The organism is Nocardia sp. NPDC050408 (assembly GCF_044458905.1).
Taxonomy (GTDB): Bacteria; Actinomycetota; Actinomycetes; order Mycobacteriales; family Mycobacteriaceae; genus Nocardia.
The window spans coordinates 230687-288092 of sequence record NZ_JBITIL010000006.1; the positions used below are offsets into that span (position 1 = coordinate 230687).

49 protein-coding genes and 2 pseudogenes (2 of these 51 cut by a window edge) are annotated in these 57406 nt (G+C 65.4%); 26 read left to right on the forward strand and 25 right to left on the reverse strand.

Annotation, left to right across the window (positions count from 1 at the left end; all coding sequences use genetic code 11):
• A protein-coding gene (locus ACIBJI_RS20410) for an MMPL family transporter (protein ID WP_397085238.1) crosses the window boundary here: on the forward strand, positions 1 to 1710 show its 3' portion. Its footprint begins 510 nt before the window's first position; only the last 1710 of its 2220 coding nucleotides appear in the window; its start codon lies beyond the left edge, outside the window; it ends in the stop codon at positions 1708 to 1710.
• Between the two features lie 6 nt (positions 1711 to 1716).
• Here ACIBJI_RS20410 and ACIBJI_RS20415 read toward each other — a convergent pair whose 3' ends face one another.
• Positions 1717 to 2196 carry a hypothetical protein gene (locus ACIBJI_RS20415; protein WP_396956645.1) on the reverse strand — a complete coding sequence of 160 codons (480 nt, stop codon included), beginning with the start codon at positions 2194 to 2196 and terminating at the stop codon, positions 1717 to 1719.
• Positions 2197 to 2582: 386 nt separating this feature from the next.
• Positions 2583 to 3032, reverse strand: coding sequence for a MarR family winged helix-turn-helix transcriptional regulator (locus tag ACIBJI_RS20420; protein WP_396956648.1), 450 nt, complete (start codon positions 3030 to 3032; stop codon positions 2583 to 2585).
• Between the two features lie 91 nt (positions 3033 to 3123).
• Between ACIBJI_RS20420 and ACIBJI_RS20425 the strand changes: the two genes are divergently transcribed.
• The gene (locus tag ACIBJI_RS20425; RefSeq protein ID WP_397085240.1) at positions 3124 to 3888 is read left to right on the forward strand and encodes a dioxygenase; all 765 of its coding nucleotides are present in this window, start codon (positions 3124 to 3126) and stop codon (positions 3886 to 3888) included.
• 25 nt (positions 3889 to 3913) lie between these two features.
• A complete protein-coding gene (locus ACIBJI_RS20430) occupies positions 3914 to 4450 on the forward strand; it encodes a DoxX family protein (RefSeq protein ID WP_397085242.1) in 537 nt (178 codons plus the stop codon).
• 102 nt (positions 4451 to 4552) lie between these two features.
• On the opposite strand, the gene ACIBJI_RS20435 is transcribed toward ACIBJI_RS20430, so the two are convergent.
• Both ACIBJI_RS20435 and ACIBJI_RS20440 read right to left on the reverse strand, forming a co-directional pair.
• Positions 4553 to 5494 carry an acyl-ACP desaturase gene (locus ACIBJI_RS20435; protein WP_364345981.1) on the reverse strand — a complete coding sequence of 314 codons (942 nt, stop codon included), beginning with the start codon at positions 5492 to 5494 and terminating at the stop codon, positions 4553 to 4555.
• Positions 5495 to 5802: 308 nt separating this feature from the next.
• Entirely contained in the window at positions 5803 to 7413 is a 1611-nt protein-coding gene (locus ACIBJI_RS20440; RefSeq protein WP_397085244.1) for a hypothetical protein, read from the reverse strand.
• 189 nt (positions 7414 to 7602) lie between these two features.
• Between ACIBJI_RS20440 and ACIBJI_RS20445 the strand changes: the two genes are divergently transcribed.
• A complete protein-coding gene (locus ACIBJI_RS20445) occupies positions 7603 to 12306 on the forward strand; it encodes an FHA domain-containing protein (RefSeq protein ID WP_397085246.1) in 4704 nt (1567 codons plus the stop codon).
• Positions 12287 to 12565: a hypothetical protein gene (locus tag ACIBJI_RS20450; RefSeq protein WP_397085248.1), complete on the forward strand. Its 279-nt coding sequence runs from the start codon at positions 12287 to 12289 to the stop codon at positions 12563 to 12565. The genes ACIBJI_RS20445 and ACIBJI_RS20450 overlap by 20 nt, the downstream gene beginning before the upstream one ends.
• Before the next feature lie 51 nt (positions 12566 to 12616).
• Here the strand turns inward: ACIBJI_RS20450 and ACIBJI_RS20455 are convergent, their stop codons facing one another.
• Positions 12617 to 14341, reverse strand: coding sequence for a GMC oxidoreductase (locus ACIBJI_RS20455; protein ID WP_397085250.1), 1725 nt, complete (start codon positions 14339 to 14341; stop codon positions 12617 to 12619).
• Between the two features lie 62 nt (positions 14342 to 14403).
• Positions 14404 to 15333, reverse strand: coding sequence for an NAD-dependent epimerase/dehydratase family protein (locus ACIBJI_RS20460; RefSeq protein ID WP_364345985.1), 930 nt, complete (start codon positions 15331 to 15333; stop codon positions 14404 to 14406).
• A 130-nt stretch (positions 15334 to 15463) separates the two neighbouring features.
• Between ACIBJI_RS20460 and ACIBJI_RS20465 the strand changes: the two genes are divergently transcribed.
• The gene (locus ACIBJI_RS20465) at positions 15464 to 16162 is read left to right on the forward strand and encodes a TetR/AcrR family transcriptional regulator (protein ID WP_397085252.1); all 699 of its coding nucleotides are present in this window, start codon (positions 15464 to 15466) and stop codon (positions 16160 to 16162) included.
• On the opposite strand, the gene ACIBJI_RS20470 is transcribed toward ACIBJI_RS20465, so the two are convergent.
• Both ACIBJI_RS20470 and ACIBJI_RS20475 read right to left on the reverse strand, forming a co-directional pair.
• Entirely contained in the window at positions 16159 to 16497 is a 339-nt protein-coding gene (locus ACIBJI_RS20470) for a ferredoxin family protein (RefSeq protein WP_364345989.1), read from the reverse strand. The genes ACIBJI_RS20465 and ACIBJI_RS20470 overlap by 4 nt on opposite strands.
• Positions 16494 to 18068, reverse strand: a complete 1575-nt coding sequence (locus ACIBJI_RS20475) for an FAD-binding protein (RefSeq protein WP_397085254.1) — start codon at positions 18066 to 18068, stop codon at positions 16494 to 16496. Before ACIBJI_RS20475 ends, ACIBJI_RS20470 begins: the two co-directional genes overlap by 4 nt.
• Before the next feature lie 245 nt (positions 18069 to 18313).
• Between ACIBJI_RS20475 and ACIBJI_RS20480 the strand changes: the two genes are divergently transcribed.
• From ACIBJI_RS20480 to ACIBJI_RS20505, 6 genes are all read left to right on the forward strand, one after another.
• Positions 18314 to 19084, forward strand: a complete 771-nt coding sequence (locus ACIBJI_RS20480) for an IclR family transcriptional regulator (protein WP_396956657.1) — start codon at positions 18314 to 18316, stop codon at positions 19082 to 19084.
• A gap of 305 nt (positions 19085 to 19389) precedes the next feature.
• The gene (locus ACIBJI_RS20485; protein WP_364345995.1) at positions 19390 to 20475 is read left to right on the forward strand and encodes an ABC transporter substrate-binding protein; all 1086 of its coding nucleotides are present in this window, start codon (positions 19390 to 19392) and stop codon (positions 20473 to 20475) included.
• Positions 20472 to 21311, forward strand: coding sequence for an ABC transporter ATP-binding protein (locus ACIBJI_RS20490; protein WP_364345997.1), 840 nt, complete (start codon positions 20472 to 20474; stop codon positions 21309 to 21311). The genes ACIBJI_RS20485 and ACIBJI_RS20490 overlap by 4 nt, the downstream gene beginning before the upstream one ends.
• Positions 21304 to 22179: an ABC transporter permease gene (locus tag ACIBJI_RS20495; RefSeq protein ID WP_397085257.1), complete on the forward strand. Its 876-nt coding sequence runs from the start codon at positions 21304 to 21306 to the stop codon at positions 22177 to 22179. Before ACIBJI_RS20490 ends, ACIBJI_RS20495 begins: the two co-directional genes overlap by 8 nt.
• An 8-nt stretch (positions 22180 to 22187) precedes the next feature.
• The gene (locus tag ACIBJI_RS20500) at positions 22188 to 23534 is read left to right on the forward strand and encodes an LLM class flavin-dependent oxidoreductase (protein WP_397085259.1); all 1347 of its coding nucleotides are present in this window, start codon (positions 22188 to 22190) and stop codon (positions 23532 to 23534) included.
• Between the two features lie 109 nt (positions 23535 to 23643).
• Positions 23644 to 24576, forward strand: a complete 933-nt coding sequence (locus ACIBJI_RS20505) for a TauD/TfdA dioxygenase family protein (RefSeq protein ID WP_397085261.1) — start codon at positions 23644 to 23646, stop codon at positions 24574 to 24576.
• A gap of 46 nt (positions 24577 to 24622) precedes the next feature.
• On the opposite strand, the gene ACIBJI_RS20510 is transcribed toward ACIBJI_RS20505, so the two are convergent.
• On the reverse strand, positions 24623 to 24799 hold the full coding sequence (locus tag ACIBJI_RS20510; protein WP_397085263.1) for a zinc-binding dehydrogenase: 177 nt from the start codon (positions 24797 to 24799) through the stop codon (positions 24623 to 24625).
• 49 nt (positions 24800 to 24848) lie between these two features.
• On the opposite strand from ACIBJI_RS20510, the gene ACIBJI_RS20515 reads away from it, so the two are divergent.
• Entirely contained in the window at positions 24849 to 25175 is a 327-nt protein-coding gene (locus ACIBJI_RS20515; protein ID WP_396956664.1) for a hypothetical protein, read from the forward strand.
• On the opposite strand, the gene ACIBJI_RS20520 is transcribed toward ACIBJI_RS20515, so the two are convergent.
• A complete protein-coding gene (locus ACIBJI_RS20520; protein ID WP_397085265.1) occupies positions 25159 to 26478 on the reverse strand; it encodes a family 1 glycosylhydrolase in 1320 nt (439 codons plus the stop codon). The genes ACIBJI_RS20515 and ACIBJI_RS20520 overlap by 17 nt on opposite strands.
• 562 nt (positions 26479 to 27040) lie before the next feature.
• Here ACIBJI_RS20520 and ACIBJI_RS20525 point away from each other — a divergent pair.
• Positions 27041 to 27751 carry an SDR family NAD(P)-dependent oxidoreductase gene (locus ACIBJI_RS20525; protein WP_397085267.1) on the forward strand — a complete coding sequence of 237 codons (711 nt, stop codon included), beginning with the start codon at positions 27041 to 27043 and terminating at the stop codon, positions 27749 to 27751.
• On the opposite strand, the gene ACIBJI_RS20530 is transcribed toward ACIBJI_RS20525, so the two are convergent.
• The 3 genes from ACIBJI_RS20530 to ACIBJI_RS20540 all read right to left on the reverse strand — a co-directional run bounded on the left by ACIBJI_RS20530 (position 27718) and on the right by ACIBJI_RS20540 (position 31640).
• A complete protein-coding gene (locus ACIBJI_RS20530; RefSeq protein ID WP_364346021.1) occupies positions 27718 to 28542 on the reverse strand; it encodes a class I SAM-dependent methyltransferase in 825 nt (274 codons plus the stop codon). The two genes, ACIBJI_RS20525 and ACIBJI_RS20530, sit on opposite strands and share 34 nt — an antisense overlap.
• 129 nt (positions 28543 to 28671) lie before the next feature.
• Positions 28672 to 30927 carry an MMPL family transporter gene (locus tag ACIBJI_RS20535; protein ID WP_397085269.1) on the reverse strand — a complete coding sequence of 752 codons (2256 nt, stop codon included), beginning with the start codon at positions 30925 to 30927 and terminating at the stop codon, positions 28672 to 28674.
• Positions 30928 to 31166: 239 nt separating this feature from the next.
• The gene (locus ACIBJI_RS20540) at positions 31167 to 31640 is read right to left on the reverse strand and encodes a MarR family winged helix-turn-helix transcriptional regulator (protein WP_397085271.1); all 474 of its coding nucleotides are present in this window, start codon (positions 31638 to 31640) and stop codon (positions 31167 to 31169) included.
• Between the two features lie 88 nt (positions 31641 to 31728).
• Here ACIBJI_RS20540 and ACIBJI_RS20545 point away from each other — a divergent pair, with 88 nt between their 5' ends.
• From ACIBJI_RS20545 to ACIBJI_RS20555, 3 genes are all read left to right on the forward strand, one after another.
• On the forward strand, positions 31729 to 32058 hold the full coding sequence (locus ACIBJI_RS20545) for a rhodanese-like domain-containing protein (protein ID WP_364346027.1): 330 nt from the start codon (positions 31729 to 31731) through the stop codon (positions 32056 to 32058).
• A 447-nt stretch (positions 32059 to 32505) separates the two neighbouring features.
• Positions 32506 to 34788 carry a molybdopterin guanine dinucleotide-containing S/N-oxide reductase gene (locus ACIBJI_RS20550; RefSeq protein ID WP_396956672.1) on the forward strand — a complete coding sequence of 761 codons (2283 nt, stop codon included), beginning with the start codon at positions 32506 to 32508 and terminating at the stop codon, positions 34786 to 34788.
• 76 nt (positions 34789 to 34864) lie between these two features.
• On the forward strand, positions 34865 to 35341 hold the full coding sequence (locus ACIBJI_RS20555; RefSeq protein WP_396956673.1) for a nitroreductase family deazaflavin-dependent oxidoreductase: 477 nt from the start codon (positions 34865 to 34867) through the stop codon (positions 35339 to 35341).
• A 2-nt stretch (positions 35342 to 35343) separates the two neighbouring features.
• Here ACIBJI_RS20555 and ACIBJI_RS20560 read toward each other — a convergent pair whose 3' ends face one another.
• Positions 35344 to 35652, reverse strand: a complete 309-nt coding sequence (locus ACIBJI_RS20560; RefSeq protein WP_364346033.1) for a hypothetical protein — start codon at positions 35650 to 35652, stop codon at positions 35344 to 35346.
• Between the two features lie 5 nt (positions 35653 to 35657).
• The gene (locus ACIBJI_RS20565) at positions 35658 to 36296 is read right to left on the reverse strand and encodes an MspA family porin (RefSeq protein ID WP_364346035.1); all 639 of its coding nucleotides are present in this window, start codon (positions 36294 to 36296) and stop codon (positions 35658 to 35660) included.
• A gap of 121 nt (positions 36297 to 36417) precedes the next feature.
• On the opposite strand from ACIBJI_RS20565, the gene ACIBJI_RS20570 reads away from it, so the two are divergent.
• Complete coding sequence (locus ACIBJI_RS20570) at positions 36418 to 37809, forward strand: amidase (protein ID WP_397085273.1); 1392 nt, start codon at positions 36418 to 36420, stop codon at positions 37807 to 37809.
• 1 nt (position 37810) lies between these two features.
• On the opposite strand, the gene ACIBJI_RS20575 is transcribed toward ACIBJI_RS20570, so the two are convergent.
• The 6 genes and pseudogenes from ACIBJI_RS20575 to ACIBJI_RS20600 all read right to left on the reverse strand — a co-directional run bounded on the left by ACIBJI_RS20575 (position 37811) and on the right by ACIBJI_RS20600 (position 41711).
• Positions 37811 to 38362: a DUF402 domain-containing protein gene (locus ACIBJI_RS20575; RefSeq protein ID WP_397085275.1), complete on the reverse strand. Its 552-nt coding sequence runs from the start codon at positions 38360 to 38362 to the stop codon at positions 37811 to 37813.
• A 71-nt stretch (positions 38363 to 38433) separates the two neighbouring features.
• The gene (locus ACIBJI_RS20580) at positions 38434 to 38541 is read right to left on the reverse strand and encodes a DUF6183 family protein (RefSeq protein ID WP_397085480.1); all 108 of its coding nucleotides are present in this window, start codon (positions 38539 to 38541) and stop codon (positions 38434 to 38436) included.
• 37 nt (positions 38542 to 38578) lie between these two features.
• A pseudogene (locus ACIBJI_RS20585) lies at positions 38579 to 38626 on the reverse strand (hypothetical protein); the annotation flags it as partial.
• Positions 38627 to 38997: 371 nt separating this feature from the next.
• Positions 38998 to 40206, reverse strand: coding sequence for a site-specific integrase (locus ACIBJI_RS20590; RefSeq protein ID WP_397085277.1), 1209 nt, complete (start codon positions 40204 to 40206; stop codon positions 38998 to 39000).
• A gap of 84 nt (positions 40207 to 40290) precedes the next feature.
• Positions 40291 to 41067: an ABC transporter permease gene (locus tag ACIBJI_RS20595; protein WP_396956679.1), complete on the reverse strand. Its 777-nt coding sequence runs from the start codon at positions 41065 to 41067 to the stop codon at positions 40291 to 40293.
• A complete protein-coding gene (locus ACIBJI_RS20600; RefSeq protein WP_397085279.1) occupies positions 41064 to 41711 on the reverse strand; it encodes an ATP-binding cassette domain-containing protein in 648 nt (215 codons plus the stop codon). The genes ACIBJI_RS20595 and ACIBJI_RS20600 overlap by 4 nt, the downstream gene beginning before the upstream one ends.
• Positions 41712 to 41812: 101 nt before the next feature.
• Here ACIBJI_RS20600 and sigJ point away from each other — a divergent pair, with 101 nt between their 5' ends.
• Positions 41813 to 42757 carry an RNA polymerase sigma factor SigJ gene (gene sigJ, locus ACIBJI_RS20605; protein WP_396956681.1) on the forward strand — a complete coding sequence of 315 codons (945 nt, stop codon included), beginning with the start codon at positions 41813 to 41815 and terminating at the stop codon, positions 42755 to 42757.
• Positions 42758 to 42838: 81 nt separating this feature from the next.
• The gene (locus tag ACIBJI_RS20610; protein WP_397085281.1) at positions 42839 to 44017 is read left to right on the forward strand and encodes an NAD(P)/FAD-dependent oxidoreductase; all 1179 of its coding nucleotides are present in this window, start codon (positions 42839 to 42841) and stop codon (positions 44015 to 44017) included.
• Positions 44018 to 44211: 194 nt separating this feature from the next.
• On the opposite strand, the gene rox is transcribed toward ACIBJI_RS20610, so the two are convergent.
• The 3 genes from rox to ACIBJI_RS20625 form a co-directional block, all read right to left on the reverse strand.
• Entirely contained in the window at positions 44212 to 45639 is a 1428-nt protein-coding gene (rox, locus tag ACIBJI_RS20615; protein WP_397085283.1) for a rifampin monooxygenase, read from the reverse strand.
• A 562-nt stretch (positions 45640 to 46201) separates the two neighbouring features.
• Positions 46202 to 47710 (reverse strand): carboxylesterase/lipase family protein, encoded by a 1509-nt coding sequence (locus tag ACIBJI_RS20620; RefSeq protein WP_397085285.1) that lies wholly within the window; start codon positions 47708 to 47710, stop codon positions 46202 to 46204.
• Positions 47711 to 48123: 413 nt separating this feature from the next.
• Complete coding sequence (locus ACIBJI_RS20625) at positions 48124 to 49104, reverse strand: aldo/keto reductase (protein ID WP_396956685.1); 981 nt, start codon at positions 49102 to 49104, stop codon at positions 48124 to 48126.
• Between the two features lie 269 nt (positions 49105 to 49373).
• Here ACIBJI_RS20625 and ACIBJI_RS20630 point away from each other — a divergent pair, with 269 nt between their 5' ends.
• Positions 49374 to 50315: a helix-turn-helix transcriptional regulator gene (locus ACIBJI_RS20630; protein WP_364346063.1), complete on the forward strand. Its 942-nt coding sequence runs from the start codon at positions 49374 to 49376 to the stop codon at positions 50313 to 50315.
• Between the two features lie 326 nt (positions 50316 to 50641).
• On the opposite strand, the gene ACIBJI_RS20635 is transcribed toward ACIBJI_RS20630, so the two are convergent.
• Complete coding sequence (locus ACIBJI_RS20635) at positions 50642 to 51229, reverse strand: CGNR zinc finger domain-containing protein (RefSeq protein ID WP_364346069.1); 588 nt, start codon at positions 51227 to 51229, stop codon at positions 50642 to 50644.
• 102 nt (positions 51230 to 51331) lie between these two features.
• On the opposite strand from ACIBJI_RS20635, the gene ACIBJI_RS20640 reads away from it, so the two are divergent.
• From ACIBJI_RS20640 to ACIBJI_RS20660, 5 genes and pseudogenes are all read left to right on the forward strand, one after another.
• Complete coding sequence (locus tag ACIBJI_RS20640) at positions 51332 to 52510, forward strand: epoxide hydrolase family protein (protein ID WP_364346071.1); 1179 nt, start codon at positions 51332 to 51334, stop codon at positions 52508 to 52510.
• A gap of 913 nt (positions 52511 to 53423) precedes the next feature.
• Positions 53424 to 54356, forward strand: a complete 933-nt coding sequence (locus tag ACIBJI_RS20645) for a hypothetical protein (protein WP_364346073.1) — start codon at positions 53424 to 53426, stop codon at positions 54354 to 54356.
• Between the two features lie 117 nt (positions 54357 to 54473).
• A pseudogene (locus tag ACIBJI_RS20650) lies at positions 54474 to 55904 on the forward strand (MFS transporter); the annotation flags it as partial.
• Complete coding sequence (locus ACIBJI_RS20655; protein ID WP_364346107.1) at positions 55887 to 56795, forward strand: carboxypeptidase-like regulatory domain-containing protein; 909 nt, start codon at positions 55887 to 55889, stop codon at positions 56793 to 56795. The pseudogene ACIBJI_RS20650 and the gene ACIBJI_RS20655, both read left to right, overlap by 18 nt.
• Positions 56792 to 57406, forward strand: partial view of a YceI family protein gene (locus tag ACIBJI_RS20660; protein ID WP_364346075.1) — the 5' portion only. It continues 207 nt past the right edge of the window; the window shows 615 of its 822 coding nt (coding positions 1–615); the start codon lies at positions 56792 to 56794; its stop codon lies beyond the right edge, outside the window. The genes ACIBJI_RS20655 and ACIBJI_RS20660 overlap by 4 nt, the downstream gene beginning before the upstream one ends.

Genomic DNA, 57406 nt, shown 5'->3' on the forward strand with positions numbered 1-57406 from the left:
GCGGGTGGGCAGCCGGTCGCCGGTGCGCTGAACGACACGATGGTCCACGATCAGACGCGGATGGAACTGTTCGCCATACCCGCGGTCACGGTATTGCTGTTCTTCCTCTTCGGCGGGGTCGTCGCCGCCGCGCTTCCGCTGATCGTCGGCGGACTCACCGTGCTTGCGGCCTGGGGGGTCATTCGCGCCATTACCACCGTCACCGAGGTGAACTCCTTTGTTTCCCCAGTGGTTTCGATGATCGGCTTGGGCCTGGCCATCGACTACGGACTGTTCATCGTGAGCCGATTCCGTGACGAACTCGCCGACGGCCACGAGGTACCGACGGCGGTCCGTCGGTCGATATCGACCGCAGGTCGCACAGTGGTGTTCTCCGCGACCATCGTGGTCGTGGCGGCGGGCGGCATTCTGCTGTTCCCGCACGGGTTTCTGAGGTCGTTCGCCTACGGTGCGATCGTCACCATCGCACTGGCAGCGCTGACAGCGGTCACATTATTGCCCGCGCTGCTCGCCGTGCTCGGCCGCCGCGTGGACCTGCTCGGATTCGACTGGTTCCGCAAGACCGGATCCGCCGACGACGTACCGGACAACTTCTGGGGCCGCGTTGCCGCAGTTGTGATGAAAAGACCACTGGTCGTTGCGATCCCGGTGTGTGCCGGACTCCTGCTGCTCATCGCGCCGGTGCAGCATCTGGCGTTCGGTGGCATCACCGAGCGTTTTCTACCACCCGATCACCCGACTCGATTGGCGCAGCAGCATTTCGACGAGACCTTCCCGCTGCGCCGGATCGATCCGATCTACCTGGTCATGACCACCTACCACAGCCCGGATATCGAGACGGTGGTAAAGCGCGCCGAGCAGGCCCCCGGCTTGGCCGCACCGTTCCCGAAACCCACACAGCGCCCGGCGCAACCGTTCGTCTACACCACCGAGACCGTGCTCGCCAGCTCCGCGGATGCCGACGCGACCATCGACTATCTGCGGTCGATGGATCTGCCCAATGGAACAACGATGATGGTCGGCGGCGAACCGGCAGCGCAACGCGACAGTATCGACGCGCTGCTCGACCGGCTACCGCTGATGCTCGCGGTCGTCTTCATCGCCACCTCCGCACTGCTGTTGCTGACCTTCGGCTCAATCGTGTTGCCGCTCGAGGCAGCTGTGCTGAATCTGCTCGGCCTCGGGGCCACCATCGGCGTGCTGACCTGGATCTTCGTCGAGGGGCACGGGGCCGGGCTGCTGGGGTTCACGCCGCAGCCGATCATGCCGCTGGTGCTGATGCTGATCGTGTCGGTGATCTACGGCCTGTCGACCGATTATGAGGTCTTTCTACTCGCTCGCATCGTCGAGGCGCGCAAGGCGGGCGCGTCCACGACGGAGGCGGTCCGCACCGGTGTCGCGCGTACTGGGCGGATCATCTCCGCCGCCGCGCTGATCTTGATAGTGGTGACGGGTGTGTTCGCGTTGTCGGATCTGGTGATGATGCAGTACATCGCTCTCGGCATGGTCACCGCGCTGTTCATCGATGCCACCGTGCTGCGCATGCTGCTTGTCCCCGCGACCATGAAGCTGCTCGGTGACGCTTGCTGGTGGGCACCCGCCTGGCCGCGGCGCATTCAGCGGAATGCGGTCGTCCGCGAACCGGTTACCGACAGCGCAGCCGCGATACCGACGGCGAGTCGATCGGAATCGGATCCGACGTCGGTCTGACGCATGTCAGCTCGCCAGATCGGCGACATGCCGCTTGCGGCCGGCTTCGGCGGCCCGCACCGCGGCGGCGATCGCGACCACCGGCGGAACCCAGCGGGCCTCACGCGGGGAAATCCCCCAGCAGGCCGAACCGGCCGACAGACGAGTCGGCGGGAGCGGGATGCTCGCACCGTCGGTGTGCACGATCGCGCCGAGGCCGCGCAGTTCGCCGATCGCCATGGCCGCCTTGGCCGCACCGACCACCAGATGAATCTCGCGGCGCTGCGGACCCGGGATTTCGATCACCGGACCGGACAGGTTATTGGCCCGAAGGTACCGGCGCACGGTGGCGGCCCGTGCACCGGTGAGTTCGATGGCCGAGATCTGCTCGTCGGTGATCAGGCAGACACCATTGGTCGTTTCCGCGACCGTCCAACCACGTCGGCGGCAGTCCTGCACCGTATCCGATGTGGCCTCGGTGACGGAACTCGGAAACGTCGTCGGCACTATCTTCTCCGTTCTCGGCTCAAATCTGCGACCATCAGCGTCACATCCGTACCTGGGCATCAAATCTGTCCGGGCTTAGAGTTTCCCAACAGATTTCTTACGGCCCTGATTCTGCGGCGTTCCCAATGCCGGTGACATCACCTCGAGGTCGCGTAGGCTGTCCTCCTTTGGTCGGACCCGCACACCGAGTCAGTGGTGCGGGGGATCAGCTCTCGGCTGCGTGGGCGAACAGTCGTCGCTCGACCGTTGCGCGCCTTGTCGGTTCGCGCCGGTGCGGGACTGGACGCGGCGGGGGAGGCGGTCACCGCAACGGCGGCGGTGCGCGGTCCAACGGTCGGCGTCGTCTCGGTGTGCTGCACCGTGTTCGTGTCCCGGCGAGCTCAGAACTAGCCGAGTCGTCGTGCGACCTCGCCGAGCCCGGTGGCGATGGCATCTTGTTGTTCGGGGGTCAGCGCATCGATGAGGACGCGTCGGACCGTTTCGACATGGCCCGGGGCGATCTGTTCGAGGCGATCGCGTCCGGCCGCGGTGAGGTTGGCGATGACGCCGCGGACATCGGTGGGGCAGGCTTCGCGGCGTACCAGACCTGCCTTCTCCATTTGGGTGACCTGGTAGTTCAGACCGCTTTTCGAGGTATACAGGGCATCGGCCAGTTCGGTCATGCGCAGTTGACCCTCTGGTGCCGCGGCGAGGCGGACCAAAACCTCGTACTGGGTGTGCGAGAGTCCCTCCTGTTTGAGGTGCTGTTCGACCTGACGGCCGACGAGCGCACCCGCCGCCAGGAAACCCTGCCAAGTGCGCATTTCCCGCTCGTTCAGCCATTTCGCGTCAGCCACGGCAGCCATCCTACCGATGTTGTTCAAATTTGAACAACACGCTATAGTTTCCATCGGGTTCAAATTTGAACTAGTTGGATGGAGGGCAGCGATGGCCGGACCGATGCCGGTGCTCTACCTCTCACACGGCGCACCGCCGCTGGCCGATCACCCGCGGTGGCCCGGTGAGCTGGCCGCGTGGTCGCGCGAATTGCCGCGTCCCACCGCGATTTTGATGGTTTCCGCGCATTGGGAGGCCGCGCCGATCGCACTCGGCGCCACCACGACGGTGCCACTGGTCTATGACTTCGGCGGTTTCCCGCAGCGCTACTACCACGTGCAATATGCCGCACCGGGCGCGCCGGAACTGGCGGACAAGGTGCGCAAATTGCTCGGCGGCGGTGTCGTCGATGTGCCGGATCGCGGGCTGGACCACGGGGCCTATGTGCCGCTGAAGGAGATGTATCCCGACGCCGAAGTCCCGGTATTGCAGCTGTCGATGCCGACGCTGGACCCGCAGCGGCTGATGGAAGTGGGCCGTCGGCTCGCGCCGCTGCGCGCCGAGGGCGTGCTGATCGTCGGCAGCGGCTTCTTCACCCACAACCTGCGTGCCATCACCGCCGATGACGAGCACGTCTACAACTTCACCGCCGAATTCGACGACTGGGGCCGCGAAACCCTCGCCGCGCACGATCTCGACGCCCTGCTCGACTTCGAAAACAAGGCCCCCGCCGCACATCTCGCGCATCCGCGCACCGACCATTTCGCACCGCTGTTCGTCGCCCTCGGTGCGGGCGCGGACGATTTCACCAACCAACGCACCGTCATCGACGGCTTCTGGCTGGGCATGGCCCGGCGCTCCATCCAGCTCGGCTGATCCACCTCACTACGAAAGGCATCCGATGACCGCGACTATCACCGCCCCCGCCGCGCACACCGAAACCGCAACGCCCACACACACTTACGACTTCGGTCTACTTGTCCTGCGACTGGCCGTCGGACTCACCATGGCCGCACACGGCGCGCAGAAACTGTTCGGCTGGTTCAATGGCGGCGGCCTCGACGGCACCGGCGCATTCTTCACGATGAGCGGCTACCCATCAGGCAAGGCGATGGCCGTGGTCGCGGGCCTCAGCGAAACCCTCGGCGGACTCGCCCTCGCCATCGGCCTGCTCACCCCGCTCGCGGCGGCGGCACTGGTGGGAACCCTGCTCAATGCGATCGCCGTCAAATGGGGTGGTGGCTTCTTCGCCCCGAAGGGCATCGAATACGAACTGGCCCTCACCCTCGCCGCCGCATCGCTCGCCCTCACCGGTCCGGGCCGATACGCCGTCGACCGCGTGATCCCGGCGCTGCGCAACCACCGCCTCGTCTTCGGCATCGCCGCGATCGTGTTGGCCCTGGTCGTCGCGGGCGCGGTCCTGATCGTCCGCAACTGACACGATCAATCGGGTAGACCCGCCAGGCAGGCGTCACCTGATCGGCGTCGGGCCTGATGTCACAGTCGTGTGAATGCTCGTGCGCGACTGTGACATCCAGCGCTACCCGACGCGCGCCGCCTCGCGGGCGAGGATGCGGGCGCGTTGTTCTTCGAACTTGATGACATCGCGCGTGAGTTTCTCGAGGTACTCGCCGAGTTCTTCGCGGCTGCGTTCGCCGCGTGCGGTGAAGTCCGTGCGGTTGAAGACTTTCCAGATTCGCAGGACCGGCAATACGACCTCGTCGAGGTGCTGACGCAGGTCGTAGATCCCGTGCTTGACCATCAACACGCCATTGCGACGCCAGTTCGGCATTCCGGTACCGGGCATGGAGAACGTTTTTACGATCTTGGTCACCGACTCGATCGTCTGGTCTGGTGCGATGTCGAACGCGGCGTCGGTGACGTTGCGATAGAACATCATGTGCAGATTCTCGTCGGCTGCGATGCGTTGCAGCATCCGATCGGCGATCGGGTCGGCGCAGACGCGTGCGGTGGTGCGGTGGCTGATCCGGGTAGCCAACTCCTGGAATGTCACGTACGCGACCTGATCGAGCACACCGGCGAAGTGCTCCGGCGCGTGTACACCGCGCGTCAAATGCACCATCCGGTCGTTCTCCAGGGCGACGGGATCGATAGCGCGGGTGCATACCAGGTAGTCGCGCATGGCGATCGCGTGGCGGTTTTCCTCGGCGGTCCAGCGGCCGATCCAGGTGCCCCACGCACCGCCGTTGGTGAAATTATCGGAGATCACGCGGTGGTAGGAAGGCAAGTTGTCTTCGGTGAGCAGATTGGTGATCATCGCGACTTTGGCGACTTCCGAGAGCCGTGACTGGTCGGGATCCCAATCCTGCCCACCCATTGCTGCGAAGTTGCGGCCCTCGTCCCAGGGCACATAATCGTGTGGATACCAATCCTTGACCGTGGCCAAATGCCGGTCGATGTTGGCGCCGACAACCGGCTCCAGCTCCGTCAGTAGTTCGAGTTGCGTCAAGTCCTTTGCCATGCAGCGCCTTTCGATTCGGTGGAACCATCCACGGAACGCAGAGCTGTTCACGCATAACTGACTACGCGGCCAAGCCGCCCTCACACCCTAAACGAGCGCCCTCGATCCAGCGCGCACCAGACCCACTTCTCTACATAGCGTGACCGACCATAACGAGAAGTGCCACTGCCCAGTCGAACGGCCGATTGCCCCGAAATAGCCACCTTGGCGTCCAGTTCGACGAGCGCTGCGCCCGTCTTGTCCCGTAGCGCTCGAAATCGGAGGCTGAATCGTACGCCCAATGCATGGATCGTCTGTCCGATGTCTACTCAGCTGGTGCTGGCCTGATCCGATCCGGCCGTGCGAACCAAGAGCCTGTGCAGTACCTGTGCGGGCGGGGTCGCTTGCTCCGCGTTGAGCACCACATCGGTGAATGCCTCGGTCAGGGCCGTCGCTGGGTCGAGTTGTCCGCTGCGGAAGCTTCGGGCACTCAACTGCGCGCGCCATGTTCGGAAGCCGGATACTGTGCGATTCAACGAACCTCGGTCCTCGCGAGCCTGCGGTAGGTACGCCTTCAGCAGTGCACGTTGCGCGGCGGTTCGTGCGCGGAAGCCACCGGCCGCGTCGAGCGCCGCGCCGAGCTCACGCACAACGGAGGCATACACCGGGCGGTGCACATATCCCGGGGACGCGTTCTCGGCTGCGGTGCCGCCGGTTTGCATAGGGTCGGTCGCCGCGCGCGCCGCGAGCACGATGCGTGAGGTGTGCAGTGCCGAATCCCATTCCAGGCGTGTCGGTTCGCTGTCGGGCATCTCGTCGATGCCGATGGCTTGCAGGTTGACTTCCGGGTACTGCGGCAGCACAGCGTCGACCGCGGCGACGATCTCGGTCAGCACCACCTCGGGTACGCCGGGTGTATCGAAGCCGAACGCCTGCACACCGTGCCGCTCGGCCAGTTCCCTGGCCAGGCGCGCGGCAAGGGATTCGCCGGGATTCGATTGTGCGGTCTTACGATTCGGATCCTCGCTTTTGCCAGTGGTGCGGGCCTGCGCGGGCCTACCCGGTATACGTGGTGGGGCGTCCTGCCTCCCGGCGTCCGGGGCGCTGACGCGCGGCGGCCGAGTCGTCGGCTTGGACCACGGTGTGCCGGCCGTACCGGGTTTGGACCATGGTGTGCCGGCTGAGGCGGGTGTACCAGCCGCGGTGGGCAGGGATCCTGCTACGGGACGGGTGCGCCCGATGTCCGCCCGCGCAACCGGTTGCAAACCCGCGGCAGGCGATCCCGCGCTGTCGGTAGCTGGTTGATCCGGACCGGATCGATCGCTGTCGGATTGGTCGCTGTCGGATTGGTCGCTATCGGGGCGATTTCCCGCCGTCTGATCAGACCGGTGCGGGTCCGATGCCGGATCGTCGGCCGAGGCGGGTGCGCCGGTGTCCGTCGCGTGTGTTCCTGTAGACCTGATCCCTTCGGTCGATGTCTGATGTATCGGCGGAACCGCGTTCAGCGCGGAGGTCGCTGCCGAGGATGGCTGCGTCGCGGTGCGTTCGGTCGCGGTACTGTCACCGATTGATTGTGCGGCCGTACCAGTGCCGGCCGTAGTCGGTCCCGTGCCGTTCTCGGTTTCGTTGCCCGCGTTGCTGATCAGACGTGCTCCGACCAGGTCGGTGTCCTCTAGATTGTTCGCGAGTTGGCGCAGATCACTGCCGGATTGTCGCAGAACCCCGACGAGGCTGTCGAGGTCGGCCATGGTCTGCTTATGTTCCGGTATATAGGACTGCGCGAATGCGCGGCCTGCGTCGTCGTCGCCCCAGGGTGCGCCTTCGGCGGACAGGGCGTTACGCAATGTCTGCACGGTCGCCGCGACATCCGCGGCAATGCGCTCGTGTTCGGGCGCACGGGCTCGCAGCGCCTCCGGGTCGGCGTAAAACTGTTCGGCCACACCCGTTCTCCCTAGATCCTCGCCACTTCGGTGGGACCGATACGCGCCCTCGCCAGCCCCGATGCTGGGGATATTTCCATTTACTGTTAAGTTTTCGCTCGCTCTATTCCCTGTCTTGGGAATAGAGAGGTTCATCTGGACGCATCAAAATTGGCCTGTTGGGCATATGGAGGGTGCCGGGAGGCTGCGATGGATGCGAGTGGCCTACTCGTCGAGGTGCCCTCGGCCGTGCGGGATCTGGTTCTGGGGCAATGGCCTAGAACCCAGGTCGGCGGCATGCGCTGCAACGGGGACGCATACATGCTGGCACACCGCGAGATCACCGCTTGTGCAGACCGATACGAGGCCGAGGCACCGCGCACCGAACAGGCCGTCAGCGGCGAGACCCGGACTGGAATGGCCGAAAGGCACCGTACCGTCCTACAGGCCATGCGCGACAAGGCCGCAGTGTGCAAGAGCATGGGGCAGCAATGCTACGACGTAGCCGATTCAACCGTGCAGGTACAGCATCTGCTGGTCGCCACGGGGATCGCGCTCGGCGCACAGCTCGCCTTCGACATGCTGCTGTTCTTCCAGGGCGGGGGCGCCAAGGCGCTCGCCGACCGGCTCGAGGCCGAGGAAGAGATGCGCATGATGACCGCGCGGTTCACCACCGAGGTGGGCGAGCATGCGGCGGCGGGTCAGGCCGAGCGGTCAGCGCTGCACGGTGCTGTCCATGCGGCCGCGATCGGTGGTCTGACCGGTGCGTTGACCAGTGCGGGCGCACAGGTCTGGGACCTGATCGACGGCGTGCGCGACGAATTCGACGTCGGATCCATGGTGGAGTTGGCGGTCGGCGGGGCCTTGGGCGGTGCGGCCGGTGCCGAGGTCGGGCGCAGAGTCGCACCGCGTGTGCTGGACCGCTTGAGCGGCAGAGCCACGACCACTGCGGGGCGGCTCGCCATGCATATGGGCGGCACCGTGCTGATCGGTGGCGCGGGCGGTCTGGGCGGCGGTATCGTCGGCGCTCTGCCCTCGGTAGCATTGCATTACAAGGACATTCACAGCATCGGCGACGTGTTCGAGATCGTGCGCTCGGCAGCAATCACCGGTTTCGCCGGCGGTTTCCTCGGCGCGGCGACCAGCTCATTGCGGGTCCACCAGGCAGGTCGCAATGCGTTCCGTCGCGACGATGGCACCTCCCGGCTGGCGCTGCGGCAGCGGGAGTTCGCAACCCACATCAACGAGCTATTGCGCTCGGGCGAGGCTCCACGGGTCGAGACGATCGCACGCACCAGCATGCTCGACGACTCGGCAAAACTGGTGGAGCGCCTCACCTTTCACGATGGAACTCAGGTCATCCACAAGGTGGTTTCGAATCCGCGGCACGCGCACGCGGAATTCCTGGTCTCGCTGGTCGGTGACGCGGTCGGAGCGCGAGTACCAGCGGTGCATGTCATCGGCGAGCACGTCTACATGGAGGTGGTGCCCGGCAAGACCGGACAGGATGCTTATCCCCGCGACTGGGAGGCGGAAGGACGGTTCTTCGGCACACCGAGCGGAAAGCGATTGGGAATTCTGGACGTGTTGATCGCCATGCCGGACCGCAATTCCGAGAACTGGATTGTCGACCGCAGCGGGCAGGTGTGGGCAATCGACAACAGTCGCGCTTTCGAGGGCGGCGTGGACGCCGAGGTGATCAGCCCCTTCGCCAAGCAATTCCAGGAATATCACCTCATCACCGAAATCAATTGGAAAGACCACGATTTCACGCAGACCGAGGTGCACGAGATCCGACAGCGGATCGAAGAGTTGCAACCGGCGTTCCTGGCCGCCGGGCGGCGGAGCTGGCACGATGCGATGCTGCACAGGCTGAATATTTTCGAGCAGCACGCTGTCGATTACGTCGGTCCGCGCCAAGCCTCGGACCAGCGCTCGGTGTCGCCGCTGGTGGTCGGCGAATCACCGGTTCGCGCACCGGAATCCAACGGGCGGCGCCCGGTCGACGGTCGTGACGTTTCCGCCGGTCCGCGCGGGGCCAGAGACCGCCCTGGGGCCCATGATTTGAACCAGGGGCTACCCGGAGCACCAGCGAGCCATGCGCCGGTGGACGCTGACGCACCCGAGCCTCCGCCGGTACACAGGGATGCCGATGATCCGGTCGTGCGCGAGGAGGGCACGCAGGACGAGGAGCCATCCCCGCACGTCGACGAGCCGTCCTATGACGGACCGCCGACGCGCCCGCAGCCGCGTGTTGATCTGGAGGACCGACCGGCGAACGACGACGACCTGCATGCCGCGGCAAAGCCGCCTGGCGCCACAGCGTTCTACCACCATCCGGATGGCGGCTATGTGGACGTGGTTCTGACTGGAGCGGACGGTGCGCGGGTTCCCCTTCGACTGATACCTGGGCAAGAGTACGTATTGGGGCGCGGCGAGGGCGCGCTGCTGGACAACATGGCGACCGATGTCGTTTCACGTCGGCACCTGACCATCAGGGTGGATGACCGAGGCCACGTATTCATTCGGGACAACGGATCGCTGAATGGAACCTTCGTCGACGGCAAGCAGCTGGTCGGTCACCAGTGGGTGCGGATCTTCGACGGCCAAGACCTCATCTTGGGTCGGAATTTCGAACTCGGGGTGGCCTTCGAGCGCCAGATGGCCGAGGTGCGGTTGTTCGGCGACGACGGTCAGGCGTTCAGGTTGTATCGCGGTCAGACCATCGATATCGGCCGTTACGACTTGCCGCCGGATACGCCGGGCGCCGACGTGGTGTCGCGGCGCCACGCGACCATCGGTATGGACGAGAACGGCCGGGTGTGGATTCAGGATGCGGGCTCCACCAACGGCACCCGGGTGAACGGCGACAGACTCGTCGATGGTGAGCAGCGAACGCTGCGGCCGGGCGACGCGGTGCAGTTCGGTAGGGGTGACTCCGAGCGGCTCGCCGGATATCGCGGTGAGGTGCAGTTCGTCGCGCCGGACGGAGCGACGGCGACGGACCCGGTCCGGGTGCTCCTCGGTTCTGGACCGAACGCGACGCCCGTTCGGCTCGGACCCGGACACACGGTCGTGGTCGGTACCGACGCGAGCTCTCCCTTTGCGGAGCAACTTATCGGGGTGGCCGGGGTCGACGCACGCCACGCCACGCTCGGCCTGGACCATGACGGCCGGCTGTGGATCCGCGATCACGAGGGATCGGCTGGTGTGTGGGTCAATGGGGACCGGGTCGCGCCGAATCAGAAGGTCACCCTCACCGAGGGCGACCGTGTCCGGCTCGGTCCGGAATTCGTCGGCACCGCACAGATCGGAGCTGGTGAGCACACCGCCCTCCCGCCGGTCGTGCTGCACTTTCCGCCGGACCGGTCGCGGACTCCGATCCACTTGGAACCCGGCCAGGAACGAATCATCAATGTTGATGAGATCAATGGAAACGTTATCGAGTTCGATCTCAAACGGGGCGTAATGAACGGGCATGAGGCCACTTTCGGACGTGATCTCGATGGTCGAGTATGGGTGCGCGACCCGGGGCCCGAGGGCGCGGTACGCACCAAAGTCAACGACGAGACGATCCCCGCCAACGAGAAGCGCTACCTCGACAATGACGACAAGCTGACCTTCGACAGGGTGTCCGCGAGGGTGGCGGTCGGGGAGGAATCCCCGCTCGAAGTGCGTCTATCCGATGACGCGGACGCACCCGCGGTCCGGCTGCGGCGGGGTGAGGAGGTCAAACTCGGCCGTTCACTGGACTCGCCCATGGCCGAGCAACTGTCCGACCTCTCGGTATCCCGGCACCATGCCACGATGTACCGCGACGAATACGGGAACCTGTGGCTGCGCGACGAACACTCCACGCGCGGTACTTGGGTCAACGGCAAAAGGGTCGATCCGGATGCTGGGCCGGTTCAGCTCCATCCGGGCGATATGATTCGGATGGGCGAGTGGATGGGCTCCGCGCAATACGGGGATGGCTCCCGTGAGCCCGCTCCGCAGGTTGTGCCGGTGAAGCTCAACAGCCCGCATGGCGAGCTGTCGCTCGACCTCATTCGCGGCGGCGAGCCGGAACTGCTGGGGCGCAGCAACTCGCGGGTGCCCACCAGCCTTCGGCGCTATGACTTTATCTCCGATCGTCATGCCAGCGTCGGTGTGCACCCGTCTGGCCGGGTCTGGATCCGCGACGAGGGATCGACGAATGGCACCTACGTCAACGGCAAAAGGATCAAATCCGGCACCACGGTCACTCTGCATCCGGGCGATCAGGTGGGGTTGGCGAAGGACGCATACGAATTCACCGTCGCCTTTACACCGGCCGAGGGCGGCCCGTTCATCAACATCATCGACTCGATGCCGGAGAGCAGGCGGGTGGTCAAGGATCTGGCGCTGATACCCGATCACGTATTTCAGCGCGTGAGCGACCACATCAACGCCTCGCCCGATGGCGCCATCGTCATCGGCAAGAAACCGGTGAAGGAAATGCCCGGCCTAGAGCAGGTGGTTCGGGACAATCCCGAAGGCCCGAACGACCGAGTCAAGTGGCATAGGGTGGCGGGTCTGTATTCGGGTGGGCCACGCCGTATCTACGTGGACTCCAACTACGGCAAGGACTTCTTCCCCGGGGCGGTGGCCTGGCACGAATTCGGCCACGCCGCCGACGCCGCGTACGGAACCGGTGGGCACTGGCTCAGCGATGGCAACGAGTGGAAGGATCTCCATGCGGAGATGCTCGCGGCGATCGGAAGCCACTCCGATTGGGACCATTATGCGGATACGCCGAGGGAGGGGTTCGCCGATGCCTTCTCGGCATGGGTCGCGGGCGGACCCAAGAATATGCAGCAACTGCGTAAGTTTGCCTGTGGCAACAAACGCATCGCCGACAAGTTGGAGGAGTATTTTGCCCGAGTTCTCACATGACGCTGTCGGCCGACCCGTCCTTGCCAGGGATGGCGTAACGATTTTTCGACGCGTCGGCGGCCGTACCAGCGACGGCGGAAGTTTCGACGGCTACGAGGAGTTCCACCCCGGCGATCAGGGCTACGACGAAATGCTCCCCGCGGCCAGGGCGAACCGGGTCGAGGCAGATGAACCAGAGGAATCCGCGGTCGACCCCGATACTCTGGCCCGCCTCCTGCGTGAATCAGGTTTGGACGCAGCGGATCTCGAGGATCTGTGAACCCGGGCGCCGATCATGCCGGTGACGACCCAGCCATCGGCCATCGCCGGCTCAGCTGGCGGCGGACTTGTGGGTGCGGATTTCGACTATCGGCAGGACCAGGGCGGCTGGGGCGTCGGCGGGGACGACGGGGTTATTCGGGGCGATCGGCTGGATCCGTTGGTAGGCAACTCCCGGCGCGGGACGCAGGTCGTGTTCGCCCTTGTTGGGCCAATAGGCGGCGCAGCGTTCGGCTTGGGCGGTGATGGTGAGCGACGGATTCACGCCGAGGTTCGCCGAGACGGCGGCGCCGTCGACGACGCTGAGGGTCGGGTAGCCGAAAACTCGGTGGTAGGCGTCGATTACGCCGGTGTCGCGGTCCGCGCCGATGGGTGCGCCGCCGAGGAAGTGGGCGGTGAGCGGAATATTGAAGACTTCGCCCCAGCTGCCGCCCGCGACGCCGCCGATTTCCTCGGCAACCCTGCGGGTCACCTCGTTGCCCGCCGGAATCCAGGTCGGATTGGGTTCGCCGTGGCCCTGTTTGCTGGTGAGCTTTCGGCCGAACAGGCTGCGCTTGGTGTAGGTGGTAATCGAATTGTCGAGGTGCTGCATCACCAGCGAGATGATGGTGCGCTCGCTCCAGTTCTTCACGCTCAGAAAACTGATGAGCGTCAACGGGTTTCGCACCACCTGGCCGAGGAAGCGCAGCCAGCGCGGCACGCGGCCGCCGCCGTCGACCATCAGGGTCTGCAGCAGTCCCATCACATTCGAACCCTTGCCATAGCGGACGGGCTCGATATGGGTGTCGTGGGTGGGGTGGATCGATGAGGTGATCGCGACGCCGCGGGTGAAGTCGACGTCCGGATTCACCCTGCGGGTCGCCGCGCCCACAATGGATTCGGAGTTGGTGCGCGTGAGTTGGCCGAGCCGGTCGGACAATTCGGGGAGCATGCCCCGATCGCGCATGGCGTGCAACAACTTCTGGGTGCCGAGCGTGCCCGCGGCCAGCACGACCTGGCCTGCGGTGTAGGTCTGCGAACGCTTGCGCAACCATGCCCCGGTACGTTCGGTCGAGACATCCCAGGTGCCGTCGGGCAGTGGTCGGATCGCGTTGACCGTCGTCATCGGAATCACCTGTGCGCCAGCCTTTTCCGCGAGGTACAGGTAATTCTTCACCAGGGTGTTCTTCGCGCCGTGACGGCAGCCGGTCATGCATTCACCGCATTCGAGGCAGCCGGTGCGGTCCGGGCCGACGCCACCGAAGTACGGGTCCGCCACGGACCTTCCCGGCTCGCCGAAGAAGACGCCGACCGGGGTCTGTACGAAGGTTTCGCCGCAGCCCATATCGTCGGCGACCTTCTTGAACACCTCATCCGCCGGTGTTATGTGCGGGTTCTGCACGACGCCGAGCATCTTCTTCGCGCGCTCGTAGTACGGGGTGAGCTCGGCGCGCCAGTCGGTGATATCGCGCCACTGCTGATCCTGGAAGAACGGCTCCGGCGGCACATAGAGCGTGTTGGCGTAGTTGAGTGAACCGCCGCCGACACCCGCACCGCCGAGGATCAGCACATTGCGCAGCGGGTGGATGCGCTGGATGCCGTAGCAGCCGAGCTTCGGCGCCCACAGGAATTTACGCAGGTCCCAGCTGGTTTCGGGCAGCTCGTCATCGGCGTAGCGTCGACCGGCCTCGAGCACACCGACCCGGTAGCCCTTCTCGATCAGCCGCAGCGCGGTCACGCTGCCGCCGAATCCCGAACCGACCACGAGTACGTCGAAATCCGTTTCTCGCTGGTCCATGTGGTGCTCCTCGATCTGTGTCGCCAGTGACACCGGTAACACTACTACCGAGTAGCAAAGGCTCAGAGCTGGGTCTGCCACCAGGCGACGGTGGCCGCGATGGCCTCGTCGATCGGCGTCGGATGCAGGCCGAGGCGCTGCTCGCTGGCGGATGAATCCAGTACGAACGGCCGCGTGACCTGGTAACTCATCTCGGCGAGCTCGCGCATCGTCTCATTGGTGAAGCCCATCATGCGCAGCAGGGCGGCCGGTGCCGCGAAGACCTTGGGGGCTGCGACACCCGCGGCGGCGGCGACCGCGTCGAAGAGTTGCTGCTGGGTGATCGGCGGCGCGGTCGGGGCGTGCAGGAAGGAATTCCAGACCGATTCGTCGGCGGCCGCGCGGATCATGGCGGCGGCGAGGTCGGGCATATAGGTGTAGGAGTGCGGGAGGTTGAGCTTGCCCAATGCCTGCACCCGCTTGCCGGTGAGGATCGGGACGAAGACCTGCTCCCCGGCCAGCGACGCCCGCACATACGGGCCGAGGAAGTCCGCGGCGGCGACGCTCACTGTCGCGGCGGCGTGTGCTTCGCGAGCGCGCACCAGTTGCGTGCGGACACTGGGTTTACCGAAATCGGCATTGCGGGGCAGGTTTTCGGTGATCGGACCGTCGACCTTGCCGTAGGAATAGATGTTTTCCGCGAAAACCACTACAGTTCCGGCCTTTTCGGCCTCATCGAGCACGGTGCGCTCGGCCGGCGGCAGCTCCGCGCGCCAGACCTTCGCGGTGTATTCCGAGCCTCCGAGGCAGTGGTAGACGGCCGTCGCGCCGTCGAACTCGCCCGAAAGCTGTTCGGGTAGTGTGGCATTGACCTTGCGTCGCTCCACGAGTGGATGATCGGGACCGCTCCCGGACCGAGTGAGCACGCGGACCTGTTTGCCCGCCGCGGCCAATTGCTCGGCGATGGTGGTTCCGGTGGGCCCGGCTCCGGTGACGATGTGCAGCTCCGACATTGTGAGTCCTTGTCTACTTTGGCGAGCGGTGCTCTCTGTTGTGTACAAGCATGCAACTAGATCGAACCAAAGTCAAGAGCAGTGCTCGCATTAGTTGACATCGCTCTCTAAAGCGCGAATGGTGATCGGTATGGCGACGACACCACGTGCCCAGGCGAGGGCCCAGACCATGAACGATATCGTCCGGATCGGCCGCGAACACCTGGCCACCGATGGCGCGGCCGCCCTCTCACTGCGCGCGGTCGCCCGCGAACTCGGTGTGGTGTCGTCCGCGGTGTATCGATACGTGCGCAGCCGTGATGAACTGCTCACCTTGTTGGTGATCGACGGCTACAACGCGCTCGGCGACGCGGTCGATGCGGCGCTGGCCGATGCCCCCGACGATCCAATCGAGGGCCTGCGCATCGTCGGCCGTACCGTCCGCGGTTGGGCGCTGGCCGAGCCCGCCCGCTACGGACTCTTATTCGGCACACCGGTGCCGGGTTACGATGCCCCCGCTGAGCAGACCGCCGTTCCCGGCACGCGGGTGATCGCGACCATGCAAACCCTCTACGCCCGCGCCTATCGCGATGATCTGCTTATCCCACCAGCCAAGGAGCGCCCGCTATCTGCCGCCCTCGCTGCCGATTTCGCCGATATCAGGACCGTGTTCGACCACGACATACCGGACTGGCTCGTCGCGCGCGGCATCACCATGTGGGTGGGCCTGTTCGGCGCCGTAACCTTCGACGTCTTCGATCAGTACGGCACAGACACCTTTACCGACCGTGCCGAGTTGTTCGAACTCCAACTCGATGGTCTCCTCGAACAACTCGGCTATCGCGGTTAATGCAGCAGGCGGGGCGGGGGCGCGCCGTGCGGGAGTCGGGGGCCGATGGCGACCAGACTGCCCGCGGTGCGCCCCTTGCCCCAGCCGATCTTCTCGCGGTAGCGGCCGATCTGATCGCGCGCGACCGGGCTGCCGGGAGGTAGGGGGGTCGATTCGGGGTCGACGTAGAGGGCGTCGGTGGGGCAGTACGCCTCGCACATGAAGCACGTCTGGCAGTCGGATTGCCGCGCGATGACCGGGATTCCGGATTCGGTGCGGTCGAATACGTTGGTCGGGCAGGCATCCACACATTTATCGCAGCCGATGCAGGCGTCGGCGAGTACGACTTCGATCATGACGCGACCTCGGCGGTCTTGGTCCACACGGCGTCGAGGCCACCGGAGAGAATGTGGTGGCGCTGCGCCGGATCCTGTTCCGGATGGTCGGCGCGCTTGCTCATGCCGCGAGTCTCGGTGCGTGCCAGGGTCGATTCGTACATGAGCCGACCGACCGCGGTGATGGCGGCGGCCTGCCTGGCCCGGACGCGATCGTCACCGGTGCGGCCACCGAGCTCCTTACCGGCGCGCTCCCAGAGGGTGTCGAGCGAGTCGAGTGCAGGCCGCAGTCGCTCGCCGTGGCGCAGGTAGTTCTTCTGGAACGGAATCAGCTCGGCCTGCGCGGCCTCGACAACCTCGAGTGTATCGAGCGTGGGGGAGTCGCTGGGCCGCAAGCCGGTTCGTCCCGCACCGCGCAGAGCGGCAGCATCAGGCCGGGACGAGCCGAGCGCGAACCGTGCCGCACCCGAGCCGGCCCAACTCCCCGACGACATCGCCCATGCCGAATTGTGGCTGCCGCCACCGGTGAAACCACCGCAGATGCGTTCCCTGGTCGTCGCATCGCCCGCCGCGAACAGACCTGGCACCGTGGTCGCGCAGTCGTCATCCACGACATCGATACCGCCGGTGCCGCGCACCGTGCCCTCGGCGAGCAGATCGACCTCGAAACGGTCGGTGAACGGGTTGATACCGCGCCGATCGAACTGCAGGAAGAAATTGGGCTGGCCGAGCCGCATCTGCGTCTGCACCGTCTCATCGGCGCGGTCGAGTTGGGCGAATACCTTCTCCGACAACAGGGTTCGTGCGATCACCGATCGCCCTTTCGTGGAGCCCGCCCCCTCGAGCACCTGTCCGTCCTCGTGGAAGAACGTCGCGTAGCCGTAGTAGGCGGTCTTGGTGATGGTCGAACCTTTCGGCACGATCGCGTAGGCATTGGAGAATTCCATGCCGGAGAAGCGCGCTCCCACCTCGGCGGCCATCAGTGCGCCGTCACCGGTGTCGACGTTGGTGCCCAACGCGCGCGACAGAAATGCGCACCCGCCACTGGCCAGCACCACCGCGCCCGCCGAGATACGGTAGTCGCGATCGAGCTGACGCTGGAATCCGGCCGCACCGCGAACCGTGCCCGCATCGTCGACGAGCAATTCGAGAGCCGGTGAATGGTCGAGGATCCGGACGCCGAGCCGCTTGACCCACGCGCGCATCCGGCGCATGTACTCCGGCCCCTGTACCCCCGTGCGCAGCCGCTCGCCGGTCGCCGGGTCGGTCGGGAACGGGTACTTGCCTTCGACGGCAAGCCGATTCATGTTGGTGTAGGTCTGATCGAGGACCCGATCCATCCAATAGTGATCGGCGAGATGGCCGCCGAGCGCCTCCCGGCTGGCCTTGGCATTGGCACGGGCGGTCGCCTCCGGGGCGACGTACCAGACGCCGGTGCCGGAAGGTGCTGTCGCGCCGCTGGTTCCGCAGTAGCCCTTGTCTACCAGGATCACCTCGGCGCCGGCCTCCCGGGCGTGGATGGCCGCCCATGCGGCGGCCGGACCGCCGCCGATCACCAATACATCGGTGCTGGTCTGCCAGAGGTCACTCATGCGTCTGCTCCTGATACGTCGGGATTGCGAAATCGGCAATCGTCGCCGGAATGCGGGGTCAGCGCGGGAATTCAATTCTGTGAGCGGCCTACGGATCGCGAAACCCTTCGAATCAGCGCGATTTTGACGCTGCGGTCATTCCCGCGCGAGGAATCGGCGCAGTGGGCGCAGAACCATTGCCGCGCCCGGATCATCCGGCGATAGTTCTGGCCACATCCCGATCGGTAGAAATATCAGGAGGAACAATGACTGCCGCCGATCAACCCCGTTCGGGTGCCCAAGCGGTCGACCGTGCGATTCACGTACTGAACTGCTTCGAGGGCGACGATCCCGAGCTGTCGGTGAGCGAATTGGCGCATCGGGCCGGACTACCGGTCAGTACGACATATCGGCTGGCCCAGGCCTTGGTGCGGGGCCGGTTGCTGGAGCAGGATCCGGCGACCGATCGCTATCGCATCGGACACGGGCTCGCCTCGCTGGCCCGCCCCGCGCTGTCGCGATTGGGCATCGACGCGGCCGCACCGCACCTCTACGCGCTGGCCGCAGGCATCAAGATCACCGTCAGCCTCAGCATCGCCGACGACCGCGACGCGGTAACCGTCTTCCAGGCGCGGCCGCCGGTGTACTTCTGCCCCAACCAGTTGCCGCAGGCCCGTCAGCCGCTGCGTTCCAGCGCCGTCGGCCAGGCTCTGCTGGCCTTCGCACCTGTTGTCGACGGACTCGACCGACGACTCGCACCGCTGGCGACGACTGACCTGGATCGCGTGCGGCGCAGCGGTTTCGCCGTAGCGATCATCGAGCGCGAAGATCCGGTCCGCTCGGTCGCGGTGCCCGTCCTCGGTCCGGATAAGCAGGTGTGGGGTGCGCTCGGCGTCCAGGCCCGCTCGGCGCGACTGAACGAGGAGCTGGTGCGCGGCATCGTGCCTGCTATGCGGCAGATCGCGGGCCGGATCGGGCCACTGTTCCAGTCCACCGCTGCCATTACCGATGCTCCGGTGCAGTTGTACTCACGGTGATTTTCACAATGTGAAATCGGCATTGTCCCCCCATGGCAGTCGACCCCACCATGGACACAAAGCCGCGGGGTCGCCGCTTCTATCCGAATCCCACGAAGGTCGTTGACATGATCGAATCCATTGCGCTGATCCGCCGTCGCACGGTGGATTTCATGCGCCTGCCTCATGGAGTCTGTCGCGCCTGAATTCGCGGTCGCCGAAATAGGGCGCGCCGCATTGGTCGAATCAGGTAATCCTCCGCGCTTACCTGCCGTTGTGGCGTGCCTATTGCGCTGCGGCAGTGCGCATTCCGTGAAAGAACTGCCATGACGCTGTCCCAGAAAACCAGACCACGGTTCGTCCGTGCAATTGCCGCCGTGCTCACCATTCCCACCGCGGTGGCGGTGCTCGCTGGTTGCGGAAAATCCGAGCCGGGCACCAATGCCGACGGCAAGGCCGTACTGCGCTACCAGGGATCGACCGGCCAGGTCTCGGCCTACGAACTGGCCGATGATCTCGGCTACTTCAGCAAGATCGCGCTGCACTGGGAGGGTGACACCACCAGCGGGCCGGCGAATATCCAGGCTGCCGCGACCCGTCAGATCGAGTTCGGCAGCGCCTTCAACGGCGCGGTCGTCAAATTGGCCGCGGGTGGCGCGCCCGTGACCTCGGTGCTCAGCTCGTACGGCGCGGACGAGCAGTCGTTCACCGGTTACTTCGTCCGTGACGATTCGGGCATCAAATCGCCCCGGGATCTGATCGGCAAGAAGGTGGGCATCAATACCCTTGGCGCACACCATGAATTCATCACCCGCGAATGGCTGCACCAGCAGGGGCTGACCGACCAGGAGATCAAGCAGGTCGAACTGATAGTGGTGCCGCCGGCCAATACCGAGGACGCCCTGCGCAAGGGCCAGATCGATGTCGGCGCACTGGGTAGCGTCTTCCGGGAGAGCGCGGTCGGGCGCGGCGGTATCCACGCGCTTTACACCGATAAGGACCTGTTCGGTCAATTCGACTACGGCACTTATGTTTTCCGCAAGGACTACATCGCCCAGAACCCGGAGGCCGTCAAGGACTTCGTCCAGGGGACCGCACGGGCGACGCGCTGGCTGCAGGTGACCCCGCGTGACGAGGTGGTCGCGCGCTTCGCCTCGATCATCAACAAGCGTGGACGCAATGAGAACACCGATCTGCTGAAATTCTGGCGCAGCCCAGGCCTGCCGGTACCCGGTGCGGTGATCGCGGAGAAGGAACTGCAGATCTGGATCGATTGGCTGGTCCGCAACGGCGATGTGCCCGCCGGAAAGCTGACGGCGAAAGATCTCTACACCAACAAGGACAACCCGTACGCCAACGGAACCTACGGCGCGACCACCGGACCGACCGGAGAGGCGGTCGCGGCGAAATGAGCCAGGTGAAACTCGCGCTCACCGGAGTGCGCAAACAGTTCCCGGTCCGTGGATCGAACGAGGAGTTCACCGCGATCGAGGATATTTCGCTGGAACTGCGCGATGGCGAGTTCCTGGTGCTCGTGGGCCCGAGCGGTTCCGGAAAGTCGACGCTGCTGGATCTGCTCGGCGGACTCAGCAAGCCGAGTGCCGGGCGAATCCTGTTGGACGGCAAGCCGATCAGCGGGCCCGGGCTGGACCGTGGCATCGTCTTCCAGCAGTACGCGCTACTGCCGTGGCGTACTGCCCGGGCCAATATCGAATTCGGTTTAGAAGCGAAGGGGGTCCGGCGTCGGGCGCGCCGGAAGATCGCCGACGAGTACCTGGAACTGGTGGGTCTGGCCGGATTCGGCGACCGCTATCCGCATGAGCTGTCCGGCGGCATGAAACAGCGTGTCGCCATCGCCCGCAGCCTCGCCTTCGATCCGGAGGTGCTGCTGATGGACGAGCCGTTCGCCGCACTCGATGCCCAGACTCGGGAGTCGTTGCAGGACGAGCTGTTACGGATATGGCGGGCCACCGGCAAAACGATTCTGTTCATCACCCACGGCATCGACGAGGCCGTCTACCTCGGCCAGCGAGTCGCCGTGCTGACCTCGCGGCCGGGGCGGGTCAAGGCCGTAATCGATATCGATATCGACCGGGATTCCGGTGCCGATGTGCGCTCCAGCGAACCCTTCCGGGAGGCGCGCCACCAGATCTGGTCGCAGTTACAGAGTGAAGTCACCCGCGCGCAGGGACTCGAACGCGAGTCACTGTCAGCCACGAGCATCGAGAGGAAGCCGGTCAATGTCTAGCGCAGTGCAAGTCGTCGAGAAGTCACGGCCGGTTGTGGTCCGCCGCCGGGCCGAGGTCGCGCCGACGCGGAAAGTCGATGTATCGCGGGTATTGCTGGCGGTCGCGCTGCTGGCGTGGCGAATCTTCAAGCCCACCTTCGCAATCGGCCTGCTGGTCGCGATATGGGAGGCCGCGCCGCGGTTCGGTCTGGTGGACGAAGTCTTCCTGCCGCCGTTTTCGACCGTCGCGCAGGCCTTCGTGGACCTGGTCGAGACCGGTCAGATGTGGGAGCACGTTTCGACCAGCCTGACCCGGTCGGCGACCGGATTCTCGCTCGCGCTCGCGGTGGCCATTCCGGTCGGCGTCGCCATCGCCTGGTATAGGCCGGTGGCCGACTTCCTGAACCCGATCCTCGAACTGTTCCGCAACACCGCGGCCTTGGCTCTGTTGCCGGTGTTCATTCTCATTCTCGGCATCGGGGAGACATCCAAGATCGCGCTCGTGGTGTACGCCAGCTTCTTCCCGATCCTGTTGAACACCATCACCGGTGTCCGAACCGTGGACCCCCTGCTGATCAAATCCGCCGTCTCATTGGGCTTTTCACCGATTCGGCTGTTCCAGAAGGTGATCCTGCCCGCCGCGGTGCCATCGATCTTCACCGGTGTGCGAATGGCAGCGGCGTCATCGATCCTGGTGCTCATCGCCGCCGAAATGGTCGGCGCCCGTGCCGGACTCGGCTATCTGATCACCGCGGCCCAGCAGAACTTCCAGATCCCGAATATGTATGCGGGCATCATCGCCATCTCGCTGCTCGGGCTGAGTTTCAACGGCCTCCTCGTCGCCCTCGAACGCCGCCTGTCCCGGTGGCGCGCCGAGCCCTCTCGTTAAGGATTCCGATGTCGTTACCCCGCAAGCAATTCCATCTCAATGCTTTCCTGATGGGCGTCGGTCATCACGAGGCGGCCTGGCGCCATCCCCGGACCGAGGAGCGCCGAGTACTGGATGTGCGACATTTCCAGGAGCTCGGGCGTATCGCCGAGCGCGGCAAACTCGATTCGGTCTTCTTCGCCGACGGGTTGGCGGTCGGACCGCGGATCAAGCGCAATACCCTGGCCGTATTCGAGCCGGTCACCTTGCTTGCCGCGATCGCCACGGCGACCGAACGGGTCGGGCTCATCGCGACGGCTTCGACCACCTACAACGAACCGTTCAACTTGGCGCGCAAATTCGCCTCACTCGATCACATCAGCAGCGGTCGGGCAGGCTGGAATATCGTCACCTCGGGTAACGAGGACGAGGCCTTCAACTTCGGCTTCGACGCGATTCCAGAACACGCCAGGCGCTACGAACGGGCACAGGAGTTCGTAGATATCACCGTGCGGCTCTGGGACAGCTGGGAGTCCTCCGCGATCGTGCTCGATCCGGAGGAAGGCATCTTCGCGGATCCGGACAAAGTGCACACCATCGACTACATCAGTGATCGGTTCCGGGTACGTGGCCCGCTGAATTCGCCGCGCAGCCCACAGGGGCGTCCGCTGCTGGTGCAGGCGGGATCATCGGAGAGCGGTAAGGATTTCGCCGCGCGCTACGCCGAGGCAGTATTCACCGCACAGCGCTCGCTGGCGGAGGGGCAGGCGTTCTATCGGGATCTGAAGGCGCGGCTGCCGAAGTACGGTCGCTCGGCCGATGAGCTGAAGGTGCTGCCCGGTCTTGTGCCGTTCATCGCGGACACCCGCGAGGAAGCACTGGCCCTCGAGCAGGAATTCACCGACCTCATCTCCCCGGATTACGCACTGCGGCAACTGTCCGCGCTGCTCGGCGTCGATCTCACCGAACACGCACTCGACGCACCACTGCCGCCGCTACCCGCGGAGAGCGAAATCGAGGGCGGGAAGAGCAGATTCACGCTGGTCAAGGAACTTGCGGAACGCGAGAACCTCACGGTGCGTCAGCTCATCGGCAAGTTGGGTGGCGGGCGCGGACACCGCACCTTCGCGGGCACACCCACCGATATCGCCGACGAACTGCAGTCCTGGTTCGAGAACGGCGCCGCCGACGGCTTCAACATCATGCCGCCATACCTGCCGGGCGGTCTCGAGGACTTCGTGGATCGGGTGGTCCCTATCCTGCAGGAGCGCGGCCTGTTCCGCACCGACTACACCGCGACGACCCTGCGCGGACATTACGGGTTGGCACCGGTGGACAGCCAATTCGCCCAGGTACGAACCGAACTCGGCGCATGAGTCCCCGGCTGACCAGGCGGCGCGCCGTCGACTTCATGCGAATGGGCAGCAGTGGTTGTCGCCCTGGCTCCGCCGACCAACCCCAACCATCGCCGAAGAAAGTACGACCATGACCACTGTCAGCGAGCCCACGACCACCACCCTCCGGATCACGCCGGTCGCCGGACATATCGGCGCCGAGGTCGCGGGCGTCGACCTGCGGGCCGAGCTTACCGATCAGGAGGTCGCCGACATCAGCGCGGCCCTCTACGAATACAAGGTGCTGTTCTTCCGCGACCAGCACATCGGCCACGCCGAACACATCGCCTTCTCTCGGCGGTTCGGCGCCGTCACGCCGTCGCACCCCTACGACGATGATGCGCCCACCGAATTCCCCGAAATCCTGGCGGTCGACAGCCGTCTCTACGAAAAGCGTTTCGGCGTCAAGAAATTCAGCTACACCAACCACTGGCACACCGATGTCTCGGCACTGATCAACCCGCCCGCCGCCTCACTACTGCGGGCCGAGATCGCACCGGAGCGGGGCGGGGACACCAGCTGGACCAATCTCGCCGCGGCCTACGCGAACCTGCCCGAGTCGCTGCGCAAGTTCGTCGAGGGCCTGCGGGCCGTGCACCGGTTCGGCGGCAGCCGTCCGGCTTGGAACGAGCAAAGCGACTACGCCAAGAAGGTCGCCGATGCGCCGCTGGTGACCGAGCATCCAGTCGTGCGGGTGCACCCGGTGACCGGTGAAAAGGTGCTCTTTGTCAATCCCGGCTTCACCACCCACATCGTTGGTCTGAGCCCAGCCCAGAGCGATGCCGTACTCCAGTTGCTGTTCGACGAACTGTCGAACCCGGCCTACACCGTCCGATTCCGCTGGGAAAAGGGCAGCCTGGCATTCTGGGACAACCGCGCCACCGCCCACTTGGCCCCCGGCGACCTCAACCACCTCGATGTCACCCGCGTGCTGTACCGCACCACCCTCGAGGGCGACATCCCGGTCGGCGCCGACGGCGAGCACTCCCGCTCGATCTCCGGCGAACAGTTCACCGGCTCCTGAGCTAGGCGGGGTCGGCACCCGTCGGTGCCGACCCCGACGTCCAGTCCTATTCGGAATTGATGGTGAGGATCCGCTTTCCTCTGGCGTGGCCGGTTTCGACGATGCGGTGCACCTCAGCGATCTCGGATAGCGGATATCGGGCCTCGATGACCGGGTGGAGGGCGCCCGAGTCGACGTACTCGGCCAGCGCCGCAAGGTCATCGCGGCGGGACCGCGCCGACATCACACGCACCCGCGGACCCGGTAGCAGGGCGCTGTGGAGGGCGTGGCCCATGCTCGCGGTCGCGATACTGCAGGTCGTGTCCGGGCGCAACGACAAGGGCAGCCCATGGTTCGCCGCCCGAATCCAGGACTCCGTCACCATGATGACAGCGGCACACCTGCCCGCGGCCGACGATCTGGTCGCAACGATCCTCGGCGGCATGTTCCTGCAGACCGTCACCTGGTGGCTGGCCAACGACCGCCCGCTAACTTCGGATGAACTCGCCGTCCGATACGCCCGGCTGGCCTCGGCGATCATCCGAGATACCGATTCGGCGAGTTCGGCGTTCCAGCCGCCGAATCCGGTCGCCTGCACTCCGGCTAGTGAGGGACAGTGACCGGGTCGGCGCAGCTGGCGGCGGCGTCGACGAAGGAGCAGGGTTTGGGTGCTCGGGTCGGGCGGTAGTCGGGGGTGACGCCGCCCTGGTGGGTGATGGCGGTGTAGGCGGGTACGGCGTCGGTGGGCTTGCGTGTCAGCGTGGGGTCGGTGCGGACGTCAACCGTGTAGAGGCCGAAACGTGGTGTGTAGGAACCCCATTCGTAGTTGTCGGTGAGGCTCCAGTAGTTGTAGCCGATGAGGTTCATGCCGTCGGACTTGGCGCGCTGCAGCCAGTAGACGGTATCGCGAAGGTCGTCGGTGCGGGTGTAACCGTCGGCTCGAGGCATGTTGTTTTCGGTGGGCATGCCGTTCTCGACGATGTAGAGCGGGCGGCCCGGGAACTTGCGTGAATAGTGCTGCAGGGCATAATAAATGCCCTCCGGTTCCAAGGGATTGTTCCAGAGCTGGTTGAAGCTGAGCTTCGTAACACTGTCGGGGGAGGCCCCGTAGTAGTAATCGATGCCGATGAAGTCGAGTTTCGCGGCTATCGCATTGATGAACGAGCCGTTCACCGCATCCTCACCAGCCGGAATGTAGGCGACATTGCTCGTGACCATGGCGTCGGGCTGCACGGAGTGGATGTAATCGTAGATGGCGTTGTGTGCCTGGGTGATTCGGTCCTTCATCACCGGTATGGCGGCGAGGGACAGGCCGCCGTGCGAGGTCTCGTTCATGATGTAGGCGGCGGGCTCGTTGAATGTGACCCACAGTGGGTCCGCCGCGGCATATCGATCGACGACGGAGCGCGCATTGGCGAGCCAGTCCTCGACGATATTCGGATTCGACCAGCCGCCGCGGTCGACCTCCCAGCCCGGATACACCCAGTGATCGATGGTGAGCATGGGGCGCATTCCGGCCGCCGTGATCGCGGCGATCACATTGTCGTAGAACCGAAGTCCGGCCTCATCCCATTCGCCCGGTCGCGGCTGCACACGCGCCCACTCGATCCCGATCCGGTAGACCTTGACGCCCAACTGCGCGGCCAGATCGATATCCGACCGGTAGCGATGGTAGAAGTCCACGGACTCGAGATATGGGTCATCCGTCTTGCCCGCGGCCACGTACCGGGACCAATTACTATCCGGCGCATAGCCTTCGGACTGATAACCCGATGCGGCCACACCCCAGAGAAAGTTCGAACCGAGCGGCTGTACCTGTGCGGGCGGCGCGGGCTGTGCCATCGCCGGCGTCGGACCGCCTGCCATAACGGCGGTGCTGGCCGCCAGTGTGATGAAGATTCGGCGGCTGGTCAGGGATCGCATCGAACTCCTGCTTCCTGGAAGGTGACGGGCGCTCGTGGACCTCCGGCGCATGCGGGTCGGGCGGGACCACGCGACGAGAGTAACTGGTCGGTCGTCTTCTATCGGGGAGGGTGCGGTTGTCGATTGGACCCGGTGGCATCCGGAGCGCGAGGTCCTGCGCCAGGGGAGTGGGGGTTGTGCGGTTGTGGTGTGCCAGGCAGGGGAGCGCGGAAACAAACTGGGGCACCAGGGGGTTCGCAGAGCTCATGTCGAGGTGGTGATGACGGGCCGCTCCGAGGTGAAGGGGATCAGGCATCCACCAGAATTACATGTAGGTAGGTAGATATGCGCATCTATTTATGTAACCTTTCATCCCTCAAACCATGTACAACTCACCTACCAAAGAAAGCGCAACACCCAGCACACACGCCCTGCCTCGAAGGGAGGGTGGCGGGACTCATTGCGCTACAGGGACATCGAGCTCCTGGTTGATGAGTCGAGCGTGCTACTGGAACTCAGCGAGTTCCGGAAGGCCGGGTTGCCGCTTGACTTCGAGCGCGCTCTAAAACCTAGCGTGGGTCACATGGCAGCAATATTGATCACCGGAGCGAACAAGGGTCTCGGCTTCGAGACCGCCCGCCAACTCATTGCCGCGGGCCACACCGTCTACCTCGGCAGTCGGGACGCCGAACGCGGTCACCGCGCCGCCGCGGAGTTGGGCGGGCGGGCAGTCCAACTCGATATCACCGACGGTGCTTCCGTCGCGGCCGCAGTGCAGACCATCGAGGCCCACGGCGGTCTGGATGTGCTGATCAATAATGCCGGTATCCAGGCGGAGATGACCGACCGCAGCGATGTCATCGGCGCTGCGGACCTCACGGCAGACGTAATGCGAAAGACCTTCGACACGAACGTCTTCGGTACGGTGCGTGTCCTGCACGCCTTCCTCCCGCTGCTGCAGCGTTCCGCCGCGCCGGTCGTGGTCAATGTCAGCAGCGGTCTGGCTTCACTGACAAGGGTCTCGACCCCGGGCACTCCGGCATACGCCTATCCGGGCATCGCTTATCCGGCATCGAAGACCGTGGTCAACATGCTCACGGTGCAGTACGCGAAGGCGTTCCCGAATGTCCGGATCAATGCGGTCGAGCCCGGTTTCACCAAGACCGATCTCAACGGGAACACTGGTACTCAGACGGTCGAGGAGGGCGCGGAGATCATCGTGCGCATGGCGCAGATCGGTCTCGATGGACCCACCGGAAGTTACGTTGATGCCGAAGGCGCGCTGCCCTGGTGATCGACCACAGCCGTGGCGACGATGTACCCCTTGGGATCGCGCCATGTGCATCCCGGATGGTGGGTGAACCAATCCGCGATGTCCTCGCGCAGATCGTTCAGAATCGCTTGCCGCCGCGGATGATTCGGCGTGACGCCGTAGAATGTGAACAGCGCCTCGGCGAAGCGCACCAGCGGATCCGGGGTATCGAAGACGAGCGCATTATCCGATCGCTGGATCCGCACCTCGCCGAAAACTTCGGACATCAGCTCCGGCAAGGTATCGGAGTCGACGGTCACCGCATCGCCTACGCCGAGGCCGTAGGTCGCGGCATGCGCGGCCACGAGTTCGGTGGTGTATGGGTAGGTCCCGGGATGATTGACGACCACGGCAACCGTCCCGCCGGGCTTGGTCGTGCGCCGGAATTCCCTGAGCGCGGCGACCGGATCGGCGAGGTGGTAAAGCATATGCCGCGCGGTGAGCGCATCGAAGCTGTTGTCGTCGAACGGGATCCGGTCCGCACTGCCGAATACGCCGCGCACCCCGGGTACAGCATTGGCGGCGGCGACCATCGCGGGGGAGGTGTCGATGCCGACCAGCGCACCCTGGTGACCATTGCCGGCGAGGTGGGCGAGGAATCGGGCGTCGCCGCAGCCGATATCGGCTAGATGTTCGGTGCCGGTGAGTTCCAGCGCGGTCAGCACATTGGCGGCGGGGTCGTCGGGACGCTCCGAATAGCGCTCGTGGGTGTCGATCCGCACCTTCAACGGTGTCGGATCGGCATATTCGGCATCGAGACGGTAGCTGCACATCGCGGTCGTCCTTCGGTCCAGTTGGCCGGTGGTTGACCAGGTCGCCGGTTCGGCGATCGGGTCCGCGGGCTTTCCGGCGGTGAGCGTACCTCCCGAGGCGGTGCGCGGCGTTCCCTTTGGTGGGGGCGACTACGAATCGTCCGACCGTCCAGTGGTGACGGTGGTGAGCCGCGGCGTGATCGGTGTGGTCTCGATCGGGTCGCGCATATCCTCGGTGCCCGGGCGTTCATCGTCCAGAATAGGTTCGCCGAGTCCGATTTTCTCCTGGACACGCTTCATCCATGCCGGTGCCCACCAGCAGTCGTCGCCGAGCAATTTCATGACCGCCGGTACCAGCAGCATGCGCAGCACAGTCGCGTCGATGAACAATGCGGCGATCATGCCGTAGGCGATGTATTGCATCATCACCAGATCGGAGAAGGCGAATGCGCCGGTCACGACCAGGAGGATCAGTGCGGCGGCGGTGATGATGCGGCCGGTGTGCGCGGTGCCGGTGCGCACCGCTTCGCTGGTGCTCGCGCCCTTGGCTCTGGCCTCGACCATGCGGGAGAGCAGGAAGACTTCGTAGTCGGTGGACAGGCCGTAGATGATAGCGATGATCAGCACAAGCACATTCGACTGGATCGGCTGCGGGGTGAAGTTCAATAGTCCTGCGGCGTGGCCGTCGACGAAGATCCAGGTCAGGATGCCGAGGGTGGAGCCGAGGCCGAGCGCGCTCATCAGTGCGGCCTTGATCGGCAGCACCAGCGAGCCGAAGCTGAGGAACATCAGCAGCGTGGTTACGAACAGGACCAGGGCGATCATGACCGGGATGCGGTAGAGCAGTGCGTCGATGCTGTCCTTCTGCATGGCCGGAATGCCGCCGACGTACATGCTGACGCCGTCGGGAAGTTCCATCTTGCGCAGGTATTCGATGGTTTCCCCGCCTTCGTTGGGGTTCACCAGTGTTGCCTTGGCGCGGTAGACGTTGTCCTGGGTCAAGGATTTGGACGGCATCTCGAACTGACTGGCCAGCCCGGGTGCGTGTCCGGCTGCGCGCCATGCCGCACCGACCGGCGCGCTGTTTTCGGCGACGAAGACCAGTTCGATGGGATCGGTTCGGCGTTGCGGGAAGAAGGTGTCGATCTGTTCTTGTGCGACGCGAGTCGGGTTGTCCGGTGGCAGATATCGCTCGCTGAAGCCGCCGAAGATGAGATTCTTGACCGGGAGGATCAGCAGGAAGAGCACGATGACCAGTGGGATCGCGACGGTGAGTGGTCGCTGCATCACCCAGCGGGTGGTCTTGCCCCAGAAATCGTTCTCGATTTCTTGGGCGGTCTTGCTTCTTCGGAACCGTTTGAACCCCAACATATCCACGCGTGGACCGAGGACGGCCAGGCTGGCGGGCAGGATGGTGATGGCGGTTAAGGCGGCCAGTAGTACGGTCGCGATTGCGCCGTAGGCCATGGATTTGAGGAAGCCCTGGGGGAACAGCAGCATGCTGCCGAGGCTCGCGATGATCATGGTCGCGGAGAACACGACGGTGCGTCCCGCGGTGACGACGGTTCGGCGCACCGCGGTGCGGGTGTCGTAGCCTGTGGCGAGTTCCTCGCGGAACCGGCTCACGATGAATAGGCCGTAGTCGATCGCCAGGCCCAGGCCGATCATCGATAGTACCGAGGAGACAAACGAATTCACCTCGGTGAAGCGGGTCAGGAACATGATGATGCCGGATGCGCCGATAACCGTGAGTCCGCCGACGAGCAGCGGCAGCGCCGCCGCGACGAGGCCGCCGAAGATGAAGAACAGCAGTACCGCGACGGCGGGGATGGCCAGGACTTCCATGCGGTGCACATCGTCGGCCATGGTGTCGTTGAGGGTGCCTGCCACTGCTTGCAGGCCGCTGACCTGTACATCGATGCCGGGTATCGCGAAGACGTTCTTGACTTTCCGGAAGTTGCGCACGGAGTCGGTGTCGTTATCGCCCGCGATGGCGATTGCTGCCACGGCGCGCTTCTTGTCCTCGGTGGCCGCCTTCGCGCCGCTGATCTTCGCGCCGTCGACGCGCCAGTAGGACGCGTTGATGCCAGTGATCTCGTCTGGGTACTTGTGCGGCAGGCTGTTGAGATTGTCGATGATCGGCTGGCTGAATTCCGGATCGTCGACGGTCTTTCCGTCGGGTGCGGTGTAGAGCACGACGACGTCGAAGTCGTGATTGCGTCCGAAGGCGGCGTCGGCGAGGCGTGCGGCCTGTGCGGATTCGGAAGTGGGATCGTCCATACCGCCGGAGCTGAGGTGGTCCTCGAGTCCGAAGCCGTATGCACCGAGTGCAAGGAGTGCGCCCACTAAGACCGCGAGTACGGCGAAGCGCAACCGATAGACGAGATTCCCCCAGCGCGTGAACATCAGCGGGCTCCTTGCCAGCGGGAAAATTGGTGTGCTGCTTGCTTTGCCGCGTTGATCGCCAAGGGGCTGCATCCTTTCCGGGGGTGCACGCTCGATGTGCCTGTAATCAAAGGTACAGACCGGTATGAAGTGCTAGTGTTTCAGAAATGATGCCGCGGCGTGCGCGGATGTGACGCGGATTGCATCGACTGCCGAAGTGTTCGAATCGTGCCGACTGGCAGCCGGTGCAGACTTGCGGGCTATGAACTCCGCTGGGGCGTGATCGTGAGGTCGGTCGGACCCAGGATCTTGCCGAGAGTCCTGGCGAGCGTGTGCAATTCGTCTGGGTCGAGCTTGTCGGCGAAGCATCGCTCGATGCCCGCGTGGTAGCCGGGCGCGGCCGCGTGCAGACGCTCGCGACCGGCATCGGTAATGGCGACGAATGCGGACCTGCCGTCGTCGGGATTGGATTCGCGCGCGACCAGACCCGCGGCTGCCATCTCGGTGACGAGCCTGCTGACTCGAGTGCGACTGAGCACGACACGTTCGCCCAGATCGGTCATGCGCAGCGGTTCGACGCCGTCGAGTTCGAGTAGTACGTCGTACCACGCGAGCGGGAGTCCGAAGTTGCGGCGCAGCTCGGCATCCAAATGCGGGACCAGCTGTGCGTGTACTCGCAGTAGTGCCGACCATGCGTTGCTGGCGGCATGTCGATGCTTCTCCGATTGCGTCACGGCCCGATTCTAACCACTTGCGTGCACCCGCACGCATATAATAGCGTGTGCACGCACATAAATTGTGCGCCGTCAGGAAGGAAATCTCATGAGCACAGTCATCGCCCGTGACGAACTAGCCGCCGCGATCGAGGCAGGTACGGTGACGGTCCTGGACACCCTCGGTGCGGGCTACTACGAGAAGGCACATCTGCCGGGCGCTCTCACCCTGGTCGAAGCTGATGTGGAATCCCGAGCCGCGCGGTTGCTTCCGGACCAGCACGCACCCATCGTGACCTACTGCTCCAACAGCGCCTGCCGCAACAGTGAGGTCGTCGCCGTCAAATTGCGCGCCCTCGGTTATACGAATGTCCGTGCCTACCGCGCGGGTATCCAGGACTGGACCGAAGCAGGCCTGCCGATCGAATCCGAATCCTGAGTCCGGTTGATGTGCGGTCGGCGTGCACCCCGACCGCACTTCGGATCGGGTGGCAGTCGGGACACCGCGCCGACGCATTCTCGACGAGACGATGCGCGGTCTTGTGCCTGGTAGGGGATCAGCGGATGATCGGAGAAGTAAGAATTTCTGGTCGGGGGCATCATCATCGTCGATCAGTCAGGAAACATTCTAATGACCACCAGAATTGCCACGGCGATCGCCGCGATCGCCATCACCGTATCTGTTGGCGCTCTCGCCGCCCCGGCGGCATCGGCGGAGCCGGTTACACCTGCGTTCGGTTCGGTCGCTTTCTGCTTGAATGTCCCGCTGGGTCCTTTCCTCAGCTTCAGCGTCTGTATCTGAGATCGCCGGGCGGGCATAAGCCGCGGACCAGCGCGGCGTTGCTGAACAAGTGAACCTGTCGGTGGGCCGGGCTACCGTGGGGTGATGGCCGCGCATCTGACGCACTGGGGAGTGTTCGAAGCCGAGAGTGATGGGCAGCGGTTGACCGCGGTGCGTCCGTGGCGCGGGGATCCGGAGCCGACGGCGCTGATCGAGAATGTGGCCTCGGCACAACATCATCCGACGCGGATCGATCAGCCGTATGTGCGACAGGGATGGTTGGAGCGCGGGCCGGGTGCGCCGGGGCGCGGTGATGAGCCGTTTGTTCCGGTGTCGTGGGAAACCGCAGTGGAGTTGGTGTCTGGTGAACTGAATCGGGTGTACGGCGATTACGGCGCGGAGGCGGTGTACGGCGGGTCGTACGGATGGTCGAGTGCTGGGCGATTTCATCACGCGCAGAGTCAGGTGCATCGGTTTCTGAACTGTCTCGGCGGTTATGTCCGTAGTGTGCACAGCTACAGTCTGGGAACCTCGCAGGTGCTGTTGCCGCACGTGATCGGCTCGATGGGGCTGTTCGAGGGGCACGCGACGGCGAAGAGCGTGCTCGTCGAGCACACGCAGCTGGTGGTGGCCTTCGGTGGGCTGTCGCCGAAGAACTCCGCGGTGTCGCCCGGTGGTGTGTCGCGGCACAACACCAGGACCTGGATCGCGGCCGCCCGGGCGCGCGGGTGCCGATTCGTATCGATCAGCCCACTGCGCGATGACATTCCAGTGGAGGCCGCGGCCGAGTGGATCGCCCCGCGCCCCGGTAGCGATACGGCGCTGATGCTGGCACTGGCACAGGTGTTGGATGCGGATGGGTTGGCGGACAAGGAGTTTCTGGATCGCTACACCGTCGGGTACGAGCGGTTCATCGGCTATGTGCGCGGCGAATCCGATGGCGTTGTCAAGGATCCCGCGTGGGCGGAAGCGATCACCGGGGTGTCGGCCGAGCGGATCCGGTCGTTGGCGCGCGAGATGGCCGGCGCGCGCACGATGCTCAATGTGAGTTGGTCGTTGCAGCGTGCCGAGCACGGTGTGCAACCGCTGTGGCTCGGGGTGGTGCTTGCGGCGATGCTGGGCCAGATCGGCCTGCCGGGTGGGGGATTCGGGCACAGTTACGGGTCGTGCGCTCATGTCGGTGATCCGGCGCGCGGGCAGTCGGTGCCGAGGTTTCCGCAGGGCGGCAATGATGTTTCGACGTTCATTCCGGTCGCCAGAATCGCCGATATGCTGCTGAATCCGGGGGAGCCGTTCGATTTCAACGGTATGCGGTTGGTGTATCCGGATATCAAGTTGGTGTACTGGTGCGGCGGGAATCCCTTTCACCACCACCAGGATCTGGCCCGGCTGCATACGGCGTTCACCCGGCCGCAGACGGTGGTCGTGCACGATGCGTTCTGGACCGCGACCGCGCGCCATGCCGATATCGTCCTCCCAGCGACCATGAGCATCGAACGCGACGACTTCGGCTCCGGGCAGAACGATCGCGAATTCTTCCCGATGAAGGCGCTCACCCGGCCGCACGGCGCATCCCGTGACGACTACGCGATCTTCGCGGAATTGGCCGAATACATCGGTGTGGGTAAGGAATTCACCGAGGGACGCACCGTCGAGGACTGGTTGCGGCACCTGTACGAGCAATGGCGTGCGGGGCTCGACGATCCGACGGTGCCGAAGTTCGAGCAGTTCTGGAACAGTGAGTCGTTCACGGTTGCGGTGCCCGACCCGGAGCAGGTGCTGTTCGCCGATTTTCGTGCGGATCCGGACGGTTGTCCGCTCACCACGCCCAGTGGCAAGATCGAGATCTTCTCCGCGACGATCGATGGGTTCGGATATGCCGATACCCCTGGTCACCCGGTGTGGTTGGAACCGGAGGAGTGGCTGGGTGCCGCGACGCGGTTCCCGCTGCAGCTCGTCGCGAATCAGCCGCGCGCGAAACTGCACAGCCAGCTCGATGTCGGCGCACACAGTCGATCGGTGAAAATCGCTGGGCGGGAACCGGTGCGGTTGCATCCCGACGATGCTGCGGCGCGCGGTCTACGAGATGGCGATATCGTGCGGATATTCAATGATCGGGGCAGCTGTCTGGCCGGGCTGGTCGTCGACGACGCGGTCCGGCCGCAGGTCGCGCAGCTGTCCACGGGTGCCTGGTATGACCCGGATCCGGCCGATCCCAGCTTCTGTCGGCACGGCAACCCGAATGTGCTCACTGCGGATCGTCCGGCGTCGACGTTGAGTCAGAGCTGTGCGGGACAATTGGCGCTGGTCGAGATCGAGCGCTACACGGGTGCGCTACCGGATGTGGCCGTTGTTCGGCCGCCGGTCACGGTGGAGCGGGTTTCGTGATGACGCGGGTGAGGCTGGTCTCAACGGGTGGTCCCGGCTGTGGTCCGATGCGCGATTTCTGTCAGGATTTCGAATTATGGTGTCGAATCCGTTGCCCGCGGTAGCTCGCCGGATCGCGCAGAAGCGCTGGGTCATGCGCACGGCGCCGATAGTGGTGCGGCTGGAGCGGTTTGTGCGGCGGGTCAGTCGTGGCCGCCGCGGTGTGCTCGATCTGGCGGGTTTGCCGTCGATCGAGCTCACCGTCGCGGGTCGCAAAACTGGGATCCCGCGCACCACATCGCTGCTGTATGTGCCGCGCGGTGACGACTTGCTGCTCGTGGGCTCCAACTGGGGCAGCCCCAAGCACCCGGTGTGGTCGACAAATCTGCGGGCGGCCGATACCGCCATCGTCCGGCTCGAGGGTGAGCGGTTCGAGGTGACCGTCAACGAGGTCACCGGTACGGACCGCAAACGCGCCTGGGATCTGGCGGTCGAGTTCTGGCCGGGCTACGAAATGGAGTGCGAGCTGTCCGGCGGGCGGACCTTCCGTATTTTCGAGTTACGCCGCAACTGAATTCACTTCGTGGCAGGCACGATCGGCGCGCCCGGATGCGGGATCGGCGCTGGTGGGGTCAACGCGGCGGCAGGCGAGCTCTGCTTCGCGGGTGGAGGCGGCGCGGCCGGTGTGAGCAGCGGCGGTGCGGCCGGCCCGGGGACGATGACCCGAGACTTGTCGGGGGTCGGCTCGGTGCAGTCGGGGGCATCGGAATCGCCACAGGTGGCGGGCACGATCGGGGCCGCGTGGGTGACGGTCGAGAGTGCGCTCGTGGCGATCGCGAAGACTGCGGCCGTAACCAGGACGGCCCGGCGGGATGCGACGGACATGGCGATCACAACCAGATCGGATCGCCGTACACCGCGACCGAATTGTCGGCGGCATCGGTGGAAATGGTCGCGATCACATACGAGCGCAAGCTGACCGGGCCCATACAGGCATCGATTTTGATCTGCACCTGGTCGGTGGTGATCGAACCATGCGGTCCGGCAAGGGCTTTGGTGCCGAACGGGATGGTCGTGATCGTGCCCGGTTTGAAGGTGGCCGATACGCTGGGTAGTGCCGCGGCCCCGACACCGACGCTCAGGCCGGGAGTTGGCGCGACCATCACATTCACATTCGGCCCGACCGACGCCGCCAGCCCGAGTGAGATGCCGTTGGAAACATCGATCTGGCAACCGATTTGGTAACCCAGCGTGAGTGTGCCCGAGTTGACCGATACACTGCCCGTGCCGGTGATATCGGCAGCCGCGCGCACGCTGACGAAGCCCTCTCGCGTGAAGGCGGTGTCGGCGAGGTCAGGAACTCGATCGAGGTTTTCCGCGGATTTGGTGACTGTCAGCTGCCAGCCGTCCTCGGTGGTGACCGTGCGGGACTGATCCTGCAGTGCGTCCGCCGAAGCCGATTGTGCTGGAACGAAACTCAGCACCCCTGCGGCCAGTAGGCATAGCGGGACGGCGGTCGAGCTATTCATATTGTCGGTCTCCTCGCTCACGTTGCAGTCGAACGATATCCGACGCCGGAGGGGACATCCGTCGACAGGTCGCTTGTCCAAAACGGTGCGTGGTCGCTATCGCGGCGCGCAGAATCCGGATATGCGATTCCATGCCTTCAGCGACGATGTGCTCGCCGACCACGATGCGGTGACGATTGCGAAACTGGTACGTCGAGGGGAGGTCGGCGTGGCCGAGGTCGCCGAGGCGGCGCGAGTGCGGGCCGCGCAGGTCGATCCGACTTTGCGTGCCCTTGTGGTTTCGGCGGAATCCGCGCTGTCGGCGGGTGATCCGGATGCGCCGCTGTTCGGTGTGCCGACGTATGTCAAGGACAACACCGATGTGCGGGGGCTGCCGACCAATTACGGCACCGCGGCGTTCGTCGGGCGGCCCGCCGCGAACGACGGGCCGTATGCGAAACAGTTTCTGAGTACCGGGATGTCGGTGTTGGGCAAGAGTCGACTACCGGAGTTCGGTTTGAACGCGAGTACCGAATTCGCTGCGGCCGAACCGACACGCAATCCATGGCATACGGACTATTCGCCGGGCGCGTCATCGGGTGGTGCGGCCGCGCTGGTGGCCGCGGGTGTGGTGCCGATCGCGCACGGCAATGACGGTGGCGGCTCGATTCGGATTCCGGCCGCGTGTTGCGGTCTGGTCGGCTTGAAGCCGAGCCGAGGACGGCATGTCGATGGTCCACAGGCGCGTTCGATGCCGATCAATCTGGTCTCCGAAGGTGTGCTCACTCGATCGGTGCGCGATACCGCGACGTATTTCGCTGCGGCCGAACGGCATTGGCGCAATCCGAAGTTGCCGCCGGTCGGTCTGGTGGAGGGACCGGCACGGCGGCGGTTGCGGATCGGAGTGATCGCCGATTCCATCACCGGTACCGAAACCTGCCCGCAGACCCGCGCTGTAGTCGACGACACCGTCGCGCTGCTGGAGAAGATAGGGCATGAGGTAGTTCCGATCACCTTGCCGGTCTCGCAACGCTTCGTCGACGACTTCACCACCTACTGGGGGCTTTTGGCATTCCTGATCGAGGCCGGCGGGAAACTCGCGATCGATCCGCGGTTCCAGCCGGGCGATCTGGATGCGTTCACCCATGGACTCGCAGCGATGTATCGCAAGTCCATGGCGCGTACACCGGCCATCCTCTATCGCCTGTCGCAAGTGCGTCGCGCCTACGCGGGTATGTTCCGCGACCACGAACTGATTCTCTCGCCGGTCCTTGTTCACACCACTCCGCGACTCGGGCACCTGAGCCCGACCGTCGCCTTCGACGAACTCTTCGCCCGCCTGATCTCCTGGGTCGCCTTCACCCCGTTGAACAATGTCGCAGGCACGCCCGCGATCTCACTGCCCATGGGTGCCTCCAGCGAAGGTCTGCCGATCGGCATGCAATTCTCCGCCGCCCACGGCGACGAACGCACCCAGCTCGAAATCGCCTTCGCCCTCGAATCCGAACGCCCCTGGCGACGCATCCAGGACTGAACTACCCGGGAATCGCGCGCCAATCCTCGGCGAAGGGCCCCGCGCGGCGCGCGACCATGTCCAATGCCTCTGCACACGCGCCCTCGATCGCATGCTGCCACTGCTCGGGCACCAGCCCGAGCCGAATGGCGAGTGCGTATTCGTCCTGGTCCTTCCAGCGATAGCTCAGATCCGGTTCGACAATGAGATCCAGGTGCAGATCGCTGGTGTCGACACCGTCGGCGGACCGTGTGAACGGCAATTGGAAATTGACGTACCACCACAGGAATTTACTGTGCTCATCCCATGTCGGGACAATCGCAAAATAACGATCGGCGTACATGATCGCGACCCGCGTGGTTCGCTGCCACACCCACCTCCCCATCTCCCACTCTCGCCGGGCATACGCTTCCAGCAACCGCCCCCGCGCCCCCCGATCGCCTTCCCGCATGGACCTGATCCACAACTCCGGCCCCACCCCCTCGGTCCCCGGCGTCAACAACACCCGCAACTCGTCCCCCCGATCCACCACCACCCGCTGCGGCCACTCGGTAAACGGCCGCCCAAAGATCATGTCCCGCACGAGAATCGTTCGACCCACAGCGAAAGGCGTCACCGTACCAGCCTAGTCCGCCGCTTGGTGACTCAGTCGGTATCGGTGGCGGCGAGAACCGACAAACTGGTGCGCCCGGGGGCGAGGGCCACGAAGGCGATATCCCAGGCGACCCGGCGGATGCTCGCTGACCACGACACCTCGCAGCACGATCTCGTGCAGCAGACACGCACGCAGTTCCTCGGAGATCGCCCCGGCCACACCGGCTCCGGCGAAAGCCGCCACCGCATCCTCGGTCGACAGGCTGGAGGCTCGGAAGGACTGACCGTCGGACAGGTGTGGGGCGCTGCCGATGCGGGGCGTAAGGCTGCTGGACCGGTATGCCGACGCTCGTCGGTCCGGCCGCGCAGCTCATGGCCGACCAGTTCCTACTGCGGTCCAAGGATTGGCCGAGTTGTACCGTCGACAGGGCTTCATCCTGATGCCCCCCCGGAGCACCACCGAGTTCGTGCAGTGGCTGGGCGGATTCCCGGGCGGGCCGCCGCCACTGGCCGACGAGACGTTCTTCTACCGGTCCTGACCACCGACAGCTTCGGCCCGACCCCCTGAGCGCGACTTTTCGCGTCGCTGGACCCCATGTGCCGCCCCGACCAGCGCTAGAGGCCGAGTTTGGTGACGGCGTTGTCTTCCAATGGGTTTGCGGTGCGAATGTAGTTGTGGACAGTGCGTGGGTTGGACCAGCGGCCCTGGCGCATGATTTCGCGGTCGCTGGCCCCGCCGAGGGCGGCTTGGGTGGCGAATCCCGCGCGCAGTGAGTGTCCAGAGAAGAGGTCGGGGTCGAGGCCGGCGCGTGCGGCATAGCGTTTGACGAGTTCGGCTATGGCGCGCCCGGACATGGCGTCGGTGCCGATGCCGCCGTGGCGGGTGATGGTGGGAAACAGTGGGAGGGTGTCGTTTTCGGCGAGGGCGGTGCCCTGATAGCCGTGGCAGCGGTGGATTTCCGCAGGCGGCGAAGATGCGTCGGCGAGCCAGGCGCGCACATCACCGGGTGCGCGATGCACCTCGAGCAACTGGATCCAATCGGCGAAGGCGCAGACTGGACAGGTGTGCGGGCGCTGGCCACGGGGAAGTGCGACGCGCTGTTCGGCGATGCCGGTGGGGTCGGTTTTGGTAGTCGGAAGTTGCACGAGCAGTAGCGGTTCACCGGTGCCGTGGTCGAGATCGACTCGCACATCGGCGATCCGCAATCCGGCAAGTTCGCTGCGGCGCAATGCGCCCGCGAATCCGACGAGCAATGCCAGCGCGTCGCGGCGACGCGCTGGCTCGGTCGGCCATCCCGACTCCGGCAACCCCGCGAGCAGTTGTTCGAGGGTGTGCAGCAGCACGGGGCGTTTGCGTTTGGGCTGCGTGCGACGGGTCCGGCGGATACCGCGCAAGGTCAGTCGAACGACATCGGACCGCGTGGGCGACGGTAATCCGTTGGCGGCGTGCACCGCCGCGATGGCCGCCGCCTTGCGCTCGAGCGTGGCCGCACTGAACGCCCACCGCTGCGCTCCGTCGTCACCGTGACGCAGCGCATCCGCCGCCGCTGCCAGATACACCGCGACATCGAGCGGATCCGCGGGCAGCGCTTGGCGGCCCTCCGCCGCACACCATCCGGCCCACGCGATCCAATCGGTTCGATACGCCCGCAAGGTATTCGCCGACTGTGACGCTTCGAGATACCGCCGCAACGCCCCGGCCTGCTCATCATCGAAACGCTCCCGCACCAACCGCAGCGCCACGGTATCGACCAGCACACTGCGCACTCCACGCCGCAACTCGGTGCGCACCGACTCCGGCACCGTGACAATCGCATCGCCCACCCGCTCGCTCCCATCCACCCGGCCCGGCTTTCGATGACCAAGACTATGCGTTCTGCGGGGATTTCCGAGCGGCCGCAACGCGCGTCAGTCGGGTAGTGGTACCAGTCGCTGCGCGTCGTCGAACAGATAGGACTCGGCGACACGCGCGGCGGTGAGCGCGGCAAGAGCGGTGGCCGCGAGCAACATGTACATGACCACGATCTGGTAGCGAATGGCGGTGAGGGGATCGACACCGGCGAGAATGAGGCCGGTCATGGCACCGGGCAGGCTGATCAGCCCGACGACCTTGGTCGCGTCGATCGTCGGAATCAGTGCGGTGCGCAGTGCGGACCTGCGATGCGGCAAAAACGCCTCGCGCGCGGAAAGACCCAGGCACAGGCGCGCTTCGATGGCGGGGCGCGCATTGCGGGCATCCTCGTGCAGTCGGCGCAGTGCGATACCGGTGGCTTGCATGGCGGCGGAGACGATCATGCCGCCGACCGGGACAACCACCCGGGCCTGCGTGGAGATCACACCGAGCAGAATGAGGGCGCCGAGCGTGATGGCAGATCCGGTGCCGACCCCGATGGTCGCGGCCCGGCGCGCTCGCGGCACACCTTTGCCACGTCGGCCCGCCACCTGCCCGGCGATCAGCACCATCAGGACCACCCAGGCCAGCGCGCCCGCTAATCCGGTGTGCCGGAACAGGATCAGCAGAATAGCGCCGACCGCGACCAACTGGGCCGCGGCACGGGTTGCGGCGATGAGCAGTTCGCGGGTCAGATGCAGCCGCTGACGGTAGGCGATCGCGGCGGCCAGTGCGACGAGCACCAGCGAGGTCGCCACACCCGGCCAGCCGGGTACGGAAAGCTGTTGTGTCACTGGGGGTTCCGTTCGTCACCGGGGGACAGGCGCCCGTGTCGCAGTGTCCAGCTGTCGTCGGCCACCTCGGTGACGAATGCGGTGTCGTGGCTGACCAGAATGACACCGCCACCGGCCATGGTGTGTTCGCGAATGAGAGTCGCGACCGCAGCGGCGGATTCGGCGTCGAGGGCGGAGGTGGGTTCGTCGAGCAACAGCACCTCGGGTTCGACGGCCAGCGCCCGCGCCAGGCACACCCGCTGGGCTTGACCGCCGGACAGTTCGAGACAGCGCCGATCACGGAAGTCCGGTAAACCGACCCTGGCGAGCAGCGCATCGATGCGATGGGATGTGAGATCGGTGTGGCCGACCCGGATCTCATCGGCGACGATATCGGTCAGCAGCGTCGGTCGCTGTGGCACCAGCCCGATGCGCCGCCGCAGCTCTGGTGCGGGCAACTGGGTGATCGGGGTGTCATCGAGCAGTATTCGGCCGCTACTCGGCTCGTCGAGCCGGTTGAGCAGCCGCAGCAAAGTGGTCTTGCCGGTGCCGCTGGGCCCGACCACCGCCGTGCACCGAGCTTCCGGGAACGTCACGGCGAGATCGGTGAGTATCGACGTTTCGCCGTGGCTCACGCTGACCCGATCCAGACTGATGTTCGGCACCGTCCCACCATTCCTTATCCGCGTGAGTGTTTCCTGACGGGGCCGGAAAATCGGACGGGGCCGAGTGGACGTGTCCTGCGCACATGCCCGACCATGGGCGGATGTCACTCAGCACGCACGACGCCGATCTGTTCGAAAGCACCAGGGGCCGTCTGGAGGCGATCGCCTACCGGCTGCTGGGATCGGCCGGTGATGCCGAGGACGCGGTGCAGGAGGCATTCCTGCGTTGGCAGGCCGCCGACCGGGACTATGTCCAGACGCCCGAGGCGTGGCTGACCAAGGTGCTCACCAATCTGTGCCTCAACCAGCTCACCTCGGCGCGGGCCAGGCGGGAGACATATGTGGGCCAGTGGTTGCCCGAACCGGTGTTCACCGGAGACCGGATGCTCGGGCCGGCCGATACCGTCGAACAGCGTGAATCGGTGTCGATCGCGATGCTTACGCTGATGGAGCGGCTCTCGGCCAAGGAACGCGTGGTGTACGTGCTGCGGGAGGCATTCGGCTACGCGCACAACGATATTGCCGAAATGCTCGAAATCACCGAGGCAAATTGTCAGCAGATCTATCGGCGCGCCAAACAGCATCTGGCCACCGACCGGGCTCGCGTGCAGGTCGACGAGGCCGCCGCCCGCAAGATCGTCGAGGAGTTCCTCGCCGCGGCGGTCAGCGGTCGAACCGAGACACTGATCAGCCTGCTGACCCAAGACGCGATCAGCATCGGCGACGGCGGCGCCTTCATCCCGACCCGTACCAGGCCGCTCATCGGTGCGGTGCGCGTTGCGCGGTTCCTGCGGCTGTCCATCAAGCCGACCGACGGCAAGCGGAACATGCTCGGCGGCAGGCCCGCCATATTTTCTGCGGTCGCCAATGGCGGGCCCGCCCTGGTGCTGGTGGTCGGTGACCGGGTCGTCGGCATCGTGTGCCTCGAGGTGACCGCCGACGGCATCTCGGCAATCCACGCCCAGGTCAACCCCGAAAAGCTCGAGCGCGCCACCCGTCGGTGGGCTAGCTCCGAACACGGAGCACCCGTTATCGAATCCTGGTGACCCACATCACAGTCCACTTCTGTCAGCATTCGGGCCGCTGTCCGGTTCAGGAAGCGAACCCACCGAGACAGGAGTAAGACCATGAAGCACCGCATCGTCGTCCTCGGAGCCGGATACGCCGGAGCCATTACCGCCGGACGCCTCGCCAAGCGGCTGCACCGTGACGACGTCGAGATCACCCTGATCAATGCCGACGCCGAATTCGTCGAACGAGTGCGCATGCACCAGCTCGCCAGCGGACAGGATCTCCCCGCTCGGCCGCTGCGCGAGGTCTTCGCGGGCACCGGCGTGCAGGTCCGGATCGCACGGGTCACCGCGGTCGATGTGGACCGCAAGACCGTCGACCTGACCGGCGAGAACATTGCCTACGACACCCTCGTGTACGCCCTCGGCAGCACCATCGCCGACTATGGCGTCCCCGGCGTCGCCGAGCACGCCTACAACGTGGCCGGCAAGCAGGCGGCGCTGCGGCTGCGGGCACGCCTGAACGAGTTGCGGGCGGGCGAGACCGCGCTGATCGTGGGCGGCGGTCTGACCAGCATCGAAGTGGCCGCCGAAATCGCCGAGGCACGCCCGGACCTCGCGGTCGCGATCGCCGCGCGCGGCGGCGTCGGTGACTGGCTCGACGAGAAGGCCCAGCGCTACCTGCGCGGAGCTTTCGAGCGGCTCGGCATCACCGTCCACGAGCACGCCGACGTCACGCGCGTCACTGCTAACGGCGTGATCACCGGGGCGGGTAGGGACATCCCGGCCCAAATGACCGTGTGGACAGCGGGTTTCACCGTGCACCCGATCGCGGCCGCGACGAATCTGGCGGTGTCCGATTCCGGGCGGATCGTGGTCGATGCCACCCTCCGCTCGGTTTCACATCCCGATGTGTACGCCGTCGGCGACGCCGCGCACGCCGAAGGGGTCGGCGGCAAACCACTGCGGATGGGTTGCGCCACCGCGACCCCGATGGCATGGCAGGGCGCCGACGTCATCGCAGCTCGCTTGACCGGCGGCAAGGTTCCCGACGCCCCGATCGGTTACGCCAGCCAATGCATGAGCCTCGGTCGCCGCGATGGCATCGTCCAGAAGGTGACGCCCGACGATCAGCCCACGTCCACAGTGATCACGGGCCGTATGGGCGCTCGCATCAAGGAACTCATCTGCGCGGCCGCGGCTTGGAGCGTCGCCCACCCGACCATGATGCTGCCCAGCCGTCGCCGCCACCTCATGGCAACCGGTGCCGCGGAGTACCAGTTCGTCACCCGGTGACGCGGCCACCTGAATGCAGTCCGAGCCCGAAGCCACCGATCCGCACGACCACGGACCGGTGGCTTCGGTTGGCGGAGCGAATATTGTTGCGGCAGAGCTTCATTCGCGCGACAGCCGAGCTTCTGCGACTGGTGCGCAGGCATCGGGGCCGGCGTGAACCGAGGGCTATGATGCCTGCGGGCCCAACTGTTCGCTCAGCTGACGGCAGCGCCGAACCACTTCGGCAGCGCGCCGATCAGATCCTGCTGATCGCCACCGACCCACGCCACATGCCCGTCCGGCCGCAGCAGCACCGCGGGCACCGCCAGTTCCTCGCTGACATCGACGACGTGGTCGACCCGATCCGCCCAGCCTGCCACCGAGAGCTGGCCGGTCTGGTCGAGCAGCAGTCCACGGCCACTGCGCATCAACTCGTAGAGGCGTCCCCGATTCAGCTTCACATCCCGCAGCCGTCGACCGAGCAATTCGTGCCCCGCGCCGAAGTCGTAGCGCACCCCGATCGCAATGATCTGCTCGAGCAGATACCGGTTCACCTCATCGAAGTCCATCAGTTTCGCCACCAGTCGGCGCGCTGCCTGAGCACCCGGCTCGAGCGACATCAGCTCCGTCTGCGCCCGGGTGTTCTCGAGCACGTCGGCGGCCACCGGACGGCGTTCGGTCTCGTAGCTGTCCAGCAGCCCCTGCGGCGCCCAGCCGTCGATCTCGGCGGCCAGTTTCCAGCCGAGATTGAATGCGTCCTGGATGCCGACGTTGAGGCCTTGCCCGCCCATCGGCGGATGGATGTGCGCCGCGTCGCCGGCCAGCAGCACCCGGCCGACGCGGTATTGCTCGGCCAAGCGGGTGGCGTCACCGAAGCGCGAGAGCCAGCGCGCCGAATGTGCGCCGAAGTCGGTGCCGGCGAGCTCTCGGAACTGCTGTTTGAGCTCCTCCAGAGTCGGTGGGACCCGGGGGTTCTCGGCCACACCCGCGGCGGGCGCGACGAGACGGTACACCCCGTCTCCGAGGGGCGCGGCACCGAACCGCAGCTGGGTCTTGCGGACTTCGGCCACGACTGCGGCTATCTCCTCCGGCGGCGCGGTCAGCTCCACCTCGCCCAGTAGCGTCTCGATCCGGGTTGGCTCGCCGGGGAAGTCGACGGCCAGCTGTTTGCGCACCGTGCTGCGGCCGCCGTCGCAGCCGACGAGGTACCGCGAGCACAATTGCGTGCCGTCGGCAAGTTCGACGCTCACCCCGTCATCGTCCTGACTCAGCCCGACCACTTCGCAGTTGCGGCGGATTTCGACGCCGAGTTCGGTGGCGCGCTCGATCAGCAGGCGCTCGGTAACGGTCTGCGGAATGGACAGCACGAACGGATACGTGGTGTCCAACCCTTCCGGTTGGGGTTTCACGATGCCCGCGAAGAAACCGCCGAGCGGGTACTGCTTCCCGAGCGCGAGGACCTTGTCCAACAGGCCGCGCTGATCCATCAATTCGACGCTGCGCGCATGCATGCCGAGCGCGCGCACAACCTTGGTGGGCTCCGCATCCTTCTCTACTACGAGCGCGTGCACGCCGCGCATGCGCAGCTCACTGGCCAACATCACGCCGGTCGGTCCGCCGCCGACCACAATCACATCGATCATCAAAACCCCTCACTCGACCAAGTTGCATTTCCCACCGGCGGTTCGACATCCCCGCGAGACCAGTACTCATTTCCGCAGGTACTGGCTTCGGCAGGAGATTCTGCAGCACGACCCGGGTCTTGCCGCAAGACCCCGGGTGCGCTATATGTTGAAAGGGGCGAGGAGTGAATACCCGTTTCAGCCCTGGGCGACCACTCGGGTCGGGGTGGGCCGCAAGACGGAGGCGGTTGTCGCGGGAGCGGGGAAGGCGTCGGGATCCTGTCCGTAGTGGCGGACGCAGCGTTCGAACAGCGCGAGGTCGGGTTCGATCGTCGCGGTCGCGCGAATCTCCAGGGTCCGGCCGGTTCGGGGGCTACATCCAAGCCGTCCGCGCGATGCAGGCCGCGGTTTCGCCGACGTGCTGACCATGACCTTCCGCACCGCGAAACCCCTGGAAGCCCCGCCGCACCCAGGCCTACGCCAGTTTCCTCGAACTCATCGCCCGCGCCGGAGCCGGGGGGAGTTTTCCCGGCCTCGATCGAGCCGGACGGCCGGACTGGGAACCCTTCTCCCGCTGGTTGTTTCAGCTCGTGAGGTCCAGGGTGTCGAACTGGTGGGCGGACCAGATGCGGCGCGAGGTCTCCTCGGGGTAGGGCTGGGTGGTTGGTTCGGCGTCGTAGACGCGGGTGGTTCGTGTCTGTGGATCGTAGGGTGCCCAGCCGGGTTTGCCAGTCGTCGCGAAGCGCACCCAGTCGGTGCGAATGTGGTGAGCGACGGGGGTGATTTCGTTCGCGGCGTTCGGATGGGCGCAGGGGTGGGCGCGCACCTCGTCGGGGCTGAGGGTGCCGAAGATGAGCAGGAAGTCCAGGGCGTGCGAGGCGCCCTGTTCGGAGTTGAAGCTCCAGGCCAGTTCGTAGAACCATACGGGTCCGCCACCGGCGTGCGCGGCGTCGGCGAGGTGCAGACTCGGCATCCGAAACAGCCAGTCGGAGTTGAGAACCTCGAATCGTTGCCCTGGTGTGGCGTCCGGGTAGGCGGTGCGATAGCGCCCGCTGCCATCTGTGCCGGGTGTGAGGTGGTCGAATGCTGCGGTTATGCGCGCATCGGTTGGCTCGCCGCCGGGCCGAGACGTGTAGAGCCGGTATTCGTCACGGGTGTGGCCGATGAGCAGGTCGATGTCGCGTGCGGCGCCGTCCACGAGCGCACGCCACGGTGCTCGCGGCAGAACCTCGGTGTCGACGACGGGGGAGAACGGTGTCGGCGTGAGCGCCATAGGACCCCAGATATCAACGAATTCCGGCATCTTCCGGATCACCGCGTCCGTCGCGTCGGTCAGTGCGCGCGGCGGGAAACGGGCCAAGTCGCGGACGGTGGCCTTGGCCCCGAGTTGCACGGCGATGGTGGTGGAGATCGCGGCGGCGAGCCGTTCGGAGAAGTAGGTACCCGGCATGCTCTGACTGATCGCCCGTCGAAATAGCCCGGCTGCCGTCGGCATGACAAGCAGCGCGGCAATGCACGCTCCGCCAGCGGACTCGCCGAAAACGGTGACATTGGCTGGATCGCCACCGAACCGGGCGATATTGTCCTGAACCCATCGCAGCGCGGCGATCTGGTCGAGAATGCCGCGGTTGTGCGGGGCTCCGGTGATGTGGGCGAAGCCGTCCGCACCGACGCGATAGTTCATGCTGACCACCACCACACCGGACCGAGCGAGAGTCGCACCGTTCTGGTGCGGATTCGCGGAATTGTTCTCCAGGTATGTGCCTCCCTGGATCCACACCATCACCGGCAGCCTCACGGCGCCGAGGTCGGGTGACCAGACATTGAGCGTCAAACAGTCGGCGGAACCGTCCTCGACACTGCCGGACACCGACGACATCACCGAACCCGTATGGGCCACTTGAGGAACCGGTGGACCGAACTCCAGCGCGTCACGGACGCCATCCCACCGCTGCGCCGGAACAGGAGCGCCGAATCGACGTGCGCCGACCGGTGGCTCGGCATAGGGGATGCCCCGAAAGACCGCGACGTCGCTCTCCCACCTGCCACGCACAACTCCGGCAGCCGTGCGGATTTCAGGTTCGAGACTCACTCTGGTACTCGCTTCCCTCGGTAGGTCATCTGCTGACTCATCAACTTGTCGACGAGTACGGGTAGCCCCTGCGCTACCTGACTCGTCGCTCAACCGCACCGGCGGCCACGAACACAACTACCCGTCAGTTTGCACCATCGACCGCGGATCCCATTGGCTCTCAACAGTATTCAGAAGCTAGGAATCTAGGTTCGGGTCGAAACCGGTGGAAGCAACGGCACCCGGTGTCGTGAGTCGCCACGCCCGGCCGTTCCTCAGCCGATATTGCCGCTCGCCCACGGGCGAATTTGTCGGATTGCGGACGGCCCAGCGGCGTTTGATCCGGTCACCTGCGATGATCCGCCAGTGAGTCAGTCCTTCTCCTGCGCGAACTCCGGGATCGCGGGCTGACCCGGGCGCAGCGACGCCGACGGTCAGCGGTCGATGGTGGCCATGTTCGCCTCGTCGTGGCGCTCACCTGCGGCCGGGGTGAGGTTGTTCAGGCGGTCGAGCTGAGCGGTGCTGAGTTCGATGGCGTCGGCGGCGGTGTTTTCTTCAACGCGCGAGACCCGCCGGGTTCCGGGGATGGGGGCGATGTCGTCGCCGCGGGTCAGCAGCCACGCCAGTGCGGTCTGCGCCGGGGTGGCGCCGACCTCGGCGCCGATGGCCTGTACTTCATCGACGATGCGCAGGTTGCGCTGGAAGTTCTCGCCGGTGAAGCGCGGGTTGGTCTTGCGCCAGTCGTCGTCGGCGAAGTCGTCGACGGTGCGGATCTGCCCGGTCAGCAGGCCATGGCCGAGAGGCGAGTAGGGCACGAACCCGATACCGAGCTCCCGCAGCAGCGGGAGGATTTCGGCCTCGATGTCGCGGGTCCACAGAGAGTATTCGGTCTGCAGTGCGGCCACCGGATGTACGGCATGCGCGCGGCGGATCGTCTCGGGGCCGGCCTCCGAGAGTCCGATGTGGCGCACCTTGCCTTCGGCGACCAGCTCGGCCAGCGCGCCGACAGTCTCCTCGATGGGCGTTTTCGGGTCGACGCGGTGCTGGTAGTAGAGGTCGATGTGGTCGGTGCCCAGCCGCAGCAGCGATCCTTCGACCGCGGCCTTCACGTTGCCGGCGCTACTGTCGATGACGCCGGGGCCGCCGCCGGCGTGGGAGACGAGACCGAACTTCGTCGCTACCACAACGTCGTCGCGCCGGCCCTTGATGGCCTTGCCGACGATTTTCTCGCTGTGGAAGGGGCCGTAGATCTCGGCGGTGTCGATGTGGGTGACCCCGAGGTCCAGGGCCCGGTGGATGGTGCGGATCGACTCGGCGTCGTCGAGCCCCCCTCCCGTGGTGTAGGTGCCGGCCATGGTCATGGCTCCCAGGCCGATGCGGGAGACATCGAGCCCACCCAGGGATACGTGCTTCATCAGGTTCTCCTTGTCGTGACGGCCGTCAGGCCCGGTCGGTAGTCATGGTCGGTGCTGCTGCACCAGCTGGCGGACCGTGCTTCTCCGACAGCGCCGCAGAGAGGCTGGAGACCAGCCGCGCAAGCCAGCCGCCGTATCCGGGCCATTCGCACTGCCGTGGCAGGTGCATCACCAACAAAACCAGTTGTCACGGGAGTGTGGGAGTCCCTGATGAGGGGGTCACTGACAGGGACCCCCAACCCGGCGGAAGCGCTCGTAGGGTGGAGCCCATGGCAGGAACCAACCGTGACATCCGTGCTGATTTCCGCGCGGAGATCCGGGAATTCCTGGGCACGCGACGAGCCAGGGTCACCCCCGAGCAGGCCGGACTGCCCCTATACGGCGGAGACCGCAGACGGGTCACCGGGCTGCGCCGCGAGGAGGTCGCCCTGCTCTCGGGAATCTCCAGCGAGTACTACACACGGCTGGAGCGTGGCAACGCCACCGGCGTCTCCGAAAGCGTCATCGATGGCATCGCGCGAGCACTCCAGCTCGACGAGGCCGAACGAATCCACCTGCTCGACCTCCTGCGCGGCGCCGGCACAACCCGTCCACCACGCCGCCGGCCCACCCAGCAGCGGGTGCGACCTGCGGTGCAGCGCGTTCTCGACTCAATGAGCGGCACACCCGCGTTCATCCTCAGCGGGCGCGGGGACATCCTGGCCGCCAACCATCTCGGGCGCGCACTGTTCTCGCCGGTCTACACCGACCCCGCGCGGCCGCCCAACAACGCCAGGTTCGTCTTTCTCAGCCCACACGCGACCGAGTTTTTCCGCCACTGGGACGAGGTCGCAGGGGACACGGTTGCCATGCTGCGCGCCGAGGCCGGCCGCGATCTCTACGACCGGCGGCTGACGGATCTGATCGGGGAGCTGTCCACCCGCAGCGAGGACTTCCGTCGCCGCTGGGCGGCCCACAACGTCCGGATGCACACCACCGGCGTGAAGCTCCTCCACCACCCGGTCGTCGGCGACCTCGACCTGCCCTTCGAAACCTTCCCACTCGGCGACGGCCCCCGCCAGTTCCTCCTCACCTACACCGCCGAGCCCGCGTCACCCTCGCAGGACGCCCTGAACCTGCTGGCCAGCTGGGCTGCGACCAACGACGACGTCGAGCGCTCCGCGCCGGCCAATGACTCCGAGCCAGCCGATTCGGCCGAGACACCCGACTGAACGACGAGCCACATGGGTCGACAAGTCCGCCGCGAACACCACAACTGACCCACCCGGACAGCACAGCGTTCAGCACCATGCCCAGGCATCTCGACCCGCCAGAACCGCTGGTCGACCTCGGGCGACCAACTCCTGACGCGCGTGTCGAAACCGTAAGCCCGCCCAGCAGTTACCTGCGCGTCCTTCTTTGCTGCTCGGCCTACGGGCCTTGGTTCAGGTCCAGTCGGGAGCAGGCACTGTGGCCGATGCTGACCGAAACCTAGGGTAGGCGACCGACTGTCCGGCCGACTCCCTCCTTCCAGGGCCGCCCTCCCGGGCAAGCCAGATCAGATGACACCCGTCCGTGCGGCAGTCCCGTTCTTGCGCTGGTTGGCATTGAAGCGCGCCTTCTTCTGGCGATTCCCGCACGTGTTCATGTCACACCATTTGCGGGTGCGACTTTGACTGGTATCGAAGAACGCGGCTTGGCAGGTTGGCGATGCGCACAAGGCCAATTTTCCGTCTCGTTCGCCTGCGATGATGCTGATTGCGTCGGCGGCGATCACGCTCAGGGCATCTTCTACGCAGGAAGCCGAGCTAAGCCGCCATTGACGATTGCCCTCGGGCGTCAGGATAGCCGCGGCCCGACCCTGAATGCTGCAGTCATTGATGATTTGGATTGCAGGCGCGGGGAGAGGGTCTTGGATCGCGGCCGCTGTCGCGGCGGCGTGAATTGATTCCCTCAGTTCCCGAGCGAGTTCGAGCTGGGCGGTGGTGCAGGACTCCACGGCTAGGCCGTTCACTGCCAGCCAGTCGACGAGTCGCTGCGGCGTGGGAATGCGTTCCACAGCGTCGCCACACCGCTCCGACAGAGTCCCCGTGAAGCTGGTCGCTAGCACGTTGCCGAGACGAAAGTCAGGGAACCGAGCGCGCATGGAACCACCTTAGCAGGTTGCACGCTGACATCGGTCATGTTAGAACCGTCTTAGCCGGTTCGAGATAAGTCTAAGCCGGTTCCACGATGACCAGGAGGTCTCATGCCCACACATTGTCCAACCAGCGAGGTGCAAGCATTCGAAGCCCACGCAACTGACGCTGACCTCGACGATCTGCGCGCGCGACTGGCCGCGGCGCGGCTACCGGAAGCTGAGACGGTCTATCGCGCCGCGCCCGACCCTCGCCGATGGGAACAGGGCGTTCCTCTCGCCGACCTCGTCGATGTCGTGAACTACTGGCGCACCGGGTACAACTGGCGATCGTTCGAAGAGCGCCTCAACCGGATCGGCCAATTCCGCACGACCATTGATGATCTGGGAATCCACTTCCTGCACCGCCGATCCGGGCGCGCAGATGCCACTCCTCTGATCTTGACGCACGGGTGGCCAGACAGCATTGCTCGGTTCATCGATGTAGTAGACGAGCTGGCAGATCCGAAAGATGCAGACGCGCCGGCGTTCCACGTCGTGGTTCCATCGCTGCCAGGCTTTGGTTACAGCGACAAGCCGGCCACCACCGGGTGGGGAACCGAAAAGATCGCGGCCGCATGGGTGGAACTGATGGGAAGGCTCGGCTACAGCAAGTTTGCAGCCCACGGCGGCGACTGGGGAGGCAATATCACTACGGTTCTCGGCGGCAGGTTCCCGGCGCACATTCTCGGCATTCATACAACGTTCGCGGAGCCGCCGCCCGGATTGACAACGGACAGGCTGACGGCGGCCGAGCGCAAGTGGACCGAGGAAACCCGCGATTTCTGGCGCCACCGCGCGGCATACGCGAAGCAGCAGGCGACCCGACCGCAGACCATCGGCTACTCGCTCGTCGACTCACCGATCGGGCTTCTTGCCTGGATCCTCGACAAGTTCGCCGAGTGGACAGATACCGAAGACAGCCCGTTCGAGACGATTTCCAGAGACCGTGTTCTTGACGACGTCACCCTGTACTGGCTGACGCGGACCGGCGCGTCGGCGGCCCGCATCTACTACGAAAGCCACAACTCGCTCGACCCCGAACTTCGGGTCGACGTCCCGTCGGCACTCACTATGTATCCCCGCGACGTCGAGAAGTGTCCGCGCCCCTGGGCGCAGGAGCGGTACCGACAGATCGTCCGATGGAAGTCGCCCGAAACCGGGGGACATTTCCCGTCGCTGGAGGTTCCCGAGTATTTCGTCAAGGACCTGCAAGAAGGCCTCGCGGCAGTGCTGGCCGCTAATCGGTGAACGTGGCTGGGTGCCGGGATTCGGAATTAGTCCGGGATCTGAGCTGCGCGCCGAATGCTCTGCGCGGCACGGGGTCTCGGTTAAAAGGTTTTGCGGTCGCGTTCGTGGGTTTCTTCCCAATCGTTGTGTGCCCGGGTTGATCGCATAGGGCACTTGGCCCCTGTGCTCAGGTGCCGCCCCCTGGTGCGAGCCCGGGACCGCGGTGGGAACTTATCGGTCGCAGCCGACCCTGCGGAGCGGGGTTGCACGGGCGAGTGGAGGGGCGAGAGTGGGAAGCGCAGGAGGACGGGGAAACTAGAAGTCCCCGATGCGGATGTTCCCCGCCTCGGGGTGAGGGGCCGGCGGCAGCCTGCCACATGTGAATGTGACCGCTGTCTCGCACCCCCGCGCCATGGAGCGCCGTCAGAACCACGCCACATAGCGGTCACATTCTCACGCGCCGTTGTCCGCGCGGGATTCGTTTGCCGGGCAACGACTCTTTGGAATCAGGGTCGGGGGTACCCAGTTTTCGCTGGTTCCGTTGGTGTTTCGTTGCGTATGCGCAAACCAAACGTAAACGGAACTCGTGCAGGCGGATTGCGGGGGCCCGGGGAAGTCTGACCTCCGATAATGTTCACTTATCGGAGGTCAGACTCGGTGGGTTCTCCGGCCGAACATGTTGGGGCGACCTGTATTTCGTTTCGTGGAAATACGTTGGATTCGACGAAACCAACGCTACGATTCCGTGGTGTCCAACGTTTGTAATTACCCCGGATGTGCTCGACCGATTACGCGCGGAGGCGGGCCGGGGCGACCCTCGGAATACTGTGACCATCCGGAGCACACCCGGTGGCGCGCTTGGCGGGAACGGCAACGGCAGCAACAGGAGTCGCAGGCACCGGCGGCTGCTGTCACTGTGACGCAACAGGGGCCGGTGACAGTGGCTCGGCTGCGCGCGGATGAGTTGCTCACGCAATTCCGTGGACTGGCCGATCAACTGGGGAACACGCTGAATGCGGCGGTGGCCGAATTGTCCACGCTGGCCGATCCGGCGATCGCCGAGGCACAAGTGCAGGCCGTGCAGGCGGATGCGGCACGACGCATCGCAGAGGCCGAGGTCGCCACGGTGGCTGCGGACCAGGCGCGGCGCGAAGCGGAGGAGGCGCGCGCGGCCGCGGAATCGGCCGCCGACGATGCGGCGAGTGCGGCCGAACATGCGGAATCGCTGGTCGCCGAGGCGGATATGGCGCGCTTGGATGCACTGCGTGAGGTCGAGCGGGTGACCAAACAGGCCGCCGACGATGTCTTCGCGGCGCGCAGTGAGGCCGATGCCGAGATCCGTACCATCCGTCGCGAGGCCGCCGACGATGTGGAACGCGCCCGGCAGCAGGCCACCGAGGATGTGGAACTGGCGCGGCGCAAGGCGGCGACGGAAATCGAACAGATCCGCCGTGAGTCCGCCCAGCAGATCACCGCGGCCGGTGCCGAACGCGATCTGGCGGTACAGCGCGCGGCCGATGCTGAACGCGCCATCGAACGCGCCGAACAGGCTGTGGTCGAACGCAATCAGGCCGTCGCGGAGGGGCGCGAGGAATTGAACCGACTGCGCGAGGAACTGGATCGCACGCGCGGCGAACTCGTCGAGGTGCGCCGCGCGTCAAGTGCGGAGGTCGCGACAGTGCGAGCCGAATCAGCGACCGCACTCGAACAGGCGCGGCGTGAAGCCGCCGAACGCCTCGCCGCACTAGACGACGCCCGCGCCCAAACCTTGGCCCGCGCCGAACGTGCTGAACGCCAACTCGACCAAATGGTCGCCGAATCCCGCCGGGGCCCAGCCGCATTGGCGTCCGACGGCACCCTCGGTTAGCGAGCGACGGTCGGACGAGGCCGCGGTCCTCGATCCGCTCGACCGACTCTTTGAACCCGCGCGAGCCTGCCCAGCTGCGTAATTGTGTATGTTACACGCGGTATGTATCGTACATATGTGACTGTTGCTGTCGACGCGTCCTCGACCGTTTCTGGTTCCGACGACCGGCGTTCTCCCGCACCGGGCGTGCTCATCGCGACACTAGGTGGGGCCGGTGTCGTCGTCGCACTCATGCAGACGCTGGTAATTCCGATCATTCCGTTGTTGCCCACGCTGCTGAACACCTCGGCGTCCAACGCGTCCTGGGTCGTGACGGCTACGCTGCTGGCCGGTGCGGTGTCGACTCCGATCAGTGGCCGTCTCGGTGACATGTTCGGCAAGCGGCGGATCCTGTTCGCGAATCTGCTTATGGTGATTGTCGGCTCGGCGGTCTGCGCCTCCTTCTCCACACTGGTGCCAGAAATCGTCGGCCGCACGTTGCAGGGTGCGGCGGTCGGCGCGATCCCGCTGGGTATCAGCATCATGCGCGACGAGCTGCCGACCGAGCGGGTAGGTTCGGCGATCGCGATCATGAGCGCGACACTCGGTGTGGGCGGTGCGATCGGCCTGCCGGTCGCGGCGGCCATCGCCCAGAACGCGGACTGGCATGTGCTGTTCTGGACATCGGCCGGCCTCGGTGTCATCTGTGCCGCACTGGTTTTCGTATTCGTGCCGGAGTCGCCGGTGCGCACGCCCGCGCGGTTCGACTTCGGCGGTGCGGTAGGGCTGGTGGTGGCGCTGGTCGCGCTGCTCATCGCGATCACCAAGGGCGCGGACTGGGGCTGGGACAGTGCGCGCATTCTGGTTCTCGCCGCGGTGGCGCTGGTGGTGTTACTCGGCTGGGGCGCTTACGAACTGCGGCAGCGCGCGCCGCTGGTCGATGTGCGGGTCTCGGCGCGGCCCAGGGTGCTGTTCACCAATCTCGCGTCCATCGCGGTCGGATTCGCGCTCTACGGTATGTCGCTTACCTTCCCACAGTTGCTGATGGCGCCGGAGCAGACCGGCTACGGCTTCGGGCTGACCATGATCAACGCCGGATTGGCGCTCGCACCAACCGGATTGGTGATGATGCTGCTCTCGCCGGTGTCGGCGCGGCTGTCAGCGAGCCGCGGGCCGAAGCTCACCCTGGCGCTCGGCTCCGCGGTCATCGCCATCGGCTACCTGTGCGCAGTGCTGCTGATGAACAGCGTATGGGGGATTGTGATCGCGGGGGTGATCGTCGCGGGCGGCGTCGGTCTGGCTTACGCGGCGATGCCCGCACTGATCATGGGCGCAGTGCCGATAACCGAGACCGCCGCGGCCAACGGTCTGAACTCGCTCATGCGGGCGATCGGCACATCGGTCTCCGCCGCGGTGATCGGTGTGGTGCTGGCGCACATGACAATATCGCTCGGCCCGCACGTATTACCGTCTCGCGATGGGTTCCACACCACGTTCTTCACCTGCATGGCGGGGGCAGTGGTGGCAGTCGTGCTGGCGGCCTGCATCCCGATGGGGAAGGCGACAGCGCCGGTCTTGTCCGGGACCGAACCGGTGCCGGTCGAGTCGGTCGAGTCGGTCGAACAGAATGGTCGAGGCGTCGGTCCTCTCGATGCCTCGTCGCAAATCGCGGAATCCTCCCAGGCCGAGTTCGACGGTGGGCTGCTCTGTGGTCGCATCCACCGCGACGACGGCCGCCCGGTGCCGAGTGCCGCATTGACGCTGATCGACCCGCGTGGCCATCAAGTCGCGCGGGCGACCGGAGCTGGCGACGGCAGCTATGCGTTGAGCGCACCGGAGGCAGGAAGCTATGTGCTGATCGTATCGGCGACAGGGCACCAGCCCGCAGCCGTCAACGTGGCCGTCGGTCGGCGCCGGCAGCAGTTGGACCTCACCCTTATGGGTTCCTGCGAGCTGTCGGGCGTGGTCCGCACGGCCGGACACGGTGAGCCGCTGCCCGGTGCGACCATCACGCTGACCGACCTGTGTGGCGAGGTCCTCGCAACGGCCACAACAGCCGATGACGGCGCCTACGTATGCCATGGCCTGGTCTCGGGTATCTACACCGTGGTCGCGGTTGCCGAGCGCATGCGCCCCAGCGCGACCGCGCTGACAGTGCCGGACGGCGGGCTCTCGCGCCACGACATCGAACTGGCTCCGCTGGCAGTACTCGCTGGATCGGCGTGGGCCGATAGCCGAGCCGCGCCGGATATCCACATCCGGGTGCTCGACGAGTCGGGCGAGCTGACCGCAACGGCACGCACCGACGAAAACGGCCGCTATATCGTGCCCGATCTGCCCGCAGGCCGGTACACCGTCGTCGCTCGCGGCTATCCACCGGTGACCAGTCAGATCACCGTTTCCGGCGGCGAAACCACCCACGACGTGCGGCTCGGCTACAGGTCGGAGGACGGCTCATGAGCGGGTTGACCGTCCGCATCCGGACCGCCGAAGGCTGGCCGGTGGCGAATGCGGTGCTGACCGCGACGGATATGAGCGGACGCCAGATCGCCCGCGCGGTCGCCGATGAGACCGGGACAGTGGTCACCGAGCTACTGCCCCCGGGCGTTCATACCGTGGTCGTCACCGGCGCCGGATACCAGCCAGTTGCACGAACCGTCCAGATCTCTTCGGCGGGAACGGGCTTGCTCGGCGCGATCGTACTGGCGCCAGCGGCAGACGCGATAGCGCCGCCGCCGGCTGGACCGTGGACAATCGACCCGGCGCACTCCACGGTGATCGTCACCGCACGCCACCTGGGCATCGCGAGTATCAAGGCCCGATTCGCCGAAGTGAGTGGGAGCCTCGATGTCGCCGAGCCGTTCGAGCGATCTTGCGGGCACGCCGAGATCAAAGCGGCGAGCATCGATTCCGGTATCTCGATGCGTGACAACCACCTGCGTTCGCCCGAGTTCTTGGATGTCGACAGTTATCCGGTGATCACCTACACCGGCAGCGGACTGCGCCGCACCGGCGGCGCGACCTGGGTGATGTCCGGTGAGCTGACCTTGCACGGGCAGCGTCGCTCGATC

Bases quoted from the DNA above. Each gene is read 5' to 3' on its own strand.
- ACIBJI_RS20435 (WP_364345981.1), bottom strand. From the start codon at position 5,494: ATGGCAAAGGACTTGACGCAACTCGAACTACTGACGGAGCTGGAGCCG.
- ACIBJI_RS20640 (WP_364346071.1), top strand. From the start codon at position 51,332: ATGCCCACACATTGTCCAACCAGCGAGGTGCAAGCATTCGAAGCCCAC.
- ACIBJI_RS20480 (WP_396956657.1), top strand. From the start codon at position 18,314: ATGACTGCCGCCGATCAACCCCGTTCGGGTGCCCAAGCGGTCGACCGT.
- sigJ (WP_396956681.1), top strand. From the start codon at position 41,813: ATGTCACTCAGCACGCACGACGCCGATCTGTTCGAAAGCACCAGGGGC.
- ACIBJI_RS20475 (WP_397085254.1), bottom strand. From the start codon at position 18,068: ATGAGTGACCTCTGGCAGACCAGCACCGATGTATTGGTGATCGGCGGC.
- ACIBJI_RS20485 (WP_364345995.1), top strand. From the start codon at position 19,390: ATGACGCTGTCCCAGAAAACCAGACCACGGTTCGTCCGTGCAATTGCC.
- ACIBJI_RS20560 (WP_364346033.1), bottom strand. From the start codon at position 35,652: ATGTCCGTCGCATCCCGCCGGGCCGTCCTGGTTACGGCCGCAGTCTTC.
- ACIBJI_RS20500 (WP_397085259.1), top strand. From the start codon at position 22,188: ATGTCGTTACCCCGCAAGCAATTCCATCTCAATGCTTTCCTGATGGGC.
- ACIBJI_RS20625 (WP_396956685.1), bottom strand. From the start codon at position 49,104: ATGAAGCACGTATCCCTGGGTGGGCTCGATGTCTCCCGCATCGGCCTG.
- ACIBJI_RS20610 (WP_397085281.1), top strand. From the start codon at position 42,839: ATGAAGCACCGCATCGTCGTCCTCGGAGCCGGATACGCCGGAGCCATT.
- ACIBJI_RS20445 (WP_397085246.1), top strand. From the start codon at position 7,603: ATGGATGCGAGTGGCCTACTCGTCGAGGTGCCCTCGGCCGTGCGGGAT.
- ACIBJI_RS20525 (WP_397085267.1), top strand. From the start codon at position 27,041: ATGGCAGCAATATTGATCACCGGAGCGAACAAGGGTCTCGGCTTCGAG.
- ACIBJI_RS20505 (WP_397085261.1), top strand. From the start codon at position 23,644: ATGACCACTGTCAGCGAGCCCACGACCACCACCCTCCGGATCACGCCG.
- ACIBJI_RS20515 (WP_396956664.1), top strand. From the start codon at position 24,849: ATGCTCGCGGTCGCGATACTGCAGGTCGTGTCCGGGCGCAACGACAAG.
- ACIBJI_RS20550 (WP_396956672.1), top strand. From the start codon at position 32,506: ATGGCCGCGCATCTGACGCACTGGGGAGTGTTCGAAGCCGAGAGTGAT.
- ACIBJI_RS20555 (WP_396956673.1), top strand. From the start codon at position 34,865: ATGGTGTCGAATCCGTTGCCCGCGGTAGCTCGCCGGATCGCGCAGAAG.
- ACIBJI_RS20465 (WP_397085252.1), top strand. From the start codon at position 15,464: ATGGCGACGACACCACGTGCCCAGGCGAGGGCCCAGACCATGAACGAT.
- ACIBJI_RS20490 (WP_364345997.1), top strand. From the start codon at position 20,472: ATGAGCCAGGTGAAACTCGCGCTCACCGGAGTGCGCAAACAGTTCCCG.
- ACIBJI_RS20470 (WP_364345989.1), bottom strand. From the start codon at position 16,497: ATGATCGAAGTCGTACTCGCCGACGCCTGCATCGGCTGCGATAAATGT.
- ACIBJI_RS20630 (WP_364346063.1), top strand. From the start codon at position 49,374: ATGGCAGGAACCAACCGTGACATCCGTGCTGATTTCCGCGCGGAGATC.
- rox (WP_397085283.1), bottom strand. From the start codon at position 45,639: ATGATCGATGTGATTGTGGTCGGCGGCGGACCGACCGGCGTGATGTTG.
- ACIBJI_RS20425 (WP_397085240.1), top strand. From the start codon at position 3,124: ATGGCCGGACCGATGCCGGTGCTCTACCTCTCACACGGCGCACCGCCG.
- ACIBJI_RS20460 (WP_364345985.1), bottom strand. From the start codon at position 15,333: ATGTCGGAGCTGCACATCGTCACCGGAGCCGGGCCCACCGGAACCACC.
- ACIBJI_RS20455 (WP_397085250.1), bottom strand. From the start codon at position 14,341: ATGGACCAGCGAGAAACGGATTTCGACGTACTCGTGGTCGGTTCGGGA.
- ACIBJI_RS20635 (WP_364346069.1), bottom strand. From the start codon at position 51,229: ATGCGCGCTCGGTTCCCTGACTTTCGTCTCGGCAACGTGCTAGCGACC.
- ACIBJI_RS20535 (WP_397085269.1), bottom strand. From the start codon at position 30,927: ATGTTCACGCGCTGGGGGAATCTCGTCTATCGGTTGCGCTTCGCCGTA.
- ACIBJI_RS20655 (WP_364346107.1), top strand. From the start codon at position 55,887: ATGGGGAAGGCGACAGCGCCGGTCTTGTCCGGGACCGAACCGGTGCCG.
- ACIBJI_RS20545 (WP_364346027.1), top strand. From the start codon at position 31,729: ATGAGCACAGTCATCGCCCGTGACGAACTAGCCGCCGCGATCGAGGCA.
- ACIBJI_RS20570 (WP_397085273.1), top strand. From the start codon at position 36,418: ATGCGATTCCATGCCTTCAGCGACGATGTGCTCGCCGACCACGATGCG.
- ACIBJI_RS20510 (WP_397085263.1), bottom strand. From the start codon at position 24,799: ATGTCGGCGCGGTCCCGCCGCGATGACCTTGCGGCGCTGGCCGAGTAC.
- ACIBJI_RS20520 (WP_397085265.1), bottom strand. From the start codon at position 26,478: ATGCGATCCCTGACCAGCCGCCGAATCTTCATCACACTGGCGGCCAGC.
- ACIBJI_RS20430 (WP_397085242.1), top strand. From the start codon at position 3,914: ATGACCGCGACTATCACCGCCCCCGCCGCGCACACCGAAACCGCAACG.
- ACIBJI_RS20575 (WP_397085275.1), bottom strand. From the start codon at position 38,362: ATGATCTTTGGGCGGCCGTTTACCGAGTGGCCGCAGCGGGTGGTGGTG.
- ACIBJI_RS20495 (WP_397085257.1), top strand. From the start codon at position 21,304: ATGTCTAGCGCAGTGCAAGTCGTCGAGAAGTCACGGCCGGTTGTGGTC.
- ACIBJI_RS20565 (WP_364346035.1), bottom strand. From the start codon at position 36,296: ATGAATAGCTCGACCGCCGTCCCGCTATGCCTACTGGCCGCAGGGGTG.
- ACIBJI_RS20530 (WP_364346021.1), bottom strand. From the start codon at position 28,542: ATGTGCAGCTACCGTCTCGATGCCGAATATGCCGATCCGACACCGTTG.